The 57,671-nt window shown below is 42.6% G+C and carries 49 protein-coding genes, 3 tRNA genes, 1 rRNA gene, 1 pseudogene and 1 other annotated feature (1 of these 55 running past the window's edge); of the genes and pseudogenes, 21 read left to right on the plus strand and 33 right to left on the minus strand.

The window, feature by feature from the left end; genetic code table 11:
- Positions 1–76, minus strand: a 16S ribosomal RNA gene (locus RMZ43_RS32495); the annotation flags it as partial.
- Positions 77–757: 681 nt separating this feature from the next.
- Between RMZ43_RS32495 and rsmA the strand changes: the two genes are divergently transcribed.
- The 5 genes from rsmA to RMZ43_RS32520 all read left to right on the plus strand — a co-directional run bounded on the left by rsmA (position 758) and on the right by RMZ43_RS32520 (position 4,192).
- The gene (rsmA, locus tag RMZ43_RS32500) at positions 758–1,582 is read left to right on the plus strand and encodes a 16S rRNA (adenine(1518)-N(6)/adenine(1519)-N(6))-dimethyltransferase RsmA (RefSeq protein ID WP_322650312.1); all 825 of its coding nucleotides are present in this window, start codon (positions 758–760) and stop codon (positions 1,580–1,582) included.
- A gap of 67 nt (positions 1,583–1,649) precedes the next feature.
- A complete protein-coding gene (gene ispE, locus RMZ43_RS32505; RefSeq protein WP_322650313.1) occupies positions 1,650–2,603 on the plus strand; it encodes a 4-(cytidine 5'-diphospho)-2-C-methyl-D-erythritol kinase in 954 nt (317 codons plus the stop codon).
- Positions 2,604–2,686: 83 nt separating this feature from the next.
- Complete coding sequence (locus RMZ43_RS32510) at positions 2,687–3,016, plus strand: DUF3082 domain-containing protein (RefSeq protein WP_322650314.1); 330 nt, start codon at positions 2,687–2,689, stop codon at positions 3,014–3,016.
- Positions 3,017–3,346: 330 nt separating this feature from the next.
- Complete coding sequence (locus RMZ43_RS32515) at positions 3,347–3,952, plus strand: sporulation/spore germination protein (protein WP_322655488.1); 606 nt, start codon at positions 3,347–3,349, stop codon at positions 3,950–3,952.
- Between the two features lie 168 nt (positions 3,953–4,120).
- A tRNA-Gly gene (locus tag RMZ43_RS32520) sits at positions 4,121–4,192 on the plus strand.
- Between the two features lie 284 nt (positions 4,193–4,476).
- On the opposite strand, the pseudogene RMZ43_RS32525 reads toward RMZ43_RS32520, so the two are convergent.
- Positions 4,477–4,970 (minus strand): annotated as a pseudogene (locus RMZ43_RS32525) (IS982 family transposase); the annotation flags it as partial.
- A 245-nt stretch (positions 4,971–5,215) separates the two neighbouring features.
- Between RMZ43_RS32525 and RMZ43_RS32530 the strand changes: the two are divergent.
- The 3 genes from RMZ43_RS32530 (at position 5,216) to RMZ43_RS32540 (ending at position 6,966) form a co-directional block, all read left to right on the plus strand.
- Positions 5,216–6,103 carry a class I SAM-dependent methyltransferase gene (locus tag RMZ43_RS32530; RefSeq protein ID WP_322655490.1) on the plus strand — a complete coding sequence of 296 codons (888 nt, stop codon included), beginning with the start codon at positions 5,216–5,218 and terminating at the stop codon, positions 6,101–6,103.
- A complete protein-coding gene (locus RMZ43_RS32535; RefSeq protein WP_322655491.1) occupies positions 6,100–6,828 on the plus strand; it encodes an HAD family hydrolase in 729 nt (242 codons plus the stop codon). The genes RMZ43_RS32530 and RMZ43_RS32535 overlap by 4 nt, the downstream gene beginning before the upstream one ends.
- Positions 6,829–6,893: 65 nt before the next feature.
- Positions 6,894–6,966: transfer RNA gene (locus RMZ43_RS32540), tRNA-Ala, on the plus strand.
- Positions 6,967–7,084: 118 nt separating this feature from the next.
- On the opposite strand, the gene rplL is transcribed toward RMZ43_RS32540, so the two are convergent.
- The 8 genes from rplL to rplS all read right to left on the minus strand — a co-directional run bounded on the left by rplL (position 7,085) and on the right by rplS (position 11,359).
- A complete protein-coding gene (gene rplL / locus RMZ43_RS32545; RefSeq protein WP_322650319.1) occupies positions 7,085–7,480 on the minus strand; it encodes a 50S ribosomal protein L7/L12 in 396 nt (131 codons plus the stop codon).
- Positions 7,481–7,569: 89 nt separating this feature from the next.
- The gene (gene rplJ / locus RMZ43_RS32550) at positions 7,570–8,154 is read right to left on the minus strand and encodes a 50S ribosomal protein L10 (protein ID WP_322655492.1); all 585 of its coding nucleotides are present in this window, start codon (positions 8,152–8,154) and stop codon (positions 7,570–7,572) included.
- 63 nt (positions 8,155–8,217) lie between these two features.
- Positions 8,218–8,387, minus strand: a sequence feature (ribosomal protein L10 leader region).
- Between the two features lie 68 nt (positions 8,388–8,455).
- Entirely contained in the window at positions 8,456–9,169 is a 714-nt protein-coding gene (rplA, locus tag RMZ43_RS32555; protein ID WP_322655493.1) for a 50S ribosomal protein L1, read from the minus strand.
- Positions 9,170–9,304: 135 nt separating this feature from the next.
- Entirely contained in the window at positions 9,305–9,730 is a 426-nt protein-coding gene (rplK, locus tag RMZ43_RS32560; RefSeq protein ID WP_100898684.1) for a 50S ribosomal protein L11, read from the minus strand.
- A gap of 6 nt (positions 9,731–9,736) precedes the next feature.
- On the minus strand, positions 9,737–10,378 hold the full coding sequence (gene nusG, locus RMZ43_RS32565) for a transcription termination/antitermination protein NusG (RefSeq protein WP_109009993.1): 642 nt from the start codon (positions 10,376–10,378) through the stop codon (positions 9,737–9,739).
- Positions 10,378–10,599: a preprotein translocase subunit SecE gene (gene secE, locus RMZ43_RS32570; RefSeq protein WP_322655494.1), complete on the minus strand. Its 222-nt coding sequence runs from the start codon at positions 10,597–10,599 to the stop codon at positions 10,378–10,380. Before secE ends, nusG begins: the two co-directional genes overlap by 1 nt.
- 180 nt (positions 10,600–10,779) lie before the next feature.
- Positions 10,780–10,852: transfer RNA gene (locus tag RMZ43_RS32575), tRNA-Trp, on the minus strand.
- A gap of 144 nt (positions 10,853–10,996) precedes the next feature.
- Positions 10,997–11,359 (minus strand): 50S ribosomal protein L19, encoded by a 363-nt coding sequence (gene rplS, locus RMZ43_RS32580; RefSeq protein WP_322655495.1) that lies wholly within the window; start codon positions 11,357–11,359, stop codon positions 10,997–10,999.
- 154 nt (positions 11,360–11,513) lie between these two features.
- On the opposite strand from rplS, the gene RMZ43_RS32585 reads away from it, so the two are divergent.
- Positions 11,514–12,458 carry a glycosyltransferase family 2 protein gene (locus RMZ43_RS32585; protein WP_322655496.1) on the plus strand — a complete coding sequence of 315 codons (945 nt, stop codon included), beginning with the start codon at positions 11,514–11,516 and terminating at the stop codon, positions 12,456–12,458.
- Between the two features lie 227 nt (positions 12,459–12,685).
- On the opposite strand, the gene RMZ43_RS32590 is transcribed toward RMZ43_RS32585, so the two are convergent.
- On the minus strand, positions 12,686–16,951 hold the full coding sequence (locus RMZ43_RS32590; protein WP_322655497.1) for a DUF4347 domain-containing protein: 4,266 nt from the start codon (positions 16,949–16,951) through the stop codon (positions 12,686–12,688).
- A gap of 421 nt (positions 16,952–17,372) precedes the next feature.
- Here RMZ43_RS32590 and RMZ43_RS32595 point away from each other — a divergent pair, with 421 nt between their 5' ends.
- Positions 17,373–18,440 (plus strand): glycosyltransferase family 4 protein, encoded by a 1,068-nt coding sequence (locus tag RMZ43_RS32595; RefSeq protein WP_322655498.1) that lies wholly within the window; start codon positions 17,373–17,375, stop codon positions 18,438–18,440.
- Here RMZ43_RS32595 and RMZ43_RS32600 read toward each other — a convergent pair.
- From RMZ43_RS32600 to RMZ43_RS32610, 3 genes are all read right to left on the minus strand, one after another.
- Positions 18,437–19,099 (minus strand): hypothetical protein, encoded by a 663-nt coding sequence (locus tag RMZ43_RS32600; RefSeq protein ID WP_322655499.1) that lies wholly within the window; start codon positions 19,097–19,099, stop codon positions 18,437–18,439. The two genes, RMZ43_RS32595 and RMZ43_RS32600, sit on opposite strands and share 4 nt — an antisense overlap.
- Before the next feature lie 375 nt (positions 19,100–19,474).
- Positions 19,475–22,774, minus strand: coding sequence for an efflux RND transporter permease subunit (locus tag RMZ43_RS32605; protein WP_322655500.1), 3,300 nt, complete (start codon positions 22,772–22,774; stop codon positions 19,475–19,477).
- Positions 22,775–23,026: 252 nt separating this feature from the next.
- Positions 23,027–24,331 carry an efflux RND transporter periplasmic adaptor subunit gene (locus RMZ43_RS32610; RefSeq protein WP_416212463.1) on the minus strand — a complete coding sequence of 435 codons (1,305 nt, stop codon included), beginning with the start codon at positions 24,329–24,331 and terminating at the stop codon, positions 23,027–23,029.
- 842 nt (positions 24,332–25,173) lie between these two features.
- On the opposite strand from RMZ43_RS32610, the gene RMZ43_RS32615 reads away from it, so the two are divergent.
- Together RMZ43_RS32615 and RMZ43_RS32620 are read left to right on the plus strand one after the other, a co-directional pair.
- Positions 25,174–25,713 carry a phycobiliprotein lyase gene (locus RMZ43_RS32615; RefSeq protein ID WP_322655502.1) on the plus strand — a complete coding sequence of 180 codons (540 nt, stop codon included), beginning with the start codon at positions 25,174–25,176 and terminating at the stop codon, positions 25,711–25,713.
- A 245-nt stretch (positions 25,714–25,958) separates the two neighbouring features.
- Positions 25,959–26,276 carry an RNA recognition motif domain-containing protein gene (locus RMZ43_RS32620; RefSeq protein WP_322655503.1) on the plus strand — a complete coding sequence of 106 codons (318 nt, stop codon included), beginning with the start codon at positions 25,959–25,961 and terminating at the stop codon, positions 26,274–26,276.
- A 101-nt stretch (positions 26,277–26,377) separates the two neighbouring features.
- On the opposite strand, the gene RMZ43_RS32625 is transcribed toward RMZ43_RS32620, so the two are convergent.
- The 3 genes from RMZ43_RS32625 to RMZ43_RS32635 all read right to left on the minus strand — a co-directional run bounded on the left by RMZ43_RS32625 (position 26,378) and on the right by RMZ43_RS32635 (position 27,328).
- Positions 26,378–26,761, minus strand: a complete 384-nt coding sequence (locus tag RMZ43_RS32625; RefSeq protein WP_322655504.1) for a DUF4440 domain-containing protein — start codon at positions 26,759–26,761, stop codon at positions 26,378–26,380.
- A gap of 65 nt (positions 26,762–26,826) precedes the next feature.
- A complete protein-coding gene (locus RMZ43_RS32630) occupies positions 26,827–27,069 on the minus strand; it encodes a hypothetical protein (protein ID WP_322655505.1) in 243 nt (80 codons plus the stop codon).
- Positions 27,050–27,328: a BrnT family toxin gene (locus RMZ43_RS32635; RefSeq protein ID WP_322655506.1), complete on the minus strand. Its 279-nt coding sequence runs from the start codon at positions 27,326–27,328 to the stop codon at positions 27,050–27,052. Before RMZ43_RS32635 ends, RMZ43_RS32630 begins: the two co-directional genes overlap by 20 nt.
- A gap of 97 nt (positions 27,329–27,425) precedes the next feature.
- Between RMZ43_RS32635 and RMZ43_RS32640 the strand changes: the two genes are divergently transcribed.
- A complete protein-coding gene (locus RMZ43_RS32640) occupies positions 27,426–28,295 on the plus strand; it encodes a pentapeptide repeat-containing protein (RefSeq protein WP_322655507.1) in 870 nt (289 codons plus the stop codon).
- Between the two features lie 49 nt (positions 28,296–28,344).
- Here RMZ43_RS32640 and RMZ43_RS32645 read toward each other — a convergent pair whose 3' ends face one another.
- Positions 28,345–30,057 carry a diflavin flavoprotein gene (locus RMZ43_RS32645; protein WP_322655508.1) on the minus strand — a complete coding sequence of 571 codons (1,713 nt, stop codon included), beginning with the start codon at positions 30,055–30,057 and terminating at the stop codon, positions 28,345–28,347.
- A gap of 140 nt (positions 30,058–30,197) precedes the next feature.
- A complete protein-coding gene (locus tag RMZ43_RS32650) occupies positions 30,198–31,922 on the minus strand; it encodes a diflavin flavoprotein (protein ID WP_322655509.1) in 1,725 nt (574 codons plus the stop codon).
- 110 nt (positions 31,923–32,032) lie between these two features.
- On the opposite strand from RMZ43_RS32650, the gene RMZ43_RS32655 reads away from it, so the two are divergent.
- Positions 32,033–32,851 carry a pantothenate kinase gene (locus RMZ43_RS32655; RefSeq protein ID WP_322655510.1) on the plus strand — a complete coding sequence of 273 codons (819 nt, stop codon included), beginning with the start codon at positions 32,033–32,035 and terminating at the stop codon, positions 32,849–32,851.
- A gap of 26 nt (positions 32,852–32,877) precedes the next feature.
- Here RMZ43_RS32655 and RMZ43_RS32660 read toward each other — a convergent pair whose 3' ends face one another.
- The 4 genes from RMZ43_RS32660 to RMZ43_RS32675 form a co-directional block, all read right to left on the minus strand.
- Complete coding sequence (locus RMZ43_RS32660; RefSeq protein WP_322655511.1) at positions 32,878–34,332, minus strand: amidohydrolase; 1,455 nt, start codon at positions 34,330–34,332, stop codon at positions 32,878–32,880.
- 436 nt (positions 34,333–34,768) lie between these two features.
- Positions 34,769–35,323, minus strand: a complete 555-nt coding sequence (locus RMZ43_RS32665) for a PEP-CTERM sorting domain-containing protein (RefSeq protein ID WP_322650339.1) — start codon at positions 35,321–35,323, stop codon at positions 34,769–34,771.
- A 154-nt stretch (positions 35,324–35,477) separates the two neighbouring features.
- Positions 35,478–36,290, minus strand: coding sequence for an alpha/beta fold hydrolase (locus RMZ43_RS32670; RefSeq protein WP_322655512.1), 813 nt, complete (start codon positions 36,288–36,290; stop codon positions 35,478–35,480).
- A 191-nt stretch (positions 36,291–36,481) separates the two neighbouring features.
- Positions 36,482–36,976 carry an NUDIX hydrolase gene (locus RMZ43_RS32675; RefSeq protein WP_322650341.1) on the minus strand — a complete coding sequence of 165 codons (495 nt, stop codon included), beginning with the start codon at positions 36,974–36,976 and terminating at the stop codon, positions 36,482–36,484.
- Positions 36,977–37,790: 814 nt separating this feature from the next.
- Between RMZ43_RS32675 and RMZ43_RS32680 the strand changes: the two genes are divergently transcribed.
- Positions 37,791–37,955 (plus strand): hypothetical protein, encoded by a 165-nt coding sequence (locus RMZ43_RS32680; RefSeq protein ID WP_167407613.1) that lies wholly within the window; start codon positions 37,791–37,793, stop codon positions 37,953–37,955.
- Between the two features lie 276 nt (positions 37,956–38,231).
- Here the strand turns inward: RMZ43_RS32680 and argH are convergent, their stop codons facing one another.
- The 7 genes from argH to trmD all read right to left on the minus strand — a co-directional run bounded on the left by argH (position 38,232) and on the right by trmD (position 45,993).
- Entirely contained in the window at positions 38,232–39,617 is a 1,386-nt protein-coding gene (gene argH / locus RMZ43_RS32685; RefSeq protein WP_322655513.1) for an argininosuccinate lyase, read from the minus strand.
- A 122-nt stretch (positions 39,618–39,739) separates the two neighbouring features.
- Positions 39,740–39,949: a hypothetical protein gene (locus RMZ43_RS32690; RefSeq protein WP_322655514.1), complete on the minus strand. Its 210-nt coding sequence runs from the start codon at positions 39,947–39,949 to the stop codon at positions 39,740–39,742.
- A gap of 106 nt (positions 39,950–40,055) precedes the next feature.
- Positions 40,056–40,844: a nickel pincer cofactor biosynthesis protein LarB gene (gene larB, locus RMZ43_RS32695; protein ID WP_322650344.1), complete on the minus strand. Its 789-nt coding sequence runs from the start codon at positions 40,842–40,844 to the stop codon at positions 40,056–40,058.
- A 72-nt stretch (positions 40,845–40,916) separates the two neighbouring features.
- The gene (locus tag RMZ43_RS32700) at positions 40,917–42,734 is read right to left on the minus strand and encodes an ABC transporter substrate-binding protein (protein WP_322655515.1); all 1,818 of its coding nucleotides are present in this window, start codon (positions 42,732–42,734) and stop codon (positions 40,917–40,919) included.
- A gap of 180 nt (positions 42,735–42,914) precedes the next feature.
- Positions 42,915–44,714, minus strand: coding sequence for an ABC transporter substrate-binding protein (locus RMZ43_RS32705; protein ID WP_322655516.1), 1,800 nt, complete (start codon positions 44,712–44,714; stop codon positions 42,915–42,917).
- A gap of 5 nt (positions 44,715–44,719) precedes the next feature.
- The gene (ispF, locus tag RMZ43_RS32710; protein WP_322655517.1) at positions 44,720–45,202 is read right to left on the minus strand and encodes a 2-C-methyl-D-erythritol 2,4-cyclodiphosphate synthase; all 483 of its coding nucleotides are present in this window, start codon (positions 45,200–45,202) and stop codon (positions 44,720–44,722) included.
- A gap of 17 nt (positions 45,203–45,219) precedes the next feature.
- On the minus strand, positions 45,220–45,993 hold the full coding sequence (gene trmD, locus RMZ43_RS32715) for a tRNA (guanosine(37)-N1)-methyltransferase TrmD (RefSeq protein ID WP_322655518.1): 774 nt from the start codon (positions 45,991–45,993) through the stop codon (positions 45,220–45,222).
- Positions 45,994–46,577: 584 nt separating this feature from the next.
- Here trmD and RMZ43_RS32720 point away from each other — a divergent pair.
- Positions 46,578–47,441, plus strand: a complete 864-nt coding sequence (locus tag RMZ43_RS32720; RefSeq protein WP_100898664.1) for a cyanophycinase — start codon at positions 46,578–46,580, stop codon at positions 47,439–47,441.
- Between the two features lie 412 nt (positions 47,442–47,853).
- Positions 47,854–50,559 carry a cyanophycin synthetase gene (cphA, locus tag RMZ43_RS32725; RefSeq protein WP_322655535.1) on the plus strand — a complete coding sequence of 902 codons (2,706 nt, stop codon included), beginning with the start codon at positions 47,854–47,856 and terminating at the stop codon, positions 50,557–50,559.
- Between the two features lie 45 nt (positions 50,560–50,604).
- Here cphA and tatA read toward each other — a convergent pair whose 3' ends face one another.
- Complete coding sequence (gene tatA, locus RMZ43_RS32730; protein WP_322655519.1) at positions 50,605–50,778, minus strand: twin-arginine translocase TatA/TatE family subunit; 174 nt, start codon at positions 50,776–50,778, stop codon at positions 50,605–50,607.
- 475 nt (positions 50,779–51,253) lie between these two features.
- On the opposite strand from tatA, the gene RMZ43_RS32735 reads away from it, so the two are divergent.
- Positions 51,254–52,309, plus strand: coding sequence for an NAD(P)-dependent alcohol dehydrogenase (locus RMZ43_RS32735; protein ID WP_322655520.1), 1,056 nt, complete (start codon positions 51,254–51,256; stop codon positions 52,307–52,309).
- Between the two features lie 239 nt (positions 52,310–52,548).
- Here the strand turns inward: RMZ43_RS32735 and RMZ43_RS32740 are convergent, their stop codons facing one another.
- Positions 52,549–53,994, minus strand: coding sequence for a serine/threonine protein kinase (locus tag RMZ43_RS32740; RefSeq protein ID WP_322655521.1), 1,446 nt, complete (start codon positions 53,992–53,994; stop codon positions 52,549–52,551).
- Between the two features lie 95 nt (positions 53,995–54,089).
- Between RMZ43_RS32740 and cbiT the strand changes: the two genes are divergently transcribed.
- Positions 54,090–54,692 (plus strand): precorrin-6Y C5,15-methyltransferase subunit CbiT, encoded by a 603-nt coding sequence (gene cbiT / locus RMZ43_RS32745; RefSeq protein ID WP_322650351.1) that lies wholly within the window; start codon positions 54,090–54,092, stop codon positions 54,690–54,692.
- Between the two features lie 242 nt (positions 54,693–54,934).
- Positions 54,935–55,816: a phosphatidate cytidylyltransferase gene (locus RMZ43_RS32750; RefSeq protein WP_322655522.1), complete on the plus strand. Its 882-nt coding sequence runs from the start codon at positions 54,935–54,937 to the stop codon at positions 55,814–55,816.
- A 408-nt stretch (positions 55,817–56,224) separates the two neighbouring features.
- Here RMZ43_RS32750 and RMZ43_RS32755 read toward each other — a convergent pair whose 3' ends face one another.
- Positions 56,225–56,938, minus strand: coding sequence for an LmeA family phospholipid-binding protein (locus RMZ43_RS32755; RefSeq protein ID WP_322655523.1), 714 nt, complete (start codon positions 56,936–56,938; stop codon positions 56,225–56,227).
- A 133-nt stretch (positions 56,939–57,071) separates the two neighbouring features.
- Here RMZ43_RS32755 and RMZ43_RS32760 point away from each other — a divergent pair, with 133 nt between their 5' ends.
- On the plus strand, positions 57,072–57,671 hold the 5' portion of the coding sequence (locus RMZ43_RS32760; RefSeq protein WP_322655524.1) for a pseudouridine synthase. It continues 159 nt past the right edge of the window; the window shows 600 of its 759 coding nt (coding positions 1–600); the start codon lies at positions 57,072–57,074; its stop codon lies beyond the right edge, outside the window.

Consider the following 57,671-nt stretch of genomic DNA (forward strand, 5'->3'; position numbering starts at 1 on the left):
GAAAGCACCGTTCGACTTGCATGTGTTAAGCATACCGCCAGCGTTCATCCTGAGCCAGGATCAAACTCTCCGTTTTGTTGTGTTTCGAGTTTGTGGCTCCGAAAAAAATATTTCCCGGAATCCTAGTTCTTAATTTTGACTATCCTTTTGAGAAATCCCAAAAGTAAAATCTTTTGACGAGGATTGGTTTTTTCTTAAGCTTTCAAAGTATTATTTTTTTCAGGTTCAGCGGTGGTTGGCTGTCTTTCGCTTTTCCACTTAACTAGAATAACTAGTCATCCCCTAGTTTGTCAAGGGGTAAATTTATTTTTTTTCTAAAAGGGCAAATCGTTTGACTGGACTTGCTTTCAGGTTAATGAGTTAAGCAACAGAAGCAAGTAGCTAAACCTGACTGTGTGAATAATGGATGTTGCTTGTCTCTAAATAGGATCTGATGCAGGTTGAGTGATTATAGTAATGATTATAAAAAACGGCAGGAGGTAGTCTTGCTGGAGCGATTTGTCCTAAATCCAAATACTCAAACTAACGATATATATGTAAGAGCATAGTTGTTGCAGAGCTTGCGGTTTAAGACTTCCATTCTATAGGTGACGTTTATTGTATGGGACATTTACGCGATCACCACCGTTACGTTCACGGAGTGTTTGGAAGAGAAGATAGGCGTTACAGTGAGTCTAGCGCTGTATGTAGAGGGACTTAAAAATTTATAATGAGTTTTTGAGAAAAAGCTAAAAACTAGACTAGGCAAAAAATACAGATGATCCGACCTCGTAAGGTCTTTGCTCAACATTGGCTCAAAAGTGAAAAGGCGCTCGACGCAATTATTAAAGCAGCAGACTGTACAAAAAGCGATCACGCCCTGGAAATTGGTCCGGGAACCGGGATTCTGACTCGTCGTTTATTACCTTTAGTGCAATCTCTAGTTGCAGTTGAAATAGACCGCAACTTATGCCAACTGTTGTCAAAGCAGCTTGGTAAGACTGAAAATTTTTTACTGCTGCAAGGCGATTTTCTTACTCTAGATTTACCATCTTATCTGGCAGCCTTTCCTAATTTCCACAAGCCGAATAAGATAGTAGCCAATATTCCTTACAACATTACAGGGCCAATCATTGAGAAACTACTGGGTACGATCGCTAACCCCAATCCCGAACCATTTGATTCAATAGTGTTGCTGGTACAAAAAGAAGTAGCAGAAAGATTATATGCTAAACCAGGCTCAAAAACCTTTGGGGCGTTGAGTGTGCGGGTACAGTATTTGGCGGAGTGTGAGTTAATCTGCACAGTACCAGCGGCCGCATTCCATCCACCGCCAAAAGTCGATTCAGCAGTGGTGCGGTTGCATCCCCGGAAAATAGAAATACCAGCGCTTAATCCCCGACAATTAGAGAATTTCTTAAGGTTGGGGTTTAGTTCCAAGCGCAAAATGTTACGAAATAATTTGCAATCAGTTATAGAACGTGATCGCTTGAGCCACTTACTGGAACAATTAAAAATAAATCCCCAAGCTAGAGCCGAAGACCTCGGTGTTCAGCAATGGGTAATTCTAGCAAACGAATTGGGAGTGGGAAGTAGGGAGTAGGAATAAGGCAAATTTTTTCCCATTCTCGATTTCCCATTCCCTATTCTCCATTCCTCATTCCTAGAAAATGCATTCCTACAGCCTAATTGCCCCTGCCAAAATCAACTTGTATCTGGAAATCATTGGCGATCGCCCCGATGGCTATCATGAGTTAGTCATGATACTTCAAAGTATTGGACTTGTAGACCAAGTTGATGTGCGTTCCATCAGCACTGATAGCATCCGTGTCCACTGCAACCACCCACAAGTACCGACAGATAAAAGTAATCTGGCTTACCGTGCAGCAGAATTAATGGTGATGCAATTTCCCGAAGCCTTCGCTCAATATGGGGGTGTGGAGATTAGCATAAACAAGCAAATTCCTGTAGCGGCTGGGTTGGCTGGAGGTTCGACAAATGCAGCAGCTGTGTTGCTAGGGATAGATTTATTATGGAAATTGGGATTAACTCAGCCAGAATTAGAGGAGTTGGGAGGTACACTTGGTTCAGATGTACCGTTTTGTGTAGCGGGTGGAACTGCGATCGCGACAGGTAGGGGTGATCAACTTTCTCCCCTGCCGAGTTTAGATAATATATACATAATATTGGGGAAATACCGCAGTCTGGAAGTTTCCACGCCTTGGGCATACAAAACCTATCGAGAGCAGTTTGGTGATTCTTATATTAGAGATAGCGAAAACTTGGCAGCGCGTGCTAATGCAGTTCATTCAGGAGCAATGGTAAAAGCTGTCGTGGATAAAGATTCGGGAGAAATTGCCCAAAAACTGCACAATGATTTGGAGCGCGTGGTATTGCCAGCCTATCCCCAAGTATTACGACTGCGAGAAATTTTTGCAAATCAAGAAGGCGTTTTAGGAACGATGATGTCTGGCTCTGGGCCAACAGTATTTGCTCTTTTTGAGTCTCAACAGCAGGCAGAACTAGTTTTGCTGCAAATGAGAGAAGCAATTATTGATGAGGACTTAGAATTGTTTGTAACTCGAACAATCACACATGGAATTAAAGTGATATCGTCTGTTTAAATAATTTTTTTGTTAATAAAACATAAGGGATAGACATGAATTATTCCTAATGAGCCAATCCAAAATATAAAATCCAAAATCCTATGAGTGATCAAAATTTAACACCACAAACAGATACTAAAATACAGGCAACAGCAAGTCCTTTACGCTGTTTAACTGGGGCTATGATTTCTGGAGGAATGGGATATGCAATGTATTCGCTGATGATTGCGATCGCTACAAATTTTGCTACTAAACCTCTTCATTCAATTAATCCATTGGTAATTAAGATTTCTTCTGCTGTTAGGACTCTGGTTGTTGGTGTAGTTGCTTTAGGAAGCGGAATATTTGGTATAGTAGCAATTGGTTTGTTGGCTTTGGGAGTGCAATTATTAGTGCAGGAGTTGAGCAAGCAGAAAAGTAGTGAAAACTAGTAATTTGCTTTTAATCAAGGTTCAGCATATTTTTGTTGCCTGCACCTCTGTTTTTTCTGTGGTTAAGCTTTTTGGAATTGGCGTAGACGCATTAGCGAAGCGGTAGCGACGTTCGCGTAGCGTCTCGTAGAGAAGGAGCGTCAGCCGCTGGTTGCCAGAGATCGCTCATTGAACAGCTGATGTTGTAATTTTGGTGTATGGTATAGCCCTTAACTTGAACAGTTTTCGGGTTGACACTTTATAAACTGGCTCAATATTCATAAATTTATGTGGAATTGATACCAGCTACACTGAAGTTGATAGCAGCAACATCATTATATAAGCAAAATTATGAGTATAACCAAGAGATATTTTTTACCCTTTATTTTTGTGACAATTGTTGTCAGCCTCAGCAGTTGTAGTTCTAACCCTACCGCTCGTAATATTAACAGTCGAACGCCATCCTTTACCACAACTCCCACGAATAAAGCATCATCTCAGACTCCCAGCCAAATTCCTAGCGTAGCTCAATTAAGAGAAAAATCTTCTAATCAAGAATTTCCTAAGGAAAATACGCCTTCCTCATCAACTTCTAAAGCTGCCACTAGCAAAACTACCAACGTCACGATGTATACAAGTGATACCCAATGTCAAGAACTCATTCCACAAAAGGTTTCAGTACCAGATGAGGAACCAGTAACAAACGTAGTAAGTAAAATTTTAGAAAAACGAGATACAAGCGACTTTAGCTTGTCTGGGTATCGTGTCAACATCAAAAATGGCATTGCTACAGTTGATTTGCGAATATCCCCTGATTCAAAGCGACAAATAGCTTCTCTTTCTAGTTGTGAACAGTTTGCTTTATTTGGCAGCCTCCGCAAAACCCTAACAAGTAATGCTCAATGGAATATTAAAGAGGTTCGCTTCACCTCGCTCGGTGAGGACATTGTTCTTTAGTTAAATATAGTAGTCAGTCTTGTCATTAGCTAGCTAAAAGATTTCCAATATGAATAGCCGCAAGACTTATGTATCAGCACTTGCGAAAACAGTGAATGTTTTAGTCAGTTTCAAACAGCTGTAAATAGTGGTATTATTGATTTTAGGCCTAGTTTATAGTGGTAATTTGCGGGTGTAATTCAGTGGTAGAATGTCACCTTCCCATGGTGAACGTCGTGGGTTCGAGTCCCATCGCCCGCTTTAAAATTGTTGTACGTTCGCAAATTAGGTCGTTTTTCGTAAATTAGTGACGGTTAGGCTATTTTCCAGGATCAATTGAATTAACGTGAGTTAGTGGGACTTAGACAAAAAGTAGCCCAAAAAAACATCAAACGTATATACAGAGAGACTTTGACATCGTTTTGCCTAGTTTATTGATATATCTGGGTTTCAAGGATTTTTAAGCCTTTGGTGTATTTCTCTTGCCCTGCATGGGTTTGAGGCTTGTTTCTACCTCAAAAATGTTTAAGTCCCGTTAGACGGAACTAAAAAATGGTAGGAGGTAGTGCAGGTAAATCATTTGGGTAAATGTCAATCGAGGGTTTTTTAGGCAAGTAGGTATAAGCAGCTAAACCAGCCATAAAATTAACTAAAAAGTTAAATGGGCTACGATGATAAAAGTGTTCGATTTGACATATATTTTCAGATGGTCATTGATCGATTCAATTACAGCACGTTTGTGTAACAGAATCTTATCAATCAGTTTTATTAAACGATTTTTCATTTTCTTCTTAGATTTTGTAACTAACTGCAACCCTCGCCCATATAACTCCTCAAATAGTTTTTGAGAGTTGTATCCTCTATCACCAAATAATTTATCAATTAAGTCTTTAGTCATATCTGGGACTGGTTTTCGGTCATCCACATTCGCTAGAGTTATTGAAAATGCAAGTAATTCTCCGCAATCATTAATAATCAAATGTAGTTTACTTCCATTGTGCCACCCAACAGAATTTTTGCCCCATTTCACTAGTGATCTGTTTTATAAGTTCTGATTGATTAGTTTGCTACCAAAACCCTGTAGAGACGCGAAATTTTGCGAGGTTAGAATGGAAACAGAGAGTTGAACGATCGCAAAAAGTACTGCTTGTAATATAGACGTAACAAAACAAATTACAAGCGTCAGCCTGACACCATAGAGTGAAAGCAGATGTTTAGCAAATGTATTAAAATTTGTAAAGAAAATTACTCTGTTTAAATATCCCTTTAGACTTCTGACACAATATGGCAGTGCGTCAAGATACAATCTGGGAACGTTTCTTATCCCCTGTAGTGCGTCTTTTGATTGATGAAGACGGGTTACGGCGTTACGCTGATAGTATTGACTGGGAGAAAGAGTGCGATCGCTATCGACGAGATGATGTGATAATTCCGGCGTACTACAGCAGTCAAAACTTTCACGGTATTACAGGCGGATATCTGAATTACAGTGCAGCAGTTAGTTATGATCCGATTACCCAATATGTTGTGCCGCCAAATGAAACTATTGTCCGTCAGGCTTTAATTGATGCCGTTAAGGTAAAACCACGACGCATACTCGATTTAGGCTGTGGTACAGGTTCCACTACTTTAATGCTAAAGCAAGCTTTTCCCGAAGCGGAAGTTATTGGTTTGGATTTATCTCCCTATATGCTGGTAAGGGCAGAAGATAAAGCTAGAAGTGCTGGCTTAGATATAGTTTGGCGACACGGGAATGCTGAAAAAACTGGTTTCAGAGATGCAACATTTGACTTAGTGACAGCTTCTTTGCTATTCCATGAAACACCAGATGCCGTCTCCCTAGCAATTCTGCAAGAAAGCTTCCGGTTGCTGGTAGCTGGAGGGCAAGTATTAATTTTAGATGGAAATCAAAAGACTCTGCGTCAGTTAGAATGGCTTAATGATGTTTTTGAGGAACCATATATTCGTGAGTATGTTGCTGGTAGTGTAGAGGCGAATATGGGTGCAGCCGGATTTGAAGCTGTGCGATCGCACGATGTATGGTGGATCAATCAGGTAACTAGTGGCGTTAAACCAATAGCAACCGAAAATATCCGTTATTATACTCCCACATCAATAGATAATAATGATTTGGAGGGACTTGGATCTCCAGCATTTGGCATAAGGGCATGAGTTTAAAGGCAGTTCTCTTTGATTTTAATGGTGTCATCATTAACGATGAGCCAATCCACCTGCAACTGATAGATGAGATTCTCATTCAAGAAAATCTCCAACCCCAGCGGGTGAGTGAGCGTCAAGCTTCTTTAGGGCGCACTGACCGCGCTTGTTTTGGGCAACTACTTGCTAATCGTGGTAGAGTAGGCGATGAAAACTATTTAACTCAGTTGCTGTACCGCAAAGCCCAAGCCTATGTGGTGGAACTAGAGAAAATCGAAAAACTGCCTTTATATCCAGGCGTAGAAGACTTAATATTTCAGGTGCGATCGCGGAATCTGAAACTAGGATTAGTTAGTGGCGCGATTCGCCAAGAAATAGAATTGGTACTCAATCGAGCTAAACTAGCCGAACATTTTAAAATTATCGTCGCAGGTGATGACATTACTACCAGTAAACCAGAACCCGACGGTTATCTACTGGCAGTGAAACGCCTAAATAAAGAATATCCTGAATTGAATCTGCAACCACACGAGTGTCTGGCAATTGAAGATACTCCAGCCGGGATCGAAGCGGCGAAGCGATCGCACATGCAAGTTGTTGGTGTAGCGAATACTTACCCATTTCACATGCTCCAGCGTTGCTGTAACTGGACTGTTGATTATCTCAGTGATTTGGAACTCGAACGGGTGCAGAAGATTTATTCTCAAAAACAGCCTCAGCCATCGGCAACTGAATGTTAAAATACTCTATGGTGATAGTGTATTGAATTAATGAGTAATATTACTCTTGACTTCGCAGAAATTTTGGGGAATTAGCTCAGTTGGTAGAGCGCTGCGATCGCACCGCAGAGGCCATCGGTTCAAATCCGTTATTCTCCATTTGTACATGTACATTGTAGTTCTACTGGTTGACTGAAAATCATACTTAATTTGACTAAAAACAAAAAAGGAGCCTAACTTAGGCTCCTTAATAATAAAACTGGTAATAAAATTGTGACTACTTAATAGTCACCTTACCACCAGCTTCTTCGATGCGCTTCTTCGCATCTTCAGCAGCATCCTTAGCAAGACCTTCTTTAACTGCCTTGGGCGCAGCTTCTACTAAGTCTTTTGCTTCTTTCAGACCTAAACCGGTCAATTCCCGGACAATCTTCAGCACGGCAATCTTCTTATCAGCTGGGACTGATTCAAGAATCACTTCAAACTCGGTTTGCTCAACAGCTTCCTCAGCAGGAGCAGCACCACCACCACCGCCAGGCATCATCATCATGCCACCGACGGGTGCAGCAGCACTTACGCCAAAAGCTTCTTCAATTTGCTTGACTAACTCAGAAGCTTCCAACAAAGAAAGGGTTTTTAGTTGTTCTAAAATTTGATCGGTTGCAGCAGACATTGATATAACTCCTGTAATTTTGATTATTTATTAGTCATTAGTCTTTAACTATAGACTTTTGACTTTTGACTGATGAACTACAAAGTCGTCTATTCAGCAGCAGTTTCGGTGCTGCTATCAGCTTCAGTAGCGGTTTCAGCACTACCACCACTTTGCTCTTGGTCAGACACAGCCTGCAAAGCACGAGCCAGTGAACCAGGGACTTCGTTGATACCCACAGCAATCTTGGTAGCCAAGGCGTTGATAGCTCCAGCGATTTGTGCAATGAGTTGTTCCTTAGATGGCAAGTCTCCTAGAGCTTTGACATCTGGTTCTTTGAGTAGACGACCTTCCATGACACCGCCACGAAGTTCTGTCTTCTTGGTGGCTTTTTGGAAGTCTTGGTAAGCCTTAATTGCAGATGAAAAATCTTCTTTGACTAACAAAAAGGCTGAAGAACCTTTGAGTAGTTCTGACAATGGCTGCCATTTTTCCTCGTCTCTAATAGCAATGCCCATCAAAGTATTTTTAGTGACTTTGCAGACAGCGCCACTCGGACGTAGCCGCCGCCGTAAATCGCTAATTTCAGCAACTGTCAGTCCCTGATACTCTATTACTAGTGCCAGACTTGATTTACTCAAAGTTTCTTTGAGGTCAGCTACTATCTCTTTTTTATTTTCTAGTGTTCTACCCATTCCAATCTCACCTCCTTAAAATAATCGGGGAAGTGCCCTACTTGTACGTTTCTTCTAAATCTGAACCCAAACAAGAAACCCCAGCTAACTTAGCCGGGGTCGAGTATTAAGACTCTTGACGCCATAGTTATCACACCTTTAAGGGTGGTAATTTCTGACTATTAGAGTTTTAACCTCGGCAGGATATTTAAGCTATTATCACCTGCTGTCTCCGGCTTTGCCTATTTAATTGGTCAGGGGGAGTGGGGAATAGTGAGTGGGGAAATTATTTTATTCCCTACTCCCTATTCCCTATTCCGTTTTAACCTGCTTCGCTCAGTTTTAAATCTCGTAGGGCGGTGACATCAATTTTAATTGATGGCCCCATTGTGGCTGACACATAAAATGTGCGCCAATAACGACCCTTAGCTCCTGAAGGACGGTTACGGTCAATCGTCTCCTGCAATGCCTTCAGGTTGACTAGCAAATCTTCCGGCGAGAATGTTGTCTTACCAAACATAACATGGACAATGCCAGTTCGGTCAGCTCGGAATTCTAGTTTACCAGCTTTGAATTCTGCGATCGCACTTCCTAAATCAAATGTTACGGTTCCACCTTTAGGCGACGGCATTAAACCACGCGGCCCAAGCAACTTACCCAGCTTTGCCACCTGTGGCATCACATCGGGTGTGGCAATCAGCTTGTCAAAATCCATCCTACCTTTTTGGATTTCGTCAATCAGTTCTTCTGAACCGACTATATCAGCACCAGCGTTGCTTGCTTCGTTTACCTTTTCGCCTCTGGCTATCACCGCCACCCGGACGATTTGTCCTGTACCTTTAGGCAGTGCTACCGTTGTCCGCAACTGTTGGTCTGTATACTTAGGGTCGATTCCTAACCGGACATGCGCTTCCGCAGCTTCGGTAAATTTAGCTGTTGCTGTCTCTTTGAGAAGGGTTAAAGCCTCTAAGGGATGATAATCTTTAGCTTCTACTTTTGCTTGCAGTCCTTGCAAACGACGCGATATTTTTGCCATTTTTCTCTCCTGGGGTAATTCCGAAGCCTTGCCTCTCCCCCGATAATTTATTATTTGTCGTTTGTCATTTGTCCTTTGTCCTTTGTTAGTCGTTTATTTTCTCCTAACCAATGACTAATGACTAATGACCAATGACTAATCCGTGATTGTTACACCCATATTTTTAGCCGTTCCTGCCACAATCTTCATTGCCGCGTCTATGTCGTTGGCATTGAGGTCGGGGAGTTTCGTTTGGGCTATTTCTTGCAATTGGGCTTTGCTAATTGACCCAACCTTCTTTTTGTTGGGTTCATTCGACCCTTTTTCAACTTTCGCCGCTTTGCGAATCAGCACTGATGCTGGTGGCGTTTTGAGGACAAATGTAAAACTCCGGTCTTCAAAAACCGAGATTTCTACAGGTATCACCATTCCAGCTTGGTCTGCTGTTTTGGCGTTGTACTCTTTGCAGAACATCATGATGTTAACGCCATGTTGACCCAAGGCGGGCCCAACTGGCGGTGCTGGGTTGGCTTTTCCAGCATTCAGGGCCAGTTTAATGACCGCCACTACTTTCTTCGCCATTTGTATTTAACTCTGTTTCTCTACCTGATTAAATTCCAGTTCTACTGGTGTATCCCTGCCGAAAATTGAGAGCAAGGCTTTAAGTTTACTCCGTTCTGGAGAAACTTCAATTACCTCACCTTCAAAATCTTTAAATGGGCCAGAAAGCACCATTATCTTATCACCAGTAGCCATGTCAATTTTAAGAACCGGCTCTTGTTCGCTAGTTTGTTTGAATATGCGTTCGACTTCTGAAGAACTCAGTGGTATGGGGTTCACATGACCGCGACCCTTACTGCTACCACGCTTTTGTTCTGCACCAACAAAATTAATTACATGGGAGGTATTTCGTACTACCTGCCAGGTATCATCATCCATCATCATCCGCACCAGCACATAGCCAGGGAAAACTTTTTCTTCTGTATGCTGGCGACTACCATCTTTGCGGATTTTCACCGCCGGCGTTTGCGGAATTTCTACCTGAACAATTTTGTCGGCTACATCAAAAGTTTGAATGCGTTGCTCTAAGTTAGTCTTTACACGTTTTTCACAACCTGAGGCTACTTGCACTGCATACCAGCGTGCTTCTTTTGACGCTGTTTCTGCTGTTTCTGCTGTTTCCTCCGACTGGAACGTGGAGTTGCGAGGTTCGTCTGTTGCAAAAGTCATCAGAACACCTGTGCTGCTGCCCAACGAAACAATCCATCGACCAAGTATATCAAAGATGCCGAGAGTGCAACCATTAATAACACAGCTGCGGATTCACTCACTATCTGTTTCCGACTGGGCCAAACTACTTTTTCAAGTTCTTCTTTGGTTCCCTGTATGAAGTTGTTGAAGCTAAACCCATTTGTGGTTTCTGGCAATTCTGCTTCACTTTTTTTGGCCACGACCCTTAATTCTCCCGTTTGTCACTCAATTTTGGTCATCCAGGTTTGCAGTTTCGACTCTATTTCACTTAACTGAAAGCAAAACAACTACAAATACAATAAGTTTACCCGAAATTATTATCGCTAACTGCTAATATAGCAACTGCGTAATTATTTCGGGCTTTGTTTTTTGCTCTTGAGCGCGCCCTGGAGGACTTGAACCCCCGACATCAGGTTTTGGAGACCTGCGTTCTACCAACTGAACTAAGAGCGCACAAGCTGTTTTTGATTCAGTTATTGCGCTGAACTAAATTTCAGTTAACGCAACACGCAATTTTTATCATACCTTAATTTCGTCGAGAAAACAAGTTAGCGGCAGATGCCGCTTAAGATTTCTCTCATACTTTTGAAGGACGAATCACAAAGGGCGGTCAAACCGTTGCTTGATTCTGGTTGCCTTGCCTACGCGCTCGCGGAGATAATACAGTTTAGCACGGCGTACTTTACCACGACGTAATACTTTGATGCTGTCAATTCGGGGAGAATGCAACAGAAACACCCGCTCAACGCCCACACCTTGAAAAACCTTACGGACTGTAATCGTTTCGTTGATGCCACCGTTGCGTTTGGCAATCACTACTCCCTCATAGGGTTGTACGCGGTATTTTTCGCCTTCCTTGATTTTCACTCCGACTTTTACGGTGTCGCCCACATAAATGTCGGGTACATTTGATTTTAGCTGTTCCGCTTCAATGGAGCGGATAATCTCTTGAGCGTTCATAGTCTTTGGTGTCTGCTTAAAAAAATCTCACGATCATCAATGATAAATCGATAATCCTATTTCAGTCTACTTGTTAGGATTAATAATTTTACTGATACAACAGCCTCAAGTTCAAAGCTATATTGCAGAATGCCGTAACACAGGGGTGAAATTTATGAAATTTAGTGTCGTCATCAGTACCTATAATCGCTTAAATTTGCTGCAAAGAGCAATTGATTCGGCTCGTAACCAAACAATGGAGTGTGAGGTGGTTGTTGCCGATGACTGTTCTTCTGACGATACCCAAACCTATATTAAAAGTTTAGGGGACAAGGTTGTTTACCATCGTAATGAAGTGAACCAGGGTCATGCAGCAACGGTAAATGCTGGAGTTGCCAAAGCTAGCGGCGACTGGATTAAATTTTTAGATGATGACGACTATTTAGCACCTAACTGCATAGAAGATATGGCTAAGGCGATCGCACTTCGTCCCGATGCTGTAATCTGCTCTTGTGTGGCGGCTCAGGTGGATGGTAATGAAGTTGAACTCAGTCGTACTCCCCAAGTTGGCCCCGGTTCAGCTTTTTATATCCCACAAGCTGATATTCACTACGGTATGCTCTTAGAGCTTGTACCATTTGGTACGCCTGTACAAGTAGCTTCCCGACGTGATGCTTTTTTGCAAACTGGTGGTTGGGACTCTACACTTGATGCTAACTGTGATGATATCGATTCGTGGATTCGGATTGCCCAGTTTGGCGATGCTATTTTCCTTAATCAGTGTCTGGCTTACCGCACTATTTGGCCAGGTGCTTATAATCAAAAGTTTTCTTTGTCTCAACGTTTAGCTACAAATATTTTGATGAAGGAAAAAATTTACGCCTTGGTAAATGAGCAACATCGCTCAAAGATTCCTCATCTTCAGGATATAAAAAATTACCTAAAACTTCATTGGATTTTAGTAGCACTGAAGCAAAAAAATATCAAGAGTTTTCTTTCAATGATAGATCCTTCTATAATTTCTCCTCAGTCTTGGAAGTTTTTGCTAAGTGCTGTCTCATCACGCCGTTCTCAAGGAAACAATTCTCAGATTCGTAAACTTGTGTTAATTGAGTCGTAACTTATTAAGTGACGATGGTTTTTACTGTTCAAAACTTAGCATTTACAAAAATTTCGTAAATTTGTGACAAATTAAGAGTTGAAATTGAAATAAACCGAGAAATCTGAGCAGCAGCTTTTACTGCTCAGATTTCAGGGAGGATGCAGAGTCTGTTTTCGTCAATTTGCTATGAACTTATGCAATTTATTACTGGCATGTGCATCGCCATACTATGCTAAATCTAATCGCTAGACGATGACGTTACCACCAACTACCAGATTTGTCGCGGTGAAATTATCCAAAGTTGCGAAGGTACTAAAAGAAGAATAACCAGGATAATAAGAAATAAGGACTTCAACTAGTGTAGAAGTACCCGATTGCACAAATTTTAGGTGGCCATCACCGATGGGATTGCTGCTACTGTAGCCCTGACTCTTAAACAGGTTAGTGAAGACTAGCTTATCCTGGCTCTGCTCAAAGCCAGTGATTGTACTATTGTTATCGCTTAAGGTTTGGTAGATGAACTGGTCATTACCGCTACCGCCAGTCAAGGTATCGGAACCTCCACCACCAAGCAAAATGTCATCACCAGCACCGCCGATGAGGCTATCATTACCTAGACTACCAACCAGGGTATCATTACCTTCACTACCAAGTAGGGTGTCGTTACCTTCACCACCCCGCAATAGGTCGTTACCACTTAAGCCGTCGATGCGGTCATCGCCCCCTTCACCATTAATAACATCACCTGAGTTTTCAAAGCCATTGACATTGTTGTTTAGGTCATTAAGAAAGGTGACTGTATTTTTGTTGAAGATGCTGGTTTGGGTGGAGTTGGCATCGAAGACATCAAAGCTGTCACGAATGCTGCTTTGCCCATCAAACAAGATATTGCCCAGTGTCCATAGGTTGTCTAGGTTTTCCAGGGGAAAGTTTTGCAGGATAATTTTGTCATCAGCTACCCCTTCAAAAGTAACTTCTAGATTGTTCCCATTCTTGGTGAGTAGCAGATTTTGGGCTGTCAATCCACTACCTTGGAATTTCAGGGTATCCAATTCGCTAATAACTGCTGCCGATGGATTTGAGCCTTTACCTAACCCACCAAAATCGGTGATGGTATCAACACCGTCGCCTAAATTGTAAATAAATTTATCTTTGCCACCGCCACCAGTTAGGATGTCATTGCCTTGATTACCTGTGATGGTATCGTTTCCAGCTTGAGCGTTAATTATGTCACTGTAGTTCTTGCCTACTAAATTATCAGCGCCATTGCTTCCATTCAGCCCGTTAAACTCTAATGCACCAATATCAACTGTACCCTGAGATATTCTGTCAAATCCAGTGCCGCGCTGGTCAGTGGTAATACCTGGTGGAATCAGGGCATTATTGCCTGCGTTAATGGCGGGACTATCTGCAAGTAAGGCATTAGTCAACGTTGTACCACCGTTATTTTGCAGGGCGCTGAGTTTTGGGTCAATAGGGTTGGTTCTGGTGCCGACGAGGGTGCTAGTAGTAAGGCCAGTGCTAGCAGTGTTATCGCCAATTAGGTTATTTCCAGCGTCGGTGAACTTGCCGGAAACGTCGCGGGAATAACCGGAAAGGTCATAGGGATAATCAGGCTCGACATTGAAGAAGTTGCTTGCAATGATGGTATTGCCAACGATAACAGTGCCGCCATTACTGACAACGCCCCCACCGTTGCCAATCTCACCCACATAGCCCTCTGCTGTGTTACTGGTAATGGTGTCATTGGTAAGTGTGAGAGCGCCACTATTCAAGATGCCGCCGCCTGTATAATATACACTATTATCAGAGACAGTGCTGTTAATAAGGCTAAAAGTACCTGAGTTAGAGATGCCACCGCCGTCTGCCGCACTATTATTAGAGACGGTGCTGCGAGTGATATCGACGCTGCCTGAGTTATAAATGCCACCACCAGAGGATGGATAAGGGTTAGGCCCGATGCCGTGACTTTCTCCATTGGCGAAAGCGCTATTATTAGAGATAGTGCTGTCAGTTATATTGAGGTTGCCTGTATTGAATATGCCGCCCCCATAGGCAGTGTTGGAAAAGACGTATGCACTATTATTAGAGACATTGCTGTTAGTTAGGCTAAAGTTGCCTTTGTTAAAGATGCCTCCGCCTAATGATGACCCACTATTACCAGAGACAGTGGTGTTAGTTAGGCTGAGAGTGCCTTTATTAAATATGCCGCCTACTAACCCCGTATTGTCAGAGACAGTGCTTCCCGTCAGGCTAAGGCTGGTATTGGTATTAAGCAAAATACTGCCCAAGGGGTCATTAGCATTAGCAATCTTTAAACCATCAATGCTGGCATCTGTGCCTGTGCCGGATATCTCGAATACGCCTGAGAGATTATTGCCGCTAATGGTGAGGTTAGATGCTCCAGTTCCTAAAATCGTAATATCATCGGTAATCGTTAATTTTCCAGAGGTGAGGGTGATGATATCCGGTGTGGCATCCGTGAACACGCCCGCAAAGGTAATCGTATCCGCCCCAAGAGTCGCATTGGCATTGAGGATAGCCTGCCGCAATGACCCTGCCCCAGAATCATTAGTATTATTCACTACAAATGTATCAGTGTTAACAACAGGTGGGTTAGTTGTGGGGGTCTGGACTTCATAAGCACCAATATCAACAACACCATTAAATATCCGGCGGAATCCAGCGCCGCGTTGGTCAGTAGTGATGCGAGCAGGTGTTAGAGAATTCTTGCCAGCATCAATAGCGGGGCTACCCGCAAGTAAGGCCTGGGTAAAGGTTGCACCACCGTTATTTTGCAGCAGTCCGAGTTTGGGGTCAATGGGGCTAGCACTTGTGCCGACGAGGGTGCTAGTGGTAAAAGCAGTGCTACCAGTATTATTGCCAATCAGGTTATTGCCGGAGTCAATCAGTCCACCACGCACGTCGGGGTCTATATCACCGGAGGTGGAGTTGTCTAAGTTGCCTGCAATGATGGTGTTATTAACTTTGACGTGATAAGAAGAATCACGGAAGTAACTAAAAACACCTCCACCATTACCAGCACCATCACCATCTGAGTCAGCTGTGTTGTTATTAATTGTGTTGTTGATTAGGGTCAGCCTGTTGTCACTGGTGTAGGCCAATCCATTGTATATGCCACCACCATCATTTAACGCTGTATTGCCAGAGATGGTGGCGTTAATTAAAATAGCTGATCCGGCATCATAATCTACACCTGCGTTATAAATGCCACCGCCATCCTCTAACGCTATATTGCCAGAGACAGTGCTATTGGTCAGCCTGAGAGTACCACCACTATAGATACCACCGCCGAAGTATGCCGTATTGCCAGAAACACTGCTGTCAATTAGGCTGAGAGTACCAATATTACCATTAGAACCGTCATTATAAATGCCGCCTCCCCGATTATCTTCCCAGGAATTTCCATAAACACTGCTTCCCGTTAGGGTAAGACTACCAAGATTATAGATACCGCCTTGCGTATTACCAAAGACGCTGGTGTTAGCAAGACTGAGGATGCCGCTATTAGAGATGCCACTTTCTGCTGTATTACCAGACACACTGGTGTTTGCTAGGCTGAGAATGGAGTTTCTATTAACCTTTATACCGCCACTAGCGATCGCCAATCCATTTATACTGACACCTGTCGCTAGTCCCGATATCTCGAATACTGTAGAGGCATTATTTCCACCACTCACAGTTAGATTGGATATTCCAGTCCCCAAGATAGTGACATCATCGGTAATTGTCAGTTGTCCAGAGGTAAGGGTAATAGTATCTGGGGTGGTATCTGTGAATATTCCTCCAAAAGCGATCGCATCATCTCCAGCAGTAGTATTGGCTAAGTTAATTGCCTCCCGGAGTGTTGTGATGCCGTTGTTAGCATCGCCATCATCTGTGTCTCCAGTATCATTCACTGTGAATGTCGCCAGTACTCCTGCGTAGGCTTTTTGCGTCGTTTCTGCAAATGCTAGAGTCACTTCCATTTGGGCAGTACGTACTTCCAGTTCCCAGTTTCCGCCTAATGCTGCACTGCCTATCAGCTGACGGGAAGCGGCAATATTCGCTCCTGTAAGTTGGTGCAATTTGGCAATAAATTCTGCGCCCACATCACTAAAAGCTACATTGCAACCATAAATGAGTAAGTTCCTGGGGTTATCTTTAGTAGAGGCGGAAAATATCTTTTGCCATTGCTGGAGTTGCTGACTATGATCTTCAAGGGTATCTAGTCCTAAGTGAGCATTGCCCAGTTGTAAGTTACCAGGAGTACCGTGGCAAACAATATGAATGCTGTTAATATTTTGGTCAGCGCGAGTTGCTAAAATTTCCGTAATTTGCTCAACACCGTTCTTTGTTGAGTCAAGAACAAATATTTCGGTCTGGGAGATAACACCATTAATTAAACTCTGATAGTCTGCAACTGCCGTGTCAATAAAAACTAAGCTATGGGTATATGAGGCGGGAATTACAGAATTTAATTGGAAGTGTGGAGTGTGTAAGGTTGCCATTTTGTTACTTCAAGCTAAGATTTTGAATTCAATTAAAACTGACTGAAGCTTTGTCATTTAAGGGTTTTCACTTACTTATTAAGAATAACGGCAAATTATTTTTTACTATTGCTTTCCTTTTTTATCATCAGACAAATTGCTACTCTTGTAAAGCCAGAAGAGCATTTCAGGAGAGTAAAGAAGGCTGTAGCAACTGAAATAGCGGATTAGTCTTGAGAATTTTGGATTTTTACCCCGATTTATCCAGCTATTAATGAATAAGTCTTTAAGCTAAGTAATTAGTTATAAGCGCTGTCGGTCAGTAGCAAGTGTTAATTTTATGCACTACTGACTACTTTTGAGTTGTCATTAAACACCTCAAGAATTAGGTTAATTTCCACTCAGCCACTTATCTTAATTTTTTATACATATCTCCAAAATTATGCGAATCATCCATATTTTGAACCACGTTCAAGAAATAGGTAACGGTATTGTAAATGTGGCTGTGGATTTGGCTTGTTTACAGGCTAAATCTGGTCACGAGGTAGCAGTTATTTCATCTGGTGGTGAATATGAGAAATTACTAAGCATATTTGGTGTCAAACACTACCAATTAGATCAAACTAGGAAACCGATAAGTATTATTAAAGCAGGTGTGCGTTACCTGGCGATCGCAGCAGAATTTCAGCCGGATATCGTTCACGCCCACATGATGACGGGAGTCATCCTAGCCCGCATTTTTAAAGGACATAAATATGCTTTAGTTTCCACAGTCCACAACGAATTTCAGCGTTCTAGTTTGTTGATGGGTTTAGCTGACAGGGTAATTGCCGTCAGTAAGGCTGTACGAGATTCTATGGCACGGCGCGGTATTTCAGAAAACAAGCTGCGGGTAGTATGCAATGGAACTTTGGGCAGTCCCCGCACGCGACAAATACAAGATTATCAACCTTTACCATTACAACGTCCAGCGATCGCAACTGTAGCCGGGATGTATCAACGCAAGGGAATTGCTGAATTAATCGCTGCCTTTGAACAAATTGCCTCAGATTTTCCGCAAGCGCATCTCTATTTGGTAGGAAATGGCCCTGATAAACAGCTATTTGAGGCACAGGCAGAAGCAACTTCTGTAAAAGAACGCATCCATTTTGAAGGCTTCCAGGCAGAACCTCAACGCTATCTGATATCTTGTGACATATTTGTGTTAGCTTCTCACCGCGATCCTTGTCCCCTGGTGCTTTCAGAAGCTAGGGAAGCTGGAACTGCGATCATTGGCACTCAAGTAGACGGAATTCCTGAAGCTTTGGACAATGGGCAAGCAGGACTTTTAGTGCCAGCAAAAGATAGTAATGCGTTGGCTGGAGTTTTAGTGCAATTACTAAGTAATGCCGATATGTTGCACGAATGGAAAAACCGGGCAAATCAAAACCTACAATGGCTGAGTGTTGCCCGCGTCCATCAGGAAATATTAGCGGTGTATCGTGAATTAATTACAGAGTCAGAGCGTTAACAGTGTAGCGATCGCTTTACTTTGAAAGCTACACTTAAAGCGCCAAAGACTAGTACACCCAAAATATTAGTTGATTCAGGAACAGCAGTGTAATAACTAGCCACTCTGATCGGCCCATCTTTATCGACTTGCTCTGCTGGCACTGGTGGAATGATTCCAGCACCTGGCGATACATTGGGGCTAGTAGCAAATGGATTGTAAAACAGGGTTCCTTTGGGAATTACGCCACCACTAAAAGTGATGATGTTATCTTTTATGGTAATGTTTGAAAAAATATCCTTTAGATCGGGGTTATTAGAGTAACCAATCTTGCCATCTCCATTAACATCTCCCCACTGCACCGGCTCATTATTAAACGCGGGAGTAGAATCTGGATTGCTATAGGCAAGCGTTTTTAAATCAAAGACCAAGCTTTCTATATCGTACCCAGTGTTATTTAGAAAGTTATTAGCTACATCTGAGACACCATATTCTATTACTTGTCCCGGTTGAAACTCTGGCCCAAGAGTTCTTGGCTTTTTCGCTTCAAGTACTTCTTCATTTTGAGTTGTCACGATGGGTTCTACCAAGATGAAGGCTCTCGCTGGTGTCAAAGACAATAAACTAATTCCTGCTGCTCCTAAAACAGATAAGGCTATTTTGGTTGGTATTGTAGTCATATTTCTGTCCTTTTTATATTGATTGAGAGAATACTATACCGTGTGGGTTAAATCAAACAGCAAAAGCTCACTTTTGAACCGCTATCTACCTGCTAGATAAATAGCGGTTAATGTGTGCCTGCTCAGTGGATTTATATTTATTCATAGGTTGATTTATAAAACAATTCTTGTAATGCTTTATCAAAATAACTAGTAATTTTACCCAATCTTTATAAAAAATCTAAATTAGAACTTATGCGTTGACAGATTAGCCAATATGTGGATTTGAAAAAATCTGAGTTCAACGTGATCTACCAAGAAGTTTTTTCGTTGGCAAATCACGTTAATTTAAATTCCAGCGTAGAACGTGTTGAAAATTGAATCCCTATCAGGGATTTAAATCAATTTTTTTGTAAATCCACGCAACCAAATTAATACTGGCTTCGCCCAATTACCACCGAGCAAATCGTGTAGCAGAATATAAAAACAGGGGATGATAAACAATGTCAGCATTGTTGCGATCGCCATCCCGAAGAAAACTACAATTCCTAAAGGCTGCAAAAACTCAGAACCTTCCCCAATGCCCAATGCCAAAGGAAACAGTCCCAAAATAGTGGTGACTGTAGTCATGATAATTGGGCGCAAGCGTTGAGGAGCAGCTTTCATGATCGCAATTTGGCGAGTACAACCAATTTCATCCCGAATTTGGTTCGCCAGTTCAACCATTAGAATCCCTGCGTTTACCACAATTCCCACCAGCAAGACGACACCAACAATTACAGTTGCGCCAATTGCAGTTTGAGTAATGTAAAGTCCAAAAAGTCCCCCAGCTAATGCCAGTGGTACGGTGAACATAATTACCAATGGGTCAATCAGCGAATTGTATTGTACCGCCATGACTACAAAGATTAAGAACGTTGCCAACGCCCCTAAAGTTTTTAAAGCATCCTGAAGTTGCTGATTAGTTTCTTGGGCAGAACTAGGTACAATTGAAACGCCATCAGGTAAGTCTACATCTTGAAGTACCTGGTTGACTTCTGCGATCGCTTCACCAAGACTAGCTCCCTCGGTGAGATTGCCTGCCACAATAAAAGCTTGACGCTGATTAATCCGTTGCACCTCACCAGGCGCTTGACCTTCTTGAATGTTTGCAACATCTGAAAGCCGGATTAGTTGGTTATTTTCTGTAAATAGCGGTAATTGCTCTAGCTGGGAAGGACGCGCAATTGCTTCCTTATTTAACTGCACCCGCACATCAACTAAACGATTACCGCGTTGAATTTGCGTAGGAACTGAACCTTCAATTGCTGTTTGAACTGTTGCACCAATTTGCCCGGCGCTCAATCCTAATGCCGAAACTCGTTCCCAGTCGGGGCGAATTTGTATTTCTGGTTGCCGGGGGTCGGCATCTGGTCGGAATGTCGCTAATTTTGCCCTTTCTTGCAATGCTTGCAACACTTGCGCCCCTGCTTGCGTTAAGTTTTCTTCATTCTCACCTTGCAAAATCACGTCAACTTCTGACCCTTGCACTGGAGAATTACTCAAGATTAAACCCCGCACCTGACCAGGATTGAGGCGCAGCAGAATTCCTGCTAAGTTGAGTTTGTTAAATTCCTGAGTTACTTTTTTGACGAAAGCTTCGACATCTGTACCTGGTTTTAGATTGATAGTGCTACTAGCACGTAAAGGATTTTCTGTAGTATTGCTACCAAACAAAGAACCACCCACAGTTGTGAAAGCAGACTCTGTTTCTGGTTGTTTGAGCAAAATGTCATCGACAATTTGCATAACTTTTTCAGAAGTTGCTAAAGGTGTACCAGGAGGAAACTGCGCTCTCAAGGTAGCTTGACCAGTACTGATGCGGGGTAAAATTTCTTGGGGAATTTGACCAAACATGAAAAAGCTACTGCCGCCTAAAATTACCAAAGCAGCGATAACAACGAGGAGCCGATAGCGTAAAACCTTAGTTAAAAAATTACTGTATCCTCGTGTAGCATCTTCAAATCGGTGATTAAACTGTCTTAGCAACCAAAATTCACCGATCCGACTAGACCAGCGAATTCCCAAAAGTCGAGAAGATAGCATCGGCACTACTGTAATGGCGACGACAAGGGATGCTGCGACTGCAAAGCTAATTGTCAGAATCAGTTCATTAAATAGCAGTGCAATAAAACCGCCAATTAACAGGAATGGTACTACAGAAACTAAGTTAGCACCTGTAGCAGCAACTAAAGCAGATTCCACTTCTTGAGAAGCATTAATGGCATTGTCAATAAAGAATTTTGAATTTCTCCCCTTCCCCTCTGCTCCCCTGCTCCTCTGCTCCCCTACCTCCATCTCTTTCTGATTGGGAGTCATCCCCGCTTTTTCGGAAATATTCTCCAAAATTACAACCGATGTATCAATTGCTTGACCGACTCCTAATGTCAGACCTGCTAAACTGAATACATTCAAAGTCAAGCCAAAGATTTTCATCAGAGCGATCGCTGCTAGAGTACACAACGGAATCGTCAAACTGATAATCAATGTTTGCCTGAATGATCCCAAAAATAACAACACTGCTGCTGCTGCTAACAATGCCCCAGAAATCCCCGAAAAGATGACATCATTTAAAGAATTGCGGATAAAAATAGATTCATCTGTGGTGGGACTCAAAGTCATGTCTGCTGGAATTAAACCCGATTGTCTTAATTGTTCAATTCGCCGTTTCACAGCATCTACAACGGTAATTGTATTGGCCTCAGGCTGCTTTTGGATTGAAAATTTCACCGCAGGCTGACGATTCAGGTAGACAAATACTCGCTGGTCTTCTGTATCATCAATTACCTCAGCAAAGTCTCGCAAATAAACGCGGCGAGAAGGTGTAGGGGAGGCAGGGGAAGCGGAGGAAGCAGGAGAGGCAGAGGAGGCAGGGGAGGAAACTTCCAAGGAGAGGTTTTCAATTTCCCTGGCATTTTGGAAACGTCCTACAGTCCGAGTCAATGGCTCGGAATTTTGCCCTAGAATCCGACCACCAGAAGTATCTTGGTTACGGGCTGTTAATTCATCTAAGACATCATTTAACCCGACACCCAAAGCTTGCAATCGGTTTAAGTCAACAAGTACTCGTACTTCTTCCTCAGCACCACCAGATACATCGACTGAAGCAACTCCCGGCACGACACTGAGTTCACGGGTTAACTCTTCATCAGCAAATACGCGTAAATCTTTACCTGGCAACGAATCAGATGTTAGTGCCAATTCATAAATCGGCAATTGGGAGGGATCGAGTTTAAATAATCGCGGCTCCTCTATCGTATCTGGCAGTTGTCCTCGCCCTCGGTTAAAAGCAGCAGTAGCATCGTTTAGGGCTTGGTCAATATCGCCCCCTGGTTGGAAGTATAAATCGAGGCTTACCTGCCCTTCACGGGTGCGGGAAAAAACTTGCACTACATTCTCGGTTGCTCGTAAAGCTTCTTCTAACGGCCTGGTGATTTCATCTACTGCTACTTCTGGTGAAATACCAGGGGCTTCTAGTCGGACACTAACTCGTGGATAGGTAATTGACGGTAGGAGATCGACTTGAATCGTGGTGAGAAAAAATACCCCAATGACAATTACTGCCACGGTAAGCATGAGTGTGCCAATGTGTTGGCGAATAGCGATCGCACTAAGACTAAATCCGCTATTGCCATTATTATTGTTCGCCTGTTGCATGATACTAAGTGATAAGTGCTGACTACTAAGTACTTTTTTCCTTGGTATGGTGGTTATCAAAATAGAATTCAGAAGTCAGGAGCCAGAATTCAGAGTTGAATTCTGTGTGATTGGCAGATAAATAAATGGGTTTAATATCCCCACTAAATCGAAGATTTGGTGGTCTTCAATTAGTAGTGGTTTTGAATCCCTCACTTTCTTGTTCTGACTCCTGAATTCTGACTTCTGAATTCTTCTTCAATGCTCACCGTACTATTGCTTTTCTGAAAGAATTGAAAGACTTACAGTGTCACCTTCTTTTAAGGGCTTACCACTACGAACAACATAGCGCTCTCCTGTTTGCAAACCGGATAAAATTTCCACTTTCCCATCAGCTCTTTTTCCCAACATTACGGCTCGTGCTGTTACCTTGGTTTTGCCTTCTGTGTCTTTAACGACAAATATTTCCCCACTTCGGTCTTGTGAATTTGCTTTTGCTATCCCAGATGTGTTAGCTGGGGAAGACTGCTGTACATTTGTTTGCGTCTCCCCTGTAGCCTTGGAGTTCTTAGTGCCTGCTTGTTTTTGAATAGCTGTTTGCTGCACGACTACTCGTTGTTGTGTCTGGTTTTCAAAATTGACTCGCGCCAGCAATCCACTGCCAATCTTCCCTTGAGTGTTGGGAATCACTACTTCTACAGGTATCAAGCGAGCTGTGGCATCGGCAGCTGGAGAAATGCGGGTAACTCTGCCAATTAATGTTTCCTTGGGGAAGGCATCTAAACGGACTTGTACAGACTGTCCAACCTGAATTTGTGCCAGTTCTAATTCGGAAACTTGCACCACCACTTTGACACGGTTAAAGTCGCCAATTTTTAAGACTTCGTTACCTGCTTGCAGAAGGTTGCCTGGTTCTGTCACCTTTTCTGTGACTATGCCAGCAATGGGGGATATCAGTTGAGCGTAAGACCTGCGCTCTTTAGTTTGAGCAACCAATGCCTGCTGGGCTAATACTCTACCTTGGGCAGCAGCGACGGCTTGCTGTTCTGTACGAACCTGCTCCTGGGCTGCCCGGAGTGCCTGGGCTGCTGTTTGTGCCTGGGTACGTGCTTGTTGGGCAGTTTGTTCAGCGATCGCTCCAGCTTTGAACAACCTTTGCTGCCGTTGGGAGTCTGCCTGGGCTTGTACCACTTCTAGCCGCGCCCGTTCAACGTCTGCACGGGCATTGCTTACCTGATTGGTTGCTCTAGCTACTTCTGATTTAAGGGCTGCTAGTTCTGCTTCTGCTTGCTTTAATTCGGTTGAAAGTATGGCATCATCTAACTGCCCAACCTTTTGCCCAAGCTTTACCGTATCGCCCACATCAAGGTTCAAAGCCAACAACCGAGCTTCTACTTGCGATCGCACTGATACAATCCGAAAGGGTGTTGTGTTACCTGTATATTCTGGTTGTTTTTCCAGTAAGTCAGTTCGAGCGATCGCCACATCTACAGGTGTTGCACCGCCACGTTCTTTACTACCAGGACTCTGAGATTGTGCATCTGCTGACTCTTTGGGCGACGAGCCGCAACTTGCCATCAGCAGCCCTATACCTAGCAAACAAGAAACAAGTAAACTTCTTACAGATTTGGAGGAAAGTAAATAATTTTCTTTTTTACCTTTTTTACCTGTTGCACTAGTGCTGTTTGCAAGAAGTCTACTCTTTAAATCTGCGTAGGCATAGCCCGCCCCTGCCATCGTTATCTCAGTCTTTACAACTGAATTTAACTGGATATTAATGAGCTGGTTGGCGGCTACCGGATCTGTTATTTTCACCTGCTTATGCGGCTTATTCATATCCAAAATCATTTATTTTTCTCTTATTGGGGAGCTTTTGGGGTTAAACAGCCGTGTTTTACCAAGTAATTTTGAGAGATTTAATTAACAAAAAACGGCGAGAATCTTTAAGCTGTTTTACAGTAATTTTCTGTATCAGAAATTACTGTTTTCCCATAAAAATCCAAAACTTCTCACCGCTCTACTTCTTACGCAGAGGTAGAAAATCTTCTTGCAGATAATAAATTATAAACAAAGTATAAATATTTGTTAGCTTTCTGAAATCTACCTATAGGAGAAACCTGGGTTTTTTTATAGATATGAAACTTTTTGCCGCACATCCTAACATGGGCAGTATTACAATAATGACCCTTGTTTTTACATATTATTTTTATTTTGGCATAAGTAATTGTACTTACAAAAATTATTTTATTAAGAATATTAAATATTTATTGCTTTTTTAAGTTTATAATGTATCAGAAGACAGTATTTTTCTTACCCCCCTTGCGTAATATGGCAAGAACAGGGCGATAAATACCATAAATAACAGCAAGAATGAAGTTTTTTGCCAGAAATATATTTGCATTAGGTAAGGAAGGTAAGGCGTGACATCATTGCTCAGAATCGTAAAAACTACTGATGAATCCCAGATTTCCGAATTTTTCCAGGAATCAGCAGGGAAATGGCGATCGCAACGACGCTACTACACCCTACCGGCGGGAGAAACTAAGGAGATTGAAAGTATCGTTACGATTAGTTTTTTAGAGCAGGGCTGTGATGAATTGCAAAAGCTAGCTCAGATGCACGATTTGTCTGATGCAGGTAGTTTAATCTGTGGTGCAGCAGTTGTATGGGAAAGTACAGATGTGCTAAAGACAAAGAAAGAATCGCAAGGTTCAACAATATTTGGGGTGATGGGAAACATTTTGTATCGCGATCGCGGTTTTGCCATATCCAAACCAGTCACCGCCCAGTATTATTTCTCCAACCCAAAAATACTGTGTTTGCGAACTGAATACAACGGTTCAGTGTTTGAAGAAGAATTAAAGCTAATTGGCAGCAAATACCGCACCAGACAGACAATCATCTCTCGTGCTGGTGAGCAGTTGATGATTGGCCAATATTTAGAAAATAGAATTGATTAGCTTTTTCACCACTTTCTATCTACGCAAATACTTTCAAAAATCAAAGCGGACTGCTATATAAATTTTTATAACAGTTTTGAAAACTTCCCCCAGAAAGTTATTTGCTATGTCATCATGGGAAGTGAAATGAGAATTAATTCGGCGACAGTGTTTGATTTTAGTATTGACAGGCTTTTCCCTTTTGGTATTACAGACTTCTCTCCGAAATCTAAATCTCTACAAACTTATGATTTTGGAGACATTTAATGTCAATTTACGTTGGTAACCTCTCCTATGAAGTTACACAAGATGCGCTGAGTGCTGTATTTGCAGAATATGGTGCTGTAAAGCGTGTTCAGCTACCTACTGACCGTGAAACAGGTCGTTTACGCGGCTTTGCTTTCGTGGAAATGAGTTCAGAAGATGAAGAAACCAAAGCCATTGAAGCCCTTGATGGTGCTGAATGGCTGGGTCGTGACCTTAAAGTGAATAAGGCCAAGCCCAGAGAAGACCGAGGTGGTTCCTTCGGTGGTAATCGTGGCGGCGGCTACAACCGTGGCGGTGGCGGTGGTAATCGCTACTAAGCTAAGTAGGCGAAAGTCATTTAGTTGAATTTAGAAAAGGCTCAGGCAGGAATGCTTGAGCCTTTTTTATGCAAAACTGACAGTTACTTGTTATGCTGCGCCTATGATTTTTTAAGCAGAGTGCCTTGATGAAAAATCATTTTCCATCGATCATTGGTCAATTTCCAGATGGAACTTCGCAGCGAATGAATAGGCTGTTCGCCAGATTGATGTCTGACTATACGATAGGTTACTAAAACAACCCCTGCTGCCAAAACTAAAGTTTTAAATTCTGTTATCGATCTTTGAGTTAGGGATTCGATGGATTCATTCTGCAAAATGTTAATAATTTGCTGTTTGTCGAAAACACGCCCTGAACTTCCGAACTCAATGAACTCGTCAGCAAGTAAGTCCATGACATCTTTAGCTGACTTTCGTACATCCGGTTGAAGCAAACGCTCCTCCAACTCACGGAAAAGAGATTCCTCTAAATAGTCTGCTTTCATCTACTTGCTGAAGTTGATGATACCTTCGATAAGATGGCTTACAACCGCCCGATGCAACAGGATTTTTAGGCTGTTTCGCCGTTTGCGGCTTGTGGCATTGACTCAATCAATGCCCTTAACACTTTGTTGACCGATTCTGGTGTGGTGAAAACCTGAGCTACATCTTCATCTAACACCACAACTGTTAATTGTTGCATTCCACTACGGGCAGCAAAGCGATTAGGCTTTGCCTTTTGATAATCAAAACGATACTCAGCCTGAAGCTCATCGTCAGAATTTTGCGATTTTTCAAAAGGCGTTTCGTTCATAATCTTCACGTTCTTTTCGAGTAGCTAGACGGGCGCTGATGATACGGATAGCATTGGAACGCTCAGTGAAACAAATCAATAGCAAAAGATTTTGTTGAGAGTGACCAATAATGATTTCTCGCTGCTCATCTATAGAGTGCGCTTCATCATCAAAGATAACTGCCAGAGAATTGCTGAAGACAGTCTTGGCTTCTTCAAAGCTGACACCGTGCTTCTTCAAATTTGCGGCTGCTTTTGATTGATCCCACTCGAACTCCATGACCAGATCATATCCGATTAGCTATGCAGACGTGAATACAAGTACAGCAGAGTAATAATATACTGCAATTAAGTGTCATTGCTGTGGGGAAGGTACTTTGAAGATAAAATGGCGATCGCATCTCAAACCAAAACCAAAGAAACGCCGCCCTTCTTCAGAAGAAGACATACTTCACCTCAGACGAACTGGACGTTATATCCCACCACCGCGTAAAAGTTGGCGAGATAAATTTATTGTTGTAGTTAAATCACCATTTGAGTGGATAGAAAGACGCCTGGTAGAACCTTTGGCGAACCTAGTTGATGGGGCTGATGTATTTCGGATATTAGAAAAGGTTGGCTTTTTAATAGCTGTGTTTGTTTTTCTCTTGGAAGTTGGAGAACGTAGGGAAAAATCAATCTTTGAGGCTTGGCAAGTAGTGAAAGACGGGCAAGGCGAAAAGTCAGGTGTAGTTGTGTTGGCTCTGGAAAGATTAAAAAAGGAAAATTTTAGTTTATCGGGAATCAACGTTGAGAAGACTAACCTCAGTGGTGCTTACCTCAGTGGTGCCAACCTCAGCTTTGCCAACCTCAGCTTTGCCTACATCTACAATGCCAACCTAAACGGAGCCTTCCTTATGGGTGCCAACCTCAGCAATGCTGACCTCAGCTTTGCCAACCTCAGCGGAGCCTCCCTTATGAGCTCCAACCTCAGGGGTGCTAACCTCAGGGGTTCTAACCTCAGCAATGCTGACCTCAGCAATGCCAACCTCAGCGGTGCTGACTTCTACAATGCCAACCTGAAAGGTGCTGACCTTGCCTATCAGCTTGACGTTAACGACCTCGGCAATGAGCTTGGCGTTGCTAACCTCAGCGGTGCAAAAAACTTAACTCCTGAGCAAGTTAAATCTGCTAAAAATTGGGAGCAAGCAATATACGATAAGGAATTTCGCGCCAAGCTTGGTTTACCACCAGAACCGATGAAGTAGAGGTGAGGGAGTGAGGGAGAAGAATTAATAACCAATGCCCCATTCCCAATTAATAATGAGTTGCCGACTTGCGATGATGCACGGCTGTCACGCCATCAGTATCTAACAATTTGCCATTTTCGACAGTGGCATAAACTAGCCAATGGTCGCCAGATTCCATGCGGTTTTGTACGGAACATTCAAGATATGCTAGGGCATTAGTCAGTATGGGAGAACCATTTTCAGCTTCTTCGGTAGCGACATCAGCAAATCGGTCTTGTCCTGGGCCGAATGGTTTGAGGAAGTGCTTCATCAATCCCAAATGATTGCCTTCTTTAAGAATGTTGAGGACAAATTTGTTTCCTGTATGCGTCAGTGTTTCTACTGCGCGTTCTTTAGCTACAGCTATGGTTAAGCCAGGGGGACTAAAGCTCGCTTGAGATACCCAAGAAGCTAACATGGCACTAGAGCGATCGCCTTCTTTTGCTGTGAGAACACAAAGAGAACCGACAATCCGACCAACTGCTTGTTCTACAGTTGTTGCAGGAAGACGTTGCGATCGCACTTTTCTAGCTTTCTTCAAAGCTTGGGCAAAGTCGGTTCCGGCTTCTTCACACAATTGTAAGGTGGTATCGTCGGGTTTAAATTTGACGCGGATGGTGTCAAAACCAAACCGATAGCCAGCATCTTTCAACTTACCTTCAATTAAATCAACTGCTTCCCCACTCCAGCCAAAGGAACCAAAAACACCAGCGAGTTTATTGTTAGTAGCGGTGGATAGAACAATTCCTAAAGCTGTTTGCACGGGTGTGGGTGCATGACCACCGAGGGTTGGAGAACCGATAATGAAACCACCGGCTTTCTCTACAGCTGCCCGGATTTCTTCTGGTTCAGTAAATTCACAGTTAATTGATTCTACGGCGACACCAGCTTTTGTAACCCCACGAGCGATCGCTTGGGCTAATGTGGCTGTATTCCCATAAGCTGATGCATAAATCAACGCTACAGTCAAGTCAGCAGAAGTTTGCTGTTGACTCCATTCTCGATAAGCTTTGGTCAGGTCAATTAAACCGTAGCGTACCAAAGGCCCGTGTCCAGTGGCATACATTCTCACCGGGAAATCAGCTAGTTTCTCCAGCGCTGTTTCAACTTGACGAGCGTGGGGAGCCATGAGGCAATCAAAATAATAGCGCCGATCTTCGTTATATACTTCCCAACCTTCATCAAATACCTGATCTCCACAAACATGCGCTCCAAATAACTTATCTGAGTACAGAATTTCTGTTTGCGGATCGTAGGTGCAAAGTTGATCTGCATAGCGGGGATTGGGTGTGGGAATAAATTGTAAATTATGCCCGTTGCCTAAATCTAGGGTTTCTTCGCCCCGCATCACAAGAATTTGCAAATCTGGATTTTCCAGCGCTGCACGTAAATTTATCGCGCCAGGATTAGAACAAACAAAAGTGATTTGCGGGGCAATTTCCAATAAAGCTTTTAAAGTTGCAGCGCGGTTGGGGTTGATGTGTCCCAAAATTACATAATCTAAGTCTTCGAGATGGAAACGCTGTTGCAACGCTTTTAAATAAATTTCTGTAAACGTTTCCCCTGGAGGATCAATAATGGCAGTTTTCTTGCTTTCTATTAAATAAGAATTAGCAGTTGTACCCTTAGCAAGAGCATATTCAATTTCAAATCTCAGCCTTGACCAACTGCGCGATCGCAGTATTCTTGTGTCTGTAGCTATTGGATAAACTTGAACATCACGAGGTTTATTTTTTGACATGGCTTTATTGGGGAATAGGGGATTGGGGATTGGGCACTGGGGGCTGGGGACTGGGAAAGTTATTCTCGATACTTAATATTCAATCTCCAATATCTAATTCCTGATACCTAATCCCCAATCCCTAGTCCTCAGTACCTTCTTTAATAATGATTACCAACTTTGCGGTGATGCACAGCAGTTAAAGGATCTGGCTTAGAAACTCGTCCGGCGTAGACGGTGCTGTATACTGCCCAATGGTCGCCGCAATCCATTCTACTGACGACTTCGCACTCCATGTAGGCGAGGGCGTCGTTAAGGATAGGCGCACCGTTTTCGGCTGGCTGGGTTCTCACTCCTTCAAAGCGATCGGCACCAGGGGCGAACCGTTTCAAAAAGTGCTTCATGAGTGGTTGGAAATTGCCTTCTTCTAAGACATTAAGAACAAAGCGATCGCCTACTTGCATGAGTGATTCAATTGCCCGATCTTTGGCTACTGCAATGGAAAATCCTAAGGGTTTGAAACTAGCTTGAGCAACCCAAGAAGCTAGCATGGCACTGGATACATTGCCTTTTTTGGCAGTAATAATATATAACCCACCACTAATTCTACCTAATGCTTTATCTAAGTCAGCACCAAGGGATTTCATGGCTTTGATACTGCGATCGCGTGTTACCCATTGAGCTAAGTCAGTACCCGCTTCTTCACAAAGCTTGTAAGTATTTTCTGTGGGTGTTTGTTTAATCCGAATTGCTGGAAAAACCGTTGTCAACCCCAAATTGCGGAATTTACTCAGCAAAGGATCTATCGGCTCATCATCGCCACCGCCGCTTTCAAATACGCCAATAGCCTGCTTTTCTTTGGCAGATCCTAAAACTGTGCTGAGTGCAGCTTGAATGCTAGCAGCCCCAGAAGCCGGAGGTAGACCAACGATTAGCCCAGCACATCGGCTAACTAGTTCCCGCAGTTCTTGTAAATCGACTTCAGATCCTAAATCGACAATTTCCACGGCGACACCAGTTTTGCCGATACCGTTGGCAATTGCTTGCACGAGGCGATCGCTATAACCGTATTCGGAAACGTAAAATATTCCAATTACCGTTTCTGGCTTGGCTTGCGTTTGGCTCCAAGTGCGGTAACGTCCAACTAGTTCCTCAACATTGTGAGATAATAATGGCCCGTGTCCTGTGGCAATCATGTCGATGGTTTTCAGTTCACCCATCCGTTTCAGGGCAGATAAAACTGACCGGGCATTCGGCCCCATCAAGCAATCGTAGTAGTAATGAAAGTCTTCTTCGATCGCTGCCAAATCTTCATCAAAGGTACTATCTGAACAATAGTGCAACCCAAAGGCATCGCAGGTATAGAGAGTTTTGGTTTTGTGGTCGAAGCTGAAAATGGTATCCGGCCAGTGTAAATTTGGAGCAATCACGAATTCAAATTCATGTCCATTGCCCAAATCTAAGCGATCGCCATTTTTCACAATCCGCCGTTTGAATGACTGATGTACGAAATCTTCAAGAAACTGAATCGCCACTTTAGAACCGACAACGGTTATCTCTGGAGCCATTTGCAGCAAATCTTTAACTAAACCGCTATGGTCTGGCTCGGTGTGGCTGATAATCAAATAATCAATATCTGTTGGCTTGATTAGTCCGGTGAGCGTATCAAAGTAGAGTTGACGAAACTTTTCGTGGGAGGTATCAACTAAGGCAGTCTGCTCCCCACGGATGAGAAACGAGTTATAGGTGGTACCATTTTGCAGACCAAACTCAATATCGAAGCGATCGCGATCCCAATCCAGAGAGCGAATAGCCGTCGTCTCTTGAGCGATTTCCACAGTCTGTATGGTGAGCCGTTTTTCAGTTTTTTCGGTGAGTGCTACCATAACTCCCCTCCTTAACACAATGAGTATTTGTTCCTCTTGCTTTATTGTGACACGGGATGAATGTTAATTTTTATTAAAAAAGATATAACTGACTTAAAAAACTTAAAAGTGTGAAACCGCATAAGCACCCAGAACACACAGATAATATTTGGCTAGCTTTGGAAATTGGGAATTCCCGCCTGCATTGGGCGTTGTTTGTTGGCGAGACGCTTTACTCAGCTTGGGATACGGACTATCTACCTGAGTCTGTTATACAACACCTGGCTGAATGTCAAACCCTGAATGATTTACTAGAGAAAATTTTTCCACAAGGTGAATCTCTAACAAACACTCTGCCCCTTTGTCCTCTTCTCATAGCCTCCGTAGTTCCCAGGCAAACTGCTATTTGGCAAACTTACCCAAATACTCGCTTTATTACCTTAGATCAAGTATCTCTCAAAGATGTTTATCCTACATTAGGAATTGACCGCGCTTTAGCTTTGTGGGGTGCGGGGAAAACTTGGGGTTTTCCAATGTTGGTAATTGATGCTGGGACAGCGCTAACTTTTACAGCTGCGGATGCCAATGAGTGTCTAGTTGGAGGTGCAATCTTGCCGGGATTAGGTTTGCAATTTGCAACTCTTGGTCAACAAACAGGACAATTACCATTAGTAGAAATGCAAAATTTTCCGTCTCTACCACCACGTTTTGCTCTCAATACTATAGAAGCTATTCAAAGTGGGGTAATTTATACAATATTAGCTGGAATTAAAGATTTTATTGAGGCGTGGCTGCAATTATTTCCTAATGAGAAGATTGTAATTAAAGGGGGCGATCGCAATTTATTAATAAACTATCTACAAGCCTTATATCCTGAAATTGTAGCACGCTTAATTGTGGAGCAAAATTTGATTTTTTGGGGAATGCGAGAAATAGTAAAACTGCTCTAAGTCAGACCCAGAGCAGCTTAGATTGATCAATTAGAAGGTCGGAATTGAGCTTTGATTCTCTGAGCGATGGAAGTAGCTTCACGGCGAATCCTCTCAGGGTCAACCGTGAGCATCCTACGTTTTTCCATTAAAACTTGTCCATTTACAATTACAGTATCAACATCTTGGGCATCTGCTGCATAAACAAGATGTGAGATGACATTGTAAAGCGGGAGCAAGTGTGGTTCTTTAAGCTGGACTTGAATTAGGTCGGCTTGAAGTCCCACCTTAATCGCACCAATTTTATCTGATAAGCCGAGTGCTTCTGCACCACCAAGTGTTGCCATACGCAAAACTGTCTTAGCTGGTACAGCAGTCGGGTCAAGGGTAGTCCCTTTATGGATGAGGGCGGTGAGGCGAATTGCCTTCCACATATCAAGAACGTTGTTCGATGCGGCTCCATCCGTGCCTAAACCAACCTTAACTCCTGCTTTCAGCATCGCCGGAATCGGCGCAAAGCCAGAAGCTAGTTTCAAATTCGAGTCAGGATTGTGGATAACACCAACACCGCGTTTAGCCAGCAGGGCGATTTCACTTGCGTTAGGCCAGACAACGTGTGCGGCAAATACACGCGGTTCTAGGAAACCGAGATTTTCTAGATGTTTTACTGGAGTTGCATTATAACGTTGCTGGACATCTTTTACTTCAGTTTGTGTCTCTGCCAAGTGAATTGTCAGTGGAACATCGTAATGACGCGCAGCCTGAATAGCCTGGACAAGATGCTCTGGTGAGACAGTGTAGGGAGCGTGTGCAGCAAGAGCTGGTATGATACGTTCGCTCTTGCCTTTCCAACCTTTCAGAAAATTTATTGCCGAGGCAAAAGCATCATCCCATCCTCGGAAACCAGGGCTGGGAAAATCTATTGAAGAGGGTGCAATAATGGCGCGTAAGCCGCATTTACTAACGACTTTGGCAGCGACATCTGGCTGAAAGTACATATCAACAAAGGTTGTTGTACCACCGCGTATCATCTCCCAGCAAGCAAGCTGTTCGCCAACGCGGACAAAATTTTCATCAACGAACTTCCCTTCTGCTGGGAAGATGTAATTCTGGAGCCAATCTTGCAACGCTAAGTCGTCCGCAAGACCACGAAACAGAACCATTGCTGAGTGAGAATGACCGTTGACCAGACCCGGCATCAGCACCAGACCGTCACCTGGCAGCGTCCTGTCGGCTCTATAAGATGCCATGATTTTGTATTGTGTGTCTACCGCAACAATTTTGCCGTCCCTAATGGCGATCGCTCCATTTTGGATGACGGGTTGTGCCTCGTTCATCGTTACGATAAAATCACCACCTACAATCAGTTGTACTCTTTGCTTCCCTTGAGCGACTAGATTATAGTTACTTTGAGCAACAACTATCTGACCAAAAAAGATGAGCAACGTCGTACAGACAAAAAGAACTAATAGTTTATAGTATTTTGTCAGATGATATTTCACACTAAAATATCCTTGTTGAATTTTTGTCGTGACTTTATCATCCGTCTAATTGCTACTAGTTTCACAATTAAGAATTGTGATTTATACCAATTTATCTGTAACTATTCTTTACTAATTGTTAGCCTTGAATAGCACTCTTTAATCATTCCTTAATCACTTTCATTAAAGAAAAATAATTGTTGTTATATAATCCTTTTGTTAAAAAATAATTGGCTAGACTCATAATATTAGAAAATAAACCTTCAAATCTAGTTATTGTTTGAGTTTTAAAAATTGCTCTTGAATTTTCTTTTACCAAAATTATTAAAGCTGGTCATAGACGCTTTGGATGTCCGTGGCCAGCTTTCATCAATCTTGGAATTAAGGAAATTTTAATATTTTAGCCAACGAAAAATTAAAGTTTTATCAAAGTAGTCCAAGATGGTTAAGCTTTGGCTTACTGAGCAGTAACTTGTCTACGCTTCATCAACCAACCGATACTAGCAGTCAGAACTGTGCCACCCGTTGTTAACGGTTCAGGGACTGGGGTAGTAGAGGTAATATTAATTAATCCATTGTTTTGATCTATTGTTCCCTCAGTAGGATTTCTCAGGCTAAGTCCTAAACCAACAGTTCCGAACAGATAATAATCTGTACTTTGGGCATTATCCTGACCTACATCAAAGTACCCAAACAAAGATTTTGTGGATGTATCGTAGTTAAAATCTAAAAAATCATAAACAATACTCTTATTACTAATGGGAGCAAAACTATTCAACAATTTTTTACTTGGGCCAAAAAAAGAAACTTCCAGGTATTGAAGTTTTGAATTGTCTATGGTTGTGTAACTTTGAGTTTCATCATAGGAAAACGAGCCTTTAGCTGAATACCCTGCATTACCAGTCCAATCAAAGTTGAGTGTAACTGCGTGGACTGGGACAGCTTTTAGTAAACCCAGGCTCATCACTACCCCAAAAGTAGTAGCGATACAAAGCTTTTGAGTTAATTTCATCAGAAAAATTTTTCCAAATTAATAATCTGTATGAAGCCGCTCTGGGCTTAGTATAGATTATTGCATTTCTTTGTTAAAAAATAATTTTAATACCAACTCTTTATAAAGTTGCATACTTTACGATTGCTTCCAGCAAGACGATAAGTCCAAATGCTCAATTTCCTTTAATAAACTCCCGAATCTCAACCGCCACAACCCCAGCACAAGATTCTGGTAAGTCGTTTCCGGCATGGGAAATCATTTTCAACTCAACTTTCGGCATCAGTTGAGCATAAACCCGACTCTTGGCTAAAGCATCTGGTGTGTCTTGACCACCTTGTAAAATAAAAACCGGGACATCTATCATGTAAAGCCGCTTTTGCACTAATTCCGCTTCAATTTCCGCTTGTTGCCTTTTGAAGAGTAACTGGCAAGCTATGGGGTAACTCAACAATTCCTGATGTAATTGCAAATCCTGGGCAATTTTTTCAGACCAACTCAGAATTTTAGTGAAAGGAGTTAGCGATCGCAACAATTTAACTACTAGCGGTGGATAATTCAACAATCGCCGCATCTTCTGGCAATACTCTTCTTGTCCTGCTATCTCTACACCCTCTGGTGCAAGCAGTACCACGCCATTAACTTTTTCTGGATACTTTAAAGCATAACTAGCAGCAATCCAACCCCCAAGAGAATGCCCTACTAAATATACTTTTTCTAGCTTGACAGCTTGCAAAAACTCAGCCAAACACTCTACTTGTAAATCTATCGAATGATGAATATTCGGATTTTCTGATTCACCAAACCCTAACAAATCAAGTGCAAAGCAATGAAAATCTTGTGCAAGGGACTCCATTACAGATAACCATTGACTGCTCTCATTCCAAGCACCATGTAAAAAAATTATAGGAGTTTTTTCACCGACTTCACGCCAGAATATCAGCCCTTGAGAGAGCTTTATCCGGGAGTTACGGAATAGTGTATTCATTTTAATTTAGTAGTTAACTTTTAGCACCATAATAAATAGTCATTGGTCATTGGTCATTAATCATTAGTAATTAGTTTTGAACAAATTACAAACAGATAAATGTGAGCCGAACGCGAATTTATCTCTTAGAGAAGCTTCCTTAGATCATATACTTAGGCGACAAATGACAAATGACAAACGACTAAATATTGCTATGCCAATGTTGTCAAGCCATTCAAGTAGTCTTGCAACTGCCGAGTATGGTCGTGAGACATTTGTCCTGAAGGTAGCAAATTGGGAGAGAAAGCTTGGATTTCCAAAACTTCCAAAGTATCCTGAATTTTCATTGTCCCATGTACCTCGGCTTCAACCACAACACAAATTGAATGGATTCTGGGATCGCGGTCTGGTGCAGAGTAAACTCCTACTAAACGATTAATTTTCACTAATTCTAGCCCGGTTTCTTCAATCAATTCCCGGCGGACTGTATTAGGAATATCTTCTCCCCAATCCACCATCCCTCCAGGCAATGACCAAAGACCATCATCACGCCGCCGGATCAGTACAATTCTACCATCGGGTAAAATTGGGATGATACTAGTGCCAGTAATGGGATGACGAAATATAATACCCAATACTGTTTGTCCAATACGCCATAAGCTACGTGTGGACTGGACAGCTGCCGGAAAAAAAGCAATAAGGTTCAATCTTCAAAATTTTTGTGTTGTATTCTATAGCTCTCAACCACTTACATAAACTCAACTAATTAAATTTTTTATTGAGTTTTGCTTTATACATGAATGTTTGCGGTTCGAGATTTTATTCTTACGATTTACGTAGAATATTATTGATTCTAACATCAAGTTTCAACAGAAGCACTGTATTCATATATACATAAGGTTTGTTTACTCAAAAAAATTCTCAGTTTAAAACTAACATTAGCCTTGCCAAAACCAGCTATTATTAATATTTTTCAGCACACATAAAAAAATAATCTGAATGATAAGTTTGAATTCAAAACTAGAAGAGACATTTAAGCGGGGTTTGAGACCTTTACCTAATTCTTAATAATATTGATTAGTTTGTTTGTTATTAAGAACAACTAGTACCGCAAGGTGGAAGTTAAAATGAGCCGATGGCTTACACGGGTTAAAAACGTTGTACCCCTTCTCTTAAGCAAGCTACGCGCAAGCAGCGTCTCTCCTTCTCCTAAAGGGAGAGTCTAGCGCCTGCCGTAGGATGCCCGAACGCGAACAGCGTCTGCTTTCGGAGAAGGGCTATAGGGAGAAACAACTGGCTCTCAAAAGTTACGCATAATTGTATTCCAGGCTTTTCGTCTAGCTGGTGGGGATAAATTTAAATTATTATTGACAGAGCTAGGTTGAATGCGATAGACTAGTACACTGTTTAAAGCGTATTTATTGCTGCACTAGGCTAAAAGTATATCAATAACATTGGTAACTGAGATTGCCTACGTGATGCCTAGTTGCTACTTTTTTGTTGTTTATTAATGAGGTGAACATGGCCAAGCGCCGTAACCCGAAAAAAGAAAAGGCGCTACGGAACCAGGCGTATGCCAGAAAGTTTCGTAAACGGACTACTACAGGAAGAATGCAGAGAAGGTTCCAACAAAGACCACCAAAGAGTGAAGAAGAAGAAGGAGCAGCAGCAGCTGATACTGAATAAGCTGTCTGCTGAAATCCTTGTTATTTAGATTATTTATCTTTTAGGGCGCACATTTGTACGCCCTTATTTATTGTTGGGTATTGGACAATTGAATTTTGGATTTTGGATTAAACTTCAATCTAATACCAATTCAATTAATGATTGCAACACATTTTTGGCTAAAGACGCGATGAATCGCGTCTCTACAAATGGTCTATTTGTCGCATTCTTTTTTCAAATTGGTATAAAATTCAAAATCTAAAATCTAAAATCTAAAATCTAAAATCCTCAGTTCCTCTATTGAGCCAGTTGAGCGCGGGCAGCGATGAGTGCTTTGCGAACCTGTACAAAGCCAGTGCCACCGTAACTGTTGCGGGCTGCCACAACTTGACGGGGGGATATTGCCTCATAAATATCTGCTGCAAATGCTGGATGTAGTTCTTGCCACTCTTCCAATTTCAAATCTTTTAGGAGTTTACCTGCGGCAATACTAGTTTTTACGACCTTACCGACGAGATTGTAAGCTTCCCGAAAAGGAACACCCCGCGCTGCTAGATAATCTGCTACATCGGTAGCGTTAGAAAAATCTTCCGCTACAGCTTCTGCTAATCGTTGGGTACGAAATTCTAAACCTTCCCTGAGCAAAATCGTCATCGCTTCGAGAGAAGCTTTGATTGTATTGACGCTATCAAATAAACCTTCTTTATCTTCTTGCAGGTCTTTGTTATACGCCAAGGGTAGCCCCTTCATAATCACCAACATCGCCTGGAGATGACCGAATACACGCCCTGTTTTCCCTCGCACGAGTTCTGGTACATCGGGGTTTTTCTTTTGGGGCATGATACTAGAACCTGTGGCACAGCTATCTTTGAGGGTGACAAAGCGGAATTCTTCTGATGACCAAAGAATGACTTCTTCTGCAAGGCGGCTGAGGTGAACCATAATCAAGCTAGCGGCACACAAGAATTCGATCGCAAAATCGCGATCGCTCACTCCATCGAGGCTATTAGCATAAACATCGTCAAAATTCAATAGTTTGGCTGTGTAGTGGCGGTCAATAGGGAAAGTAGTTCCGGCTAAAGCACCGCACCCCAAAGGTGAGATATTCACGCGGTGAGAAACGTCTCCTAAGCGTTCCCAGTCGCGTTGGGCCATTTGAAAGTATGCCAAGAGGTGATGAGCTAAACTCAAGGGTTGGGCGCGTTGTAGGTGCGTATAGCCAGGAATCAGAGTTTCAACGTGCTTTTCAGCTATATCCAGTAAAACCCCTTGAAACTCTCGCAATTCCTCTTTGATTTGTTGGATTTGGTCGCGGAGGTAGAGTCTAGTATCAGTACCAACTTGGTCATTACGCGATCGCGCCGTATGCACCTTTTTACCTACATCGCCAACAATTTCTGTCAGTCGGCGTTCAACTGCAAAATGTACATCTTCAGCATCGACACCAGGCTGAAATTTACCGTGGCGGTACTCTTGGCGAATTTGTTCTAAACCTGCAACCAGTTTTTCTCCTTCTTCTGGGGAGATAATGCCCGTGTGAGCGAGCATTTTGACATGGGCTTGAGAACCAGTCAGGTCATATTCAATTAATTCAATATCAAAACCTATACTGGCATTAAAACGAGCGATCGCTGGATGCAATGCTGATTCAAACCTCTGGCTCCAAGTTTCTTCTTTGGTCATAAATATTATGAGGGGAGTGGGGAGTGGGGAGTGGGGAATGGGGAGTGATGATTTAGGAAGAGAGGAAGACAATTTTCCCGATTTCCTATTCTCTACTCCCTACTCCCTATTCCCCCCTAAATTCAACCATAGCTAGTTAGATTCCGAATCATATAGCCAATGACTAAACCAATCAACAATGCCCACACTTGACCTGTTTGTATAAAGTGACGCCAAGATTTTTCAATCTGACCCATCAAGTCTGGATCGGTAATTGTTTGTGCTAGTAGTGCTGTCAAATTTACAGGCAAATGCCAATATAATCGAGATATCAAATCGCTGTAATAGCTCATATTTGGTGATTAAGAGGTTGTAGGTGGCAAATTTCAGCATCAGTTTATTTTTTCGATAAATTCCTGAGATTTACTGAAATATTGCATATAACCTCAATGTCTTAACTCAAGATGTAGAAGATGCCAACCGCAATTTCTCGGCAGTCCGCAAAATTTGCCCCGCTAAAACTGCTGCACCAAAACCATTATCGATATTTACTACGCCTACTCCCGCAGCACAAGAGTTAAGCATTGTCAATAAAGGTGCTAATCCACCAAAACTCGCACCATAACCGATGCTGGTGGGTACGGCAATCACAGGACAACTCGCTAAACCCGCAACAACGCTGGGTAAAGCGCCTTCCATCCCCGCTACGACAATCAATACCGATGCCGACTCAATCAGGTGGCGGTTACTTAATAAACGGTGAATCCCGGCAACGCCAACATCCCAGAGGCGCTGTACCCGGAAACCAGAAAGTTCAGCAGTGACAGCAGCTTCTTCAGCAACAGGTAAATCGGCAGTACCAGCAGAAAGAATGCCAATTTCACCTGCAAATTGTGGTTCGATGGTAGGAGGAGCGATCGCACAAATTCGCGCCGATTGGTAATATCGCAAACCGCTAACTTTTGATTCCAGTGCTGCATAAACTGCTGGTTCAATGCGGGTTGCCATCACCACCGGGTTGCGGAGACGCATCACCTCGATAATTTGAGCAATTTGATCGGGTGTTTTACCGGGCCCCCAAATCACCTCTGGGAAACCAGTTCTTAGCTGGCGATGATGGTCGATTTTGGCAAACTCGCCTACAGATTCATAAGTTAAATCTTTGAGTGAGTCGAATGCCGTATCTGGCGTAACTTTACCATTGGCAACCGCTTCGAGGAGCGATCGCAAAGTTTCATTTTGAGACACTGGTCTGTTGTTTAAATTTTATAAATGTTCCCAAACGTGCCACTAAGGGCGGAGACTTTAATACTTTAAACTCTATTGTGTGACTTTCAGTTCATATTTGTTCCATAACGTTCCTTTTTGAGAACCAAGTGCAGAGAATTTAACGTTTTGGATGCGATCGCGCACTGCTATCAAAGATAAAGGATTCACTAAATAAATGTAAGGCAAATATTCCTGAGAGATACGTTGCGTTTTTGCGTAAATCTCTTTGCGCTTTACTTCGTCTAACTCTCGTGCTGCTTGAATATAAAGACGACCAATTTCCGCCTCCCAATCTGCAACTTGCCAACCAATAAGTGGTTCTTGTCCTGCTTGCAGCTTCTGATTGAAGGTGTGTAGTCCACCTTCTGGCAACCAAACATTAGCCCCATCATTTGGTTCAATCCCTCCAACAAAACCTAAAATATAACATTCCCAATCGAGGGAATTAGAAAGCTTGTCTGTAAGGGTGTTGAAAGCAATTGGATTAAAATCAACTTGAATGCCAATTTTACTCAAATCTTGCTTAATTTGCGCTCCCATTAACACACGGGTTTTATTTTCGGCATTGGTTAATAAACTGAAGCGCACCCGATTTCCATCAGCATCTAGTAATTGTTTCTTGTCATTATATTTAAAACCTGCATTTAATAATAGATTTTTAGCTTTTTCTTGATTATATTCATAAACTTGAAGACCTTTTTCTGGAGAAAAATAGTAAGGGCTTTGAATTTCTATCGGCGAATTTTGTAACACACCAATTCCCCGAAAAACGTTATTTAGCATTGTTTGACGGTCGATTGCATAGGCAACTGCTTGTCTAAAAGCAAGGGTATTAAACCAACGAGATTTAATTGAGTCAACTACAGGCTGTCCGTTTTGCCGCCGACCTTTGTTGAGATTAAATGAAATATAAGTATTGGTGAATTCTGGGCCTCCATTGTAGATAGTAAACTTTCCTCGTTTTTCTTCGCGCTTAAGTAGTGAAAAGTTTTCAGGAGAAACAGTAACTGTATCTAATCCTCCAGAGCGAAATTGAAGAATTATTGTATCTGTAGATTCAATAATTTGCCAAACAATACGTTCAACATAAGGTAACTGATTTTCTTGGCTATCTTTGCGCCAGTAATAAGGATTGCGCCGAAATACTACACGCTGACTAGGAGTATAACTTTCTATTTTATAAGCACCGTTGACAATAATTTTACTGGGTTCTGTATCTGTTCCCCAAGTAGATAGAAATTTGGGATTACCTTTAGCATCTTTAGATTTGAATGATTCAAATAAAGCATGTTTTGGTAAAATACCAACTGAATTTGTTGATGCTCCGGTTGTGGTATAAAGGAAAGGAGCAAAAGGCTCAGGTAGAATAAATTCAATTTGGCGATCGCCTATTCTTCTGATTTTAGGAAAACTACTACTAGAACCAATTTTAAGACCATCTTTCCAATCGGTAGGAATCTGTGGATTGAAAATCACATCTTCATAGGTAAAAATAACATCATCTACGGTAAGCGGTTCGCCATCTGACCATTTTAAGTTTTCTCGTAAAGTAAAAGCGATTCGCTTTTTATCCTCAGAAATATCCCACGATTCCGCTAAAGCTGGCTCAATTTTGCCTGTCATCCCATTGAGGGTAGTTAGTCCTTCAGTGGTGAACAGAAAAACATGAGGATATTCCTGATTGAAGGCGTAGTTAAAAGTTTTCGGGTCGCCAATAGTGCTTGTAACCCATTGCGATACTTGCGCCGCTTTACTCTTAAAATTAGTTGGGTTGCAACTGATAAGAGCTATCTGACAAATTAAGAATAGACTGAATATTGCTAAAACCACAAACCCACGGTGGCGGTTAGGCAAGAGGGCAAAAATCATAGAACTGAAAGACTAAACTGTTTGCATAATACACCTCATGTTCTGCCTTGATTGCATAAAGGGAAGTGAGGAATGAGGAAAGCACAGGGAAGGGAACAAGGGGGAGAAAAATTACCTCTTATCTTTCCCCTCTGCTCCCTGCTCCCTGCCCCTCTGCCTCTTACCCATGCCCATAAAATATTAACTAGCTTTTTTATCTTCTACTACTTTGAGTTCATAAAGATTCCAATTGTAACTTCCTATCGCTGAGTATTTTACGTTCTCAATAGTATTACGCACGGCTACTAAAGCTAGGGAATTGAATAAGTGAATAAAAGGCAGATACTCTTGTGAAAGTTGTTGTGTTTCTGCATAAATAGCTTTGCGTTTTGTTTCATCGAACTCTCTTGCACCTTGAATGTAGAGGTCTTCAATTTTCTGCTCCCAATCGGTAGCTTTCCAACCTACCGTTGGGGATTGTCCGGCTTGAGCTTTCTGATTAAATACATGAAAGTTACCTTCTACAGACCAGACATTGAAACCATCTTGTGGTTCAATACCACCAGTAATAGCTCCATACCAACATTCCCAATCTAGGGTGTTAGAGATTTTTTCTCCAATAATACTGAAGTCAAGAAATTGTAAATCAACTTTAATACCTATCTTGCCAAGATCCTGTTGAATTTTTGGTGTGATTGTCGGTCTATTACCAGCAACAGCCATCATTGTGAAACGGACTCGATTACCATCCACGTCCAACAATTGACCTTTATCATCGTATTTAAATCCTGCTCCTAGTAAAAGTTGTTTAGCTTTTTCTGGATTATAGTTATATGTTTTTAAACCTTCTTTTGGAGAGAAATAATAGGGACTGGGAACAGAAATCGGAGAGTCTTGTGGTTCACCCAATCCTCGCAAAGTGTTGTTGATCATCGTTTGGCGATCGATAGCGTAGGCGACAGCCTGTCTAAAAGCAACGTTGTTAAAAATGCGGGACTTAATAGGATCTACAACAGGCTTCCCATTGCGGCTACCTTTGTTGAGATTGAAAGTTATAAAACTTGTCCCAGAGTCAGGCCCAGCATTTTTAATAGTGAAATTACCTTGCTTTTCCTGACGCTTGAGCAATTGAAAATTTCCAGGGCCAATTTCTAGTAAATCTAACCCTCCAGAACGAAATTGCAGCAAAGCTGTATCAGGCGATTCCACAATTTGCCAAATTATACGCTCAATATATGGCAGTTGTTTTCCTTGTGCATCTTTTTGACGCCAGTAGTAAGGGTTGCGCCGAAATGTTACGCGTTGATTGGTTGAATAACTCTCGATTGCATAAGGGCCATTAACAATAATTTTTTTCGGGTCTGTGTCGGTTCCCCAAGTGGACATAAACACAGGCTTCCCGTCAGAATTTTTGGCTTCTACTGCTGCACGCAGGGCGTGTTCTGGTAATATTCCTACCCCTGCTGCAATTGATCGCAAGAAAGGAGAAAACGGTTCTGGCAGAATAAATTCTACCCGGCGTTCATCTATTTTGCGGACTTTGAGAAAAGCCTTACTGATACCAATGCGGAGAGCATCTTGGGTATAAGTGGGAATGCGCTTGTTCATGTAGATGTCATTGAAAGAAAAAACGACATCATCGGCTGTTAATGGTTGACCATCCGACCACTTCAATCCTTCTCGCAAGGTAAAGACAAACCGTAGTTTGTCTGGGGAAAGTTCCCAAGATTCAGCCAAAGCTGGCTCAATTTCCTTAGTTATTCCGTTTTGAGTGGCTAATGCCTCATAAGTGAAACCAGAAATATTGGGAGATTCTTGGATGAGGGCTAAGTTAAAGGTTTTCGGGTCGCTCGTAGTAGAAAGAATCAATTGGGGAACTTGTGCAGCTGCGGTTTTAAAGTTAGATGGATTGCAGGCGGTAATTGTAATTGCTGTTGCCAAAACTAGAATTATTGGTAAGAAAAAACGTTTAATTATGTGAAAAATTGTAGAAAATTTCATAACTTTTATTCTTTCAAAAGCAAGACAACAGCATAAGCACAAATACCTTCTTCACGTCCAACAGGGCCTAATTTTTCGTTGGTGGTAGCTTTGATGCCAATTTGATTCGGTTCTAATTTTAAAATAGCCGCTAGTTTGTCGCGCATATTGTGAATATGTGGTTTTAATTTTGGGCGTTCTGCTACTACCACCGAGTCAATATTTCCTACCTGCCAACCTTGATCCCGAATTAGTTGATGTACTTGATTTAATAGTACTAAACTATCTGCTCCCGCCCATTTGGGATCGCTAGGTGGAAAATAATGACCAATATCCCCCAAAGATAATGCCCCAAGCATGGCATCCATAATTGCATGGGTTAGCACATCAGCGTCACTATGACCTAATAAACCCAGTTCATGGGGAATTTGAATTCCACCTAAAATCAAAGCGCGATCGCTCACCAATTGATGAATATCGTAGCCGTTACCAATACGAATTTTAGTCATTTGTCATTTGTCATTGGTCATTTGTCATTAGTTAGGAATTGGGAGTTAGGAGTTGGGAGTTGGGAGTTAGGAATTATTATTCTCTCCTGCTCCCCCTGCCCCCCTGCCCCCTGCTTCAATTTCTCCAAAAGATCAGGGCGGCGATCGCGGGTTCTTTGAATTTGTTGCTCGTAACGCCAGCGAGCGATCGCAGCGTGATTCCCACTGAGCAAGACATCAGGCACTTTCAAACCGCGAAAATTAGCAGGACGAGTATATTGGGGATAGTCTAATAACCCCTCTTCAAAACTTTCTGCTGTGAGGGACTCCGTTTTAGCTACGGTTCCTGGGATCAGCCGCACTACGCCATTAATCAAAGCCATTGCTGGAATTTCCCCACCAGTCAGAATAAAATCTCCTAAAGATACTTCACGAGTTACCAAATGTAGCACCCTCTCATCCACTCCTTCGTAATGCCCACAAATAACTACTAACTGGTCGTAATTTGTCACCAATTCTTTTAAAAGAGGTTGATTAATTGTTTGACCCTGTGGACTCATCAAAATTATTTCTCTTCGGGGTAGAGTTGGCAGCGACTCCACAGCGTTAAAAATAGGTTCTGGCTTCATTAGCATCCCAACGCCGCCGCCGTAGGGTTCATCATCCACCTTCCGGTGCTTATCAGTGGTAAAGTCCCGTGGATTAACCAGATGCACTTCGGCAATCTGTTTGGCTAAGGCTTTACCTAGCAAACCAGAGTTGAGAACAGAGTTAAAACAGTCAGGAAAAAGCGTAACTATATCAAAGCGCACAGTTATTCGTATTCAAGGACACTAATCTTAAATTTGAATGTCTAGCAAACATCAACAAGCCAAAGTCGGGTCAAACTCCAGTTAAACTTTATCAATAGTATCTAAAACTACCAGACCTCTTGGATTTTAGATGGGATTAAAAGTTTTTCTAATTACTTAATTTATGTTTAAATGTTGTCACAAGTACATTTAAATTAATAATCTTATCAAGTTAACAACTTCCAGGATGCATCAAGCCAGCCTCAGAAAAAAGCGTAGTTTTAACTGCTCGTCCTCAACCCCAAAGCGGGAATTTAGCCCCATAAAGACTATTTTGTCCTGCTGCAAATGGACAGGTGAAAAACAAGGCACTGGCTTTGAGGAATAGGAACGAACACGTTTAAACTGAGGCAACGCGAGCGTTAAGCGAAAATTTGGAGAGTAGCTTACCCAGTTCCAAACTTCTAAAAAGTGTCCTCTCAAAAGTTGCAAAGCGCAAAAATCATGGCTGCAACTGAACCTTGTTAAATTCACACGCCATTTGCCACAAGCCGGGGAACCCGTCCAAGGCGATGGCTCCTGAAGTTGTTGACAGGAGAAACACAATGCCGCAATTACAAGCTAAATCGCTAGAAATGAGGACACCCCAAGCAACTAAAACCGCCGTTCTGGTTATCGGAGGTGCAGAAGATAAAGTTCATGGACGCGAAATCCTACGAACTTTTTTTGGACGCGCCGGTGCTAGTAAGGCTTATATTACAATTATTCCATCTGCCTCCCGCGAACCGGCCATCATTGGTGGTAGGTATATTCGCATTTTTGAAGAAATGGGTGCTCAGAAGGTAGAGATTTTAGACATCCGCGAACGGGAACAGTGTGAATCCTCCCAGATTAAAGCATCCTTAGAAGCCTGTAGTGGGGTATTTTTGACAGGAGGCGACCAGCTGCGTCTCTGTGGTGTATTGGCAGATACGCCAGCAATGGAAATTATTCGGCAACGGGTGAGGGCGGGGCAACTTACCCTAGCAGGCACAAGTGCAGGAGCAGCAGTGATGGGGCATCACATGATTGCTGGTGGTGGTAGTGGAGAATCGCCAAATCGTTCCCTAGTTGATATGGCAACGGGTTTAGGGTTTATTCCTGAAGTCATCGTTGACCAACACTTTCACAACCGCAATCGCATGGGGCGGCTGATAAGTGCGATCGCAGCTCACCCCGATCGCTTAGGTATTGGCATTGACGAAGATACTTGTGCAGTATTTGAACGTGATGGTTGGTTACAAGTTATGGGTAAAGGCAGTGTCACCATTGTTGATCCCACTGAAGCCACCCACACCAATGAACCCCATGTTGGTGCTAATGAGCCATTAACAGTACATAATTTACGTCTCCATATCCTCAGCTACGGCGATCGCTTCCACTTGTACCAGCGTACTGTATTGCCTGCTGTACACCGGATCTCCAGCTGACGGGATAAAGTATCTGAGGTTACACTGAGTTGGTCACAGATTTTGGATTTTGCAAAAAGTTGTAAGGAAAGTTTACCGACCTAGCAACCTTTTCAAGAAGGATTCTAGATTAAAAGAGCTTTTTGGCAGATGCCGCCGAATAGGCGAAACAAATCTAAAAAACCATCAAGGACTCGTTAAGCCTTTGCGATCGTAAATCTAAATAAGAGAGCTAAGTACCCTAATTGTCTCTTTTAATCCAAAATCATAAATCTAAAATCCTGTTAGAGGTTGACCGCACATTTATTCCTTGTTGTAGAAAAATGATGAGAATAGTATGTAAAAAGAAAAAACTGTTTGCAACGAACAGTTTAGCGGTCAATTCCAGTAAGAAACTAGAATTTTGGTTCCGAATCTCCATCTACCTATTCCCATGAGAATCCTCAAGATCCAGACCTTACGCGGCCCAAACTATTGGAGCATTCGACGCCACAAGCTGATCGTCATGCGCCTCGATTTAGAAAACCTTGCCGAGACGCCCTCGAATGAAATCCCTGGCTTTTATGAAGGACTAGTTGAGGCGCTGCCGAGTCTGGAGGGTCATTATTGTTCTCCTGGCTGTCGTGGTGGTTTTCTGATGCGAGTCAAAGAAGGCACTATGATTGGTCATATCGTAGAACACGTAGCCCTAGAACTCCAGGAATTAGCAGGTATGCATGTCGGCTTTGGTCGCACCCGCGAAACTGCCACACCCGGAATTTATCAAGTAGTGATCGAGTATCAGACTGAGGAAGCGGGACGCTACGCTGGACGAGCCGCAGTACGGCTGTGCCAGAGTATCGTTGATCGAGGCCGTTATCCCAAAGCAGAACTAGAGCAAGATATCCAAGACCTGAAAGACTTCATTCGTGATGCTTCCTTAGGCCCCTCAACTGAAGCGATCATCAAAGAAGCAGAAAAAAGAGGTATTCCCTGGATGTCTCTGGAAGCCCGCTTTTTGATTCAACTGGGCTACGGCGTGAATCAGAAGCGGATGCAGGCCACAATGACCGACAACACCAGCATTCTAGGCGTAGAACTAGCTTGCGATAAAGAAGCTACTAAACGCATCCTCGCTGCTGCTGGTGCGCCAGTACCCAGAGGTACAGTGATCAACTTCTTAGACGATTTGGAACAAGCCATTGAATTCGTTGGCGGCTATCCTATCGTTATTAAGCCCCTGGATGGCAATCATGGACGGGGGATCACCATTGATATTAGAACTTGGGAAGAAGCTGAAGCAGGATACGAAGCCGCTAGACAGGTTTCCCGGTCAATTATTGTTGAAAGGTATTATGTTGGACGCGACCATAGGGTACTAGTAGTAAATGGCAAAGTAGTAGCAGTAGCCGAACGCGTCCCGGCTCATGTGATTGGTAACGGCAGATCAACCATCGCCGAACTGATTGAGGAAACAAACCTTGACCCAAATCGCGGTGAAGGACATGATAATGTCCTAACCAAGATTGAACTAGACCGCACCAGCTACCAACTCTTAGAAAGGCAAGGCTATACGCTAAATAGTGTGCCACCCAAGGGGACTATTTGTTATCTCAGAGCAACCGCAAACTTAAGCACAGGTGGTAGTGCCGTAGACCGTACCGATGAAATTCACCCAGAAAACCGTTGGCTAGCACAACGGGTAGTCAAGATTATTGGTTTGGATATCGCCGGACTCGATATCGTCACCACGGATATTAGCCGTCCACTGCGGGAAGTTGATGGCGTGATTGTCGAAGTTAACGCCGCTCCCGGCTTCCGAATGCACGTTGCTCCAAGCGTGGGTATTCCCCGCAACGTTGCTGGCGCAGTAATGGATATGCTGTTCCCCAACGAGCAATCTGGACAAATTCCTATCCTTAGTATTACTGGTACTAACGGCAAAACTACTACAACCCGACTATTAGCACATATTTATAAACAGACGGGCAAAGTAGTTGGTTATACTACTACTGATGGAACATATATCGGTGATTACCTAGTAGAAGCAGGCGATAACACAGGCCCTCAAAGTGCCCACGTTATCCTCCAAGACCCCACAGTAGAAGTAGCGGTACTGGAAACGGCTCGCGGTGGCATTCTCCGCTCTGGATTGGGTTTTGAAGCCGCAAATGTGGGAGTAGTATTAAATGTAGCCGCAGACCATTTAGGAATCGGCGATATAGATACCATTGAGCAGTTAGCTAACCTCAAGAGTGTAGTAGCAGAAGCCATATTCCCCGATGGCTATGCGGTACTTAATGCCGACGATCGCCGCGTCGCCGCCATGTCAGAAAAAACTAAGGCTAATATTGCTTACTTCACAATGAACCCCGACTCGGAATTGGTGCGAAAGCATATCCAAAAGGGTGGAGTAGCAGCAGTATATGAAAATGGCTATTTGTCAATTGTTAAAGGTGATTGGACACACCGTATAGAAAGAGCAGAAAATATACCTTTAACAATGGGTGGTCGGGCGCCGTTTATGATTGCCAACGCTTTAGCAGCAAGTTTGGCAGCATTCGTGCAAAACGTCACAATTGAGCAGATTCGTGCTGGTTTGAAGAGCTTCCGGGCTTCAGTTAGTCAAACCCCAGGACGGATGAATTTATTTAATTTAGGCAACTACCACGCTTTAGTAGATTATGCCCACAACGCAGCCAGTTACGAAGCTGTAGGTTCCTTTGTTCGGAACTGGACTCCAGGGCAACGGATTGGCGTAATTGGTGGCCCAGGCGATCGCCGCGACGAAGACTTTGTTACTTTGGGCAAATTAGCAGCACAAATTTTTGATTACATCATTGTCAAAGAAGACGATGACACAAGGGGACGCCTACGGGGTTCAGCCGCCCAATTGATTATTCAAGGCATCACTCAAGTTAAACCTGATAGCCGCTATGAATCAATTCTGGATGAAACCCAAGCCATAAATAAAGGCTTAGACATGGCTCCTGATAACAGTTTGGTGGTAATTTTACCAGAAAGCGTGACTCGCGCTATTAAGTTAATTAAGCTGCGTGGTGTAGTTAAAGAAGAGACACACCAACAAAATACTGGCACAACTGTCATCGATTCTCAAAATGGAATAGCACCTTCTTCTGTTGTTAATACCCTGCTGTAGTCAGGAGGAGTCAGTGCGCTGACTCCTGTATTCTAATTACTTTTATTATTGTTTTTCTTCTTCCTGATTGGTTTCGTCACTGGGAGTTTTTATCTCCTCCTTAAATCCTCGTAGGGTTTTGCCCAGTGCGGTTCCCAGTTCGGGAATTTTTTTTGGGCCAAAAATTAATACAGCGACTATGGTAATTACAGCTATTTCTGGCCATCCCAGTCCAAACATATAAATTTCCTCTAAGGCTTCTGTAATTAAATATAGACATTGATGGCGCAAATCCCATAAGTTCTGCTATCTTAAAAAAATTTTGCTAAACAACATAGCATAAGCGGTTTAGGGAATTCAAAAAATTAAATTACTCAATTTTTCCATCCAACACGACTAGTAGAATTTTTTTTCCTGCTCCTCCTACTTCGTCTACTGTCTCATACTTATGATGGTGACTCAGACCAGTCTGACTTCTTTATACTCATTTTCATGGAGCTATCAAAGCCGGAATCATCAGGGGCATTGTTCGGCAAATATCGAGACGAATCTGGGCAGAGGAGGGTCACTCCCTGTCCTAGCATTTAATACTGAGTAGGAACAACTTTGGTCTGTTAATTGCGAAGTATATGAGCAGTTTCGAGGAACTGAGTCAGAAAACTTTGAATAAGGTTCATAAAACCTATGAAACAACTTAGCAAAAAGGAGATCATCTGTGATTAAGAGTGTTGGATACGCAGCCCAAAGTGCAAGTACACCACTAGGATTGTTCACTTTTGAGCGGCGAGAGTTAGGGCCGCACGACGTACAAATGGAGATCCTTTACTGTGGCGTGTGTCACTCGGATCTGCATACAGTCGCTAATGAGTGGAAAAATACGGTTTACCCAGTCGTACCTGGACATGAGATCGTTGGTCGTGTAGTGAAGATTGGTGAGCAGGTTTCCAAGTTCAAGGTAGGCGAGACTGCGGGCGTTGGTTGTATGGTCGATTCTTGTCGCACCTGTCCAAACTGCCGTGAGAGTTTTGAGCAGTACTGTGATAACGAAATTATCTTCACCTACAACAGCCCAGAGAAGCAGACAGGGAAAACGACTTATGGGGGTTATTCAAACCAGATAGTTGTGGATGAAAATTACGTACTACGGGTTTCAGAAAAACTGGATCTCGCTGGCGTCGCACCCCTGTTGTGCGCGGGGATCACGACGTACTCGCCTTTGCGCTACTGGAATGTTGGCAAAGGCGATAAGGTGGGTATCGTCGGACTTGGTGGGTTGGGACACATGGGGCTAAAATTAGCCCACGCTTTTGGTGCTTACACTGTGCTGTTCACAACATCGTCAAGTAAGACCGAAGATGCCAAGCGCCTCGGAGCCGATGAGGTTGTCATTTCAAAAAACAGCGATGAGATGAACAAGCATCTCAACAGCTTCGACTTCATTCTCAACACGGTTTCGGTATCGCACAATCTAGACGCATACACTGAGTTGCTTAAGCGTGGTGGTACGCTGTGCTTGCTTGGTGTACCCGAAAATCCGCACCCATCACCCAGCATCAGTAACTTGATTTCTAAGCGCCGAGTAATTGCCGGTTCGATGATCGGCGGGATTCAGGAGACACAAGAAATGCTCGACTTCTGTGCTGAACACAATATCGTCAGTGACATCGAACTTATCCCAATTCAGAAGATTAACCAAGCATACGAGCGAATGCTAAAAAGCGATGTGAAGTACCGCTTTGTAATTGACATGGCATCGCTGAAGGAAGAATGACAGTTAAAAAATGCCATTGTCGTTTTTGATGAAAAGTCCTGAATCCTTTGCCTTTTAGGGTGTAAGAAAAACGAATAAAAAAAGTCTGAGTGTTGGTTTTGTTTTCGGCGCTCAGACTTTTTAATTAAGAATTAAATTAAATTATTACTTTAAATTATACCAATTCAATTAATGATTGCAACACATCTTTGGGTAAAGACGCAATGAATCGCGTCTCTACAAATGGTCTATTTGTCGGATTATTTTTTAAAATTGGTATTACTTCCCATTGGATTGGTAATTGGCAAACCTAACCACTCACTTAATTCATGAGCTAACCATTCAAGTTCTACTTCGGATTTAATACCGACATCGTTTCCACTAATTTGGTATTTTTGTAATCCTGAGCAAATATATAATTGTGCTGGAACAGCAACTCTAGTATCTTCAGAGCCTTTAGTAAAGTGTTTTGGAATGTAAACCAACTTATTAACACTTTGCCTTGCGGATGGTCGTGGACGCTCAAACTTCCAACTGAACAACTCTCTGCTTAGGGCAATTTGTTCTGCATTCAAGCGTAAGCAGATGCGTCCAAACAAATTAAAGATAAATTTATACAGCATAGAACAGCCAGCAACCCAAAAAGGAAGTGAGAACAAGGCAAAGGGGATGTTGGCAGGAAAAGGGGCCGAGAGTGCGCCAATTGTCCAAAAGAGGATAAATGAATTCCAGGCGATCGCAAAGAAACCTGTGAATACTATGGATGGATGGAAACCAGCTGGTGGAATGATAATTTCTAAAGAATCCCAATTTTTGGTTAGTTGAATCTTACTCCCGTGTGGTTTGCTGGTAACTAAAGCAGGTAATCTCACTTGTGGTTTCTCTAAGGCTGCGATCGCATCAGCAGCAGAACTAAAACGCCCTTCTAAACTGGGTTCAATCATCCACTTTAGCCACTTGCTAAAGCTGGGACTCACATTAGCCGCTTGTTCAAACTGAATGCGAAAATCCTTTTGCGGTAAATCGGCTGGGTGATTACCTGTCATTAAATAAATTAAGGTTGCGCCTAAACTATAAAGGTCAGATGCTGCAACAGTACGTCCACCAAATTGCTCTGGTGGCATATAGCCATAAGTTCCTACTACAGTTCTTGTTCCAGTTTCTGTGGCGAGGATTGTCTGAACTGAGCCAAAATCTACCAAATAAACTTGACCAACACTATTACCAGAACGCTCCCCTAACAAAATATTGCTAGGCTTAATATCACGGTGAATTACAGGCGGATACAACCCATGTAAGTAAATAAGAATCTCTAAAAGTGCTTTGGCTATCTGTTTGACTTCAGCTTCTGTAAAAGTTCGCCCACTTTGTAAGTATTGTTCTAAAGTTTTTGCTCTTATATAAGTTTGTACGAGCGCAAATCCTTTGATAGTTGGTAAATTTACCTCAAAATAGTTTAAATATTGAGGGATTAAGGGATGTGACAAAGATTTTAAAGTTTCAGCTTCTCGCTCAAACAGTTTGAGTGAATCCCATTCAAAGTCATCACCAAAAGAGAGTAACTTAATGACAACTAATTCTTGAGTTTGCAAATCACGAGCTAGCAAAGTCCGCCGTCCTGCTTTTTTTCCTAGTAGCTGCTGAACTTCGTAGCGTAGACGCCCAGCGTCTTGTCCTTGGACATCGCCTAATATTTCGCCAATCATTATGGTTTCTTCTAATGCTACGGTTGAAAAGTTTTTAGAGGTTATAGCTTTTCAAGTTGTGCAAATCCATATCTTTAGTATAATTGCGTAATTCTATGCCCTCCCAACTTTGGCCTTATATTACCCCTGGTATTCCCGATGAATTGTTTGAAAATTTGCCAGGAATTCCCCTGAGTCAACGAGAAGTCCGACTAATGTTAATTGCCCAACTGCGACTAAAATCAGATTCTGTGTTGTGGGACATTGGTGCAGGCACGGGTACAATTCCGGTAGAGGTGGGGCTATTGTGTCCAGGTGGAAAGATTATCGCTATAGAAAGGGATGAAGAAGTAGCTAATCTAATCAAGCGTAACTGCGATCGCTTTGATGTGAAAAACGTCGAAGTAATTGAAGGTAGCGCCCCAGAGTGTTTACACGATCTTAAAGTTACACCTCACCGCGTTTGTATTGAGGGAGGACGACCTATTCAAGAGATTCTGCAAGCAGCATGGGATTATTTGCCCCCATCCGGTCGGGTTGTAGCGACAGCTGCTAATCTAGAAAGTCTGTATGCTATTTCTCAGAGCTTTTCTCTGTTAAGGGCTAGAAATATCGAAGTCGTTCAGTCTGCCGTTAACCGCTTAGAGACGCGTGGCTTTTCTCAAACCTTTACCGCCGTTGATCCCATTTTTATCCTCAGTGGTGAGAAACTGGATTAGGGAATGGGGCATGGGGCATGGGGTATTGAAAGAAGCGGTAAAGGAAGGGAGAAAACAGCGATGAGGAAATAGGAGAAGCTGGCGTTGCAGGGGAAGCAGAGGGGACAAGGTGACAAGGTGACAAAAGTTTAAAACTTGCAATAAGTCTTTCCCCTTGTCCCCAATTCTCCTTGTCCCCAAGTCCTCTTTCCCATGCCCAATGCCCAATGCCCAACGCCCAATGCCCAATATTTAATACTTCTATGCTTTGGTCTCGGATTATTAGTGGAATTGTTGCGATCGCTCTTGCTCTTTCTGCAACCCTTTTGGGAGGTTGGTACTTTACCATCATCTTTGCAGTTATCATCTTTTTGGGTCAACAGGAATATTTTAATTTGGTGCGAGCCAGAGGCATCGCTCCCGCCGCTAAAACCACTATGGCTGTCAGCCAAGTCTTGCTGGTAATTTGTACCCTTGATGGCAGTTTAGCTGACGCTGTAATGCCGATAGCTGGCACACTCATTTGTTTTTACCTGCTGTTTCAGCCCAAATTTGCCACGATTGCTGATGTTTCCGCTTCTATTATGGGGCTATTTTACGTAGGTTATTTGCCGAGTTACTGGGTGCGATTACGAGCAATTGATACTGCTGCTTTTAGCAATCTTCCTTTCGGAGGTTATTGGCCCACAACCTGGACAGATTTCTGGGAAAAGGCAAATTCTGCTTCATTACCACAAGGTTTTACAGCAACACTGCTGACTTTTTTGTGTATTTGGGCAGCCGATATCGGCGCTTACACTATTGGCAAATTCTTTGGGAAAACCCGTCTGTCTGATATTAGCCCGAAAAAAACTGTAGAGGGTGCTGTTTTTGGCATTACTTCAAGTATTGCTGTAGCCATAGCAGGAGCCTATTATTTGCATTTACCCAGATCCCCCTTCACTGGTTTAGCATTGGGTTTACTGATTGGCATTGCAAGTCTTTTGGGGGATCTTACCGAGTCTATGCTTAAGCGGGATGCTGGAGTCAAAGATTCTGGGCAGTTAATCCCTGGACACGGTGGTATTTTAGACCGTACTGATAGTTATATTTTCACCGCTCCTTTGGTTTATTATTTTGTGACACTACTGTTGCCGCTACTGTAACTGAGCAGCGGGCAGGGAGCAGGGAGCAGGGAGCAGGGGAATGGAGTTCAAAGACTCGTCAGCGAGTATCAAAGACTCGTCCACGAGTATTAAAGACTCATTCACGAGTATTAAAGACTCGTCCACGAATATAAAAGACTCATTCACGAGTATTAAAGACTCGTCCACGAATATAAAAGACTCGTCCACGAGTATTAAAGACTCGTCCACGAGTATTAAAGACTCGTCAGCGAGTATCAAAGACTCATTCACGAATATAAAAGACTCGTCCACGAGTATTAAAGACTCATCTATAAATCCTAATTTATACCAAATTACACTTACAATTCATTCTCCTCTTGCCCCCTGCCCTCTAAGAGCCGCTATATCATTTAAAATAATGTATTAGCATTTTTTAATTTCTAATCATCAAGGGTTAACGTTAATCCGTCCACGACACACTAGCTTGCCTGGAATCAACGTTAGTTCTTGGATATCGACATCTGAGCCAAGATCCAGATTGTACTCATGATTGTCCTCTAATATCTCCTCCTGGTCGGGCTTGATTGTTATATGTGCTAGTTGCAACTCATGCCCATTGAGTAACTGTGAGCTAAGACAAATCTCTAGAGGAGTTGTTTCACTATTGGTTACTCTTATACCTCGCAGTATAATTTGGTTGTTATCAAGGTTAATTTCTTGCCAGTTTATTGGTTGTGACTTTGGGCAATGTGTTGGTAAAACCTTAACCAACAAATCACTCAAAGCATTAGATAATAAGTCAGATGAGAGAGAAGCATTAAGATCCTTCTCGTCTACGATCAAATCGCCAACTACTGGTACTGTTTCTAACAGTCGTAGCGGTTTTCCCTTGAGTACCGAGCCGATATTTATGCGAATATTTTCCGCTATTAATTTAATTTGTGTAATTAGGAGACCTTGATAAATTGCATCAGTAGCAAAAATAGATACCGATGGGATACGCCCAGAGAGAATTTGGCGATCGCTCGCTTTAATCTCCACTTCTAAATCTGATATTTGGCTCACTTGCGCTCTCAAGCAGAGCTTTAGGGCTGTTGTGAGTACCTGCGTAATTATGCGTATTTTATTAGTATGTGTTGTGTTAAAATTTTGCTCTGACATCTAAGGAATCTATTTATGAATATTTGCTTAACAACCGAACAGAAATTAAATAAGTCTTAAATGTAACATTTATGTCTACTCGCTACAAAATGCAAATATCATTTAATTGTTAACAGTAAATAAGCAATTACACATGGAGGCACGGTTACAAAAAATTCTCGCTCAATGGGGTATCGCCTCACGTCGTGAAGCCGAAGAAATGATTAGGCACTCACGAGTGCGGATAAATGGGGTATTGGCACATTTAGGTCAAAAAATTGATCCCGAAAAAGATGCGATCGCAATTGATGGTAAGCCTGTATCTAAAAAGCAGCGTCCGGCTTTAATATATTTATTGCTGCACAAACCAAGAGGTGTGGTTTCGACTTGCTACGACCCTCAGCGCCGACCAACAGTCCTGGATCTACTACCGAAAGAATTACGGGAGGGTACAGGTATTCACCCAGTTGGGCGTTTAGATGCAGATTCTACAGGAGCATTAATCCTGACCAATGACGGAAATCTGACATTTGGACTAACCCATCCCCGCCACAGCATTTCCAAAACATATCGTGTTTTGGTAGAAGGACACCCTCCAGAAGCAATACTAAAAATGTGGCGTCAGGGTGTGATGTTGGAGGGTAGAAAAACCAGACCCGCTAAGGTACAGCTAATAGAACATCATGGCGAGCAAAGCTTTTTAGAAATAGTGTTGCAGGAGGGAAGAAATCGCCAAATTCGCCGGATAGCTCAA

This window comes from Nostoc sp. CmiVER01 (genome assembly GCF_034531135.2).
GTDB lineage: Bacteria > Cyanobacteriota > Cyanobacteriia > Cyanobacteriales > Nostocaceae > Nostoc.

Coding starts and splice junctions, on each gene's coding strand:
- rsmA (WP_322650312.1), top strand. CDS start 758: ATGATCCGACCTCGTAAGGTCTTTGCTCAACATTGGCTCAAAAGTGAA.
- ispE (WP_322650313.1), top strand. CDS start 1,650: ATGCATTCCTACAGCCTAATTGCCCCTGCCAAAATCAACTTGTATCTG.
- RMZ43_RS32510 (WP_322650314.1), top strand. CDS start 2,687: ATGAGTGATCAAAATTTAACACCACAAACAGATACTAAAATACAGGCA.
- RMZ43_RS32515 (WP_322655488.1), top strand. CDS start 3,347: ATGAGTATAACCAAGAGATATTTTTTACCCTTTATTTTTGTGACAATT.
- RMZ43_RS32530 (WP_322655490.1), top strand. CDS start 5,216: ATGGCAGTGCGTCAAGATACAATCTGGGAACGTTTCTTATCCCCTGTA.
- RMZ43_RS32535 (WP_322655491.1), top strand. CDS start 6,100: ATGAGTTTAAAGGCAGTTCTCTTTGATTTTAATGGTGTCATCATTAAC.
- rplL (WP_322650319.1), bottom strand. CDS start 7,480: ATGTCTGCTGCAACCGATCAAATTTTAGAACAACTAAAAACCCTTTCT.
- rplJ (WP_322655492.1), bottom strand. CDS start 8,154: ATGGGTAGAACACTAGAAAATAAAAAAGAGATAGTAGCTGACCTCAAA.
- rplA (WP_322655493.1), bottom strand. CDS start 9,169: ATGGCAAAAATATCGCGTCGTTTGCAAGGACTGCAAGCAAAAGTAGAA.
- rplK (WP_100898684.1), bottom strand. CDS start 9,730: ATGGCGAAGAAAGTAGTGGCGGTCATTAAACTGGCCCTGAATGCTGGA.
- nusG (WP_109009993.1), bottom strand. CDS start 10,378: ATGACTTTTGCAACAGACGAACCTCGCAACTCCACGTTCCAGTCGGAG.
- rplS (WP_322655495.1), bottom strand. CDS start 11,359: ATGAACGCTCAAGAGATTATCCGCTCCATTGAAGCGGAACAGCTAAAA.
- RMZ43_RS32585 (WP_322655496.1), top strand. CDS start 11,514: ATGAAATTTAGTGTCGTCATCAGTACCTATAATCGCTTAAATTTGCTG.
- RMZ43_RS32590 (WP_322655497.1), bottom strand. CDS start 16,951: ATGGCAACCTTACACACTCCACACTTCCAATTAAATTCTGTAATTCCC.
- RMZ43_RS32595 (WP_322655498.1), top strand. CDS start 17,373: ATGCGAATCATCCATATTTTGAACCACGTTCAAGAAATAGGTAACGGT.
- RMZ43_RS32600 (WP_322655499.1), bottom strand. CDS start 19,099: ATGACTACAATACCAACCAAAATAGCCTTATCTGTTTTAGGAGCAGCA.
- RMZ43_RS32605 (WP_322655500.1), bottom strand. CDS start 22,774: ATGCAACAGGCGAACAATAATAATGGCAATAGCGGATTTAGTCTTAGT.
- RMZ43_RS32610 (WP_416212463.1), bottom strand. CDS start 24,331: ATGGCAAGTTGCGGCTCGTCGCCCAAAGAGTCAGCAGATGCACAATCT.
- RMZ43_RS32620 (WP_322655503.1), top strand. CDS start 25,959: ATGTCAATTTACGTTGGTAACCTCTCCTATGAAGTTACACAAGATGCG.
- RMZ43_RS32625 (WP_322655504.1), bottom strand. CDS start 26,761: ATGAAAGCAGACTATTTAGAGGAATCTCTTTTCCGTGAGTTGGAGGAG.
- RMZ43_RS32630 (WP_322655505.1), bottom strand. CDS start 27,069: ATGAACGAAACGCCTTTTGAAAAATCGCAAAATTCTGACGATGAGCTT.
- RMZ43_RS32635 (WP_322655506.1), bottom strand. CDS start 27,328: ATGGAGTTCGAGTGGGATCAATCAAAAGCAGCCGCAAATTTGAAGAAG.
- RMZ43_RS32645 (WP_322655508.1), bottom strand. CDS start 30,057: ATGTCAAAAAATAAACCTCGTGATGTTCAAGTTTATCCAATAGCTACA.
- RMZ43_RS32650 (WP_322655509.1), bottom strand. CDS start 31,922: ATGGTAGCACTCACCGAAAAAACTGAAAAACGGCTCACCATACAGACT.
- RMZ43_RS32665 (WP_322650339.1), bottom strand. CDS start 35,323: ATGAAATTAACTCAAAAGCTTTGTATCGCTACTACTTTTGGGGTAGTG.
- RMZ43_RS32670 (WP_322655512.1), bottom strand. CDS start 36,290: ATGAATACACTATTCCGTAACTCCCGGATAAAGCTCTCTCAAGGGCTG.
- RMZ43_RS32680 (WP_167407613.1), top strand. CDS start 37,791: ATGGCCAAGCGCCGTAACCCGAAAAAAGAAAAGGCGCTACGGAACCAG.
- argH (WP_322655513.1), bottom strand. CDS start 39,617: ATGACCAAAGAAGAAACTTGGAGCCAGAGGTTTGAATCAGCATTGCAT.
- RMZ43_RS32690 (WP_322655514.1), bottom strand. CDS start 39,949: ATGAGCTATTACAGCGATTTGATATCTCGATTATATTGGCATTTGCCT.
- RMZ43_RS32700 (WP_322655515.1), bottom strand. CDS start 42,734: ATGATTTTTGCCCTCTTGCCTAACCGCCACCGTGGGTTTGTGGTTTTA.
- RMZ43_RS32705 (WP_322655516.1), bottom strand. CDS start 44,714: ATGAAATTTTCTACAATTTTTCACATAATTAAACGTTTTTTCTTACCA.
- ispF (WP_322655517.1), bottom strand. CDS start 45,202: ATGACTAAAATTCGTATTGGTAACGGCTACGATATTCATCAATTGGTG.
- RMZ43_RS32720 (WP_100898664.1), top strand. CDS start 46,578: ATGCCGCAATTACAAGCTAAATCGCTAGAAATGAGGACACCCCAAGCA.
- cphA (WP_322655535.1), top strand. CDS start 47,854: ATGAGAATCCTCAAGATCCAGACCTTACGCGGCCCAAACTATTGGAGC.
- tatA (WP_322655519.1), bottom strand. CDS start 50,778: ATGTTTGGACTGGGATGGCCAGAAATAGCTGTAATTACCATAGTCGCT.
- RMZ43_RS32740 (WP_322655521.1), bottom strand. CDS start 53,994: ATGATTGGCGAAATATTAGGCGATGTCCAAGGACAAGACGCTGGGCGT.
- cbiT (WP_322650351.1), top strand. CDS start 54,090: ATGCCCTCCCAACTTTGGCCTTATATTACCCCTGGTATTCCCGATGAA.
- RMZ43_RS32750 (WP_322655522.1), top strand. CDS start 54,935: ATGCTTTGGTCTCGGATTATTAGTGGAATTGTTGCGATCGCTCTTGCT.
- RMZ43_RS32755 (WP_322655523.1), bottom strand. CDS start 56,938: ATGTCAGAGCAAAATTTTAACACAACACATACTAATAAAATACGCATA.